Source organism: Marinobacter sp. bablab_jr003, from assembly GCF_016464245.1.
Taxonomy (GTDB): Bacteria; Pseudomonadota; Gammaproteobacteria; order Pseudomonadales; family Oleiphilaceae; genus Marinobacter; species Marinobacter vinifirmus.
Genome location: NZ_JADARC010000097.1, coordinates 1 through 57,671 on the forward strand (window position 1 = coordinate 1; position 57,671 = coordinate 57,671).

Annotated in this window: 46 protein-coding genes and 2 pseudogenes (1 of these 48 running past the window's edge); 21 read left to right on the forward strand and 27 right to left on the reverse strand. The window is 59.3% G+C overall.

What is annotated here, in order from left to right:
- From H3Z84_RS08865 to H3Z84_RS17275, 4 genes and pseudogenes are all read right to left on the reverse strand, one after another.
- Window positions 1-1,131, reverse strand: a 1,131-nt coding sequence (locus H3Z84_RS08865) for an IS30 family transposase (protein WP_199457203.1), incomplete at its 3' end; no start/stop codon positions are given.
- A gap of 61 nt (window positions 1,132-1,192) precedes the next feature.
- Window positions 1,193-1,492, reverse strand: a pseudogene (locus tag H3Z84_RS17075) (transposase); the annotation flags it as partial.
- A gap of 35 nt (window positions 1,493-1,527) precedes the next feature.
- A complete protein-coding gene (locus H3Z84_RS08875) occupies window positions 1,528-1,794 on the reverse strand; it encodes a hypothetical protein (protein ID WP_199457205.1) in 267 nt (88 codons plus the stop codon).
- Window positions 1,795-1,913: 119 nt separating this feature from the next.
- Window positions 1,914-2,285, reverse strand: a pseudogene (locus H3Z84_RS17275) (thiol-disulfide oxidoreductase DCC family protein).
- Window positions 2,286-2,459: 174 nt separating this feature from the next.
- Here H3Z84_RS17275 and H3Z84_RS08885 point away from each other — a divergent pair.
- The 3 genes from H3Z84_RS08885 (at window position 2,460) to H3Z84_RS08895 (ending at window position 6,027) form a co-directional block, all read left to right on the forward strand.
- Entirely contained in the window at window positions 2,460-3,563 is a 1,104-nt protein-coding gene (locus H3Z84_RS08885) for an AI-2E family transporter (protein WP_199457206.1), read from the forward strand.
- A 272-nt stretch (window positions 3,564-3,835) separates the two neighbouring features.
- Window positions 3,836-4,987, forward strand: coding sequence for an alcohol dehydrogenase catalytic domain-containing protein (locus H3Z84_RS08890; RefSeq protein WP_199457207.1), 1,152 nt, complete (start codon window positions 3,836-3,838; stop codon window positions 4,985-4,987).
- Window positions 4,984-6,027, forward strand: a complete 1,044-nt coding sequence (locus H3Z84_RS08895; RefSeq protein WP_199457208.1) for a proline racemase family protein — start codon at window positions 4,984-4,986, stop codon at window positions 6,025-6,027. The genes H3Z84_RS08890 and H3Z84_RS08895 overlap by 4 nt, the downstream gene beginning before the upstream one ends.
- Before the next feature lie 236 nt (window positions 6,028-6,263).
- Here the strand turns inward: H3Z84_RS08895 and H3Z84_RS08900 are convergent, their stop codons facing one another.
- The 4 genes from H3Z84_RS08900 to H3Z84_RS08915 are packed head-to-tail and all read right to left on the reverse strand — an operon-like array spanning window position 6,264 to window position 10,239.
- Window positions 6,264-7,085, reverse strand: coding sequence for an ABC transporter permease subunit (locus tag H3Z84_RS08900; protein WP_228285680.1), 822 nt, complete (start codon window positions 7,083-7,085; stop codon window positions 6,264-6,266).
- Window positions 7,078-8,007, reverse strand: coding sequence for an ABC transporter permease subunit (locus H3Z84_RS08905; RefSeq protein WP_199457209.1), 930 nt, complete (start codon window positions 8,005-8,007; stop codon window positions 7,078-7,080). The genes H3Z84_RS08900 and H3Z84_RS08905 overlap by 8 nt, the downstream gene beginning before the upstream one ends.
- Window positions 8,008-8,011: 4 nt before the next feature.
- Window positions 8,012-9,121 (reverse strand): polyamine ABC transporter ATP-binding protein, encoded by a 1,110-nt coding sequence (potA, locus tag H3Z84_RS08910; protein WP_416225854.1) that lies wholly within the window; start codon window positions 9,119-9,121, stop codon window positions 8,012-8,014.
- 11 nt (window positions 9,122-9,132) lie between these two features.
- Window positions 9,133-10,239, reverse strand: a complete 1,107-nt coding sequence (locus H3Z84_RS08915) for a polyamine ABC transporter substrate-binding protein (protein ID WP_199457211.1) — start codon at window positions 10,237-10,239, stop codon at window positions 9,133-9,135.
- Window positions 10,240-10,604: 365 nt separating this feature from the next.
- On the opposite strand from H3Z84_RS08915, the gene H3Z84_RS08920 reads away from it, so the two are divergent.
- On the forward strand, window positions 10,605-13,085 hold the full coding sequence (locus H3Z84_RS08920; protein ID WP_199457212.1) for a penicillin acylase family protein: 2,481 nt from the start codon (window positions 10,605-10,607) through the stop codon (window positions 13,083-13,085).
- A gap of 101 nt (window positions 13,086-13,186) precedes the next feature.
- Here H3Z84_RS08920 and H3Z84_RS08925 read toward each other — a convergent pair whose 3' ends face one another.
- The 3 genes from H3Z84_RS08925 to H3Z84_RS08935 all read right to left on the reverse strand — a co-directional run bounded on the left by H3Z84_RS08925 (window position 13,187) and on the right by H3Z84_RS08935 (window position 15,737).
- Window positions 13,187-13,627: a hypothetical protein gene (locus H3Z84_RS08925; protein WP_199457213.1), complete on the reverse strand. Its 441-nt coding sequence runs from the start codon at window positions 13,625-13,627 to the stop codon at window positions 13,187-13,189.
- 106 nt (window positions 13,628-13,733) lie between these two features.
- Complete coding sequence (locus H3Z84_RS08930) at window positions 13,734-14,714, reverse strand: XdhC family protein (protein ID WP_058341038.1); 981 nt, start codon at window positions 14,712-14,714, stop codon at window positions 13,734-13,736.
- A gap of 102 nt (window positions 14,715-14,816) precedes the next feature.
- A complete protein-coding gene (locus H3Z84_RS08935) occupies window positions 14,817-15,737 on the reverse strand; it encodes an AraC family transcriptional regulator (protein WP_199457214.1) in 921 nt (306 codons plus the stop codon).
- A 127-nt stretch (window positions 15,738-15,864) separates the two neighbouring features.
- Between H3Z84_RS08935 and H3Z84_RS08940 the strand changes: the two genes are divergently transcribed.
- The 6 genes from H3Z84_RS08940 to H3Z84_RS08965 are packed head-to-tail and all read left to right on the forward strand — an operon-like array spanning window position 15,865 to window position 21,833.
- Complete coding sequence (locus H3Z84_RS08940) at window positions 15,865-17,358, forward strand: CoA-acylating methylmalonate-semialdehyde dehydrogenase (protein WP_058341040.1); 1,494 nt, start codon at window positions 15,865-15,867, stop codon at window positions 17,356-17,358.
- Between the two features lie 21 nt (window positions 17,359-17,379).
- Window positions 17,380-18,546 carry an acyl-CoA dehydrogenase family protein gene (locus H3Z84_RS08945; RefSeq protein WP_199457215.1) on the forward strand — a complete coding sequence of 389 codons (1,167 nt, stop codon included), beginning with the start codon at window positions 17,380-17,382 and terminating at the stop codon, window positions 18,544-18,546.
- A 43-nt stretch (window positions 18,547-18,589) separates the two neighbouring features.
- Window positions 18,590-19,369: an enoyl-CoA hydratase gene (locus H3Z84_RS08950; RefSeq protein WP_199457216.1), complete on the forward strand. Its 780-nt coding sequence runs from the start codon at window positions 18,590-18,592 to the stop codon at window positions 19,367-19,369.
- A gap of 13 nt (window positions 19,370-19,382) precedes the next feature.
- Window positions 19,383-20,468: an enoyl-CoA hydratase/isomerase family protein gene (locus H3Z84_RS08955; RefSeq protein WP_199457217.1), complete on the forward strand. Its 1,086-nt coding sequence runs from the start codon at window positions 19,383-19,385 to the stop codon at window positions 20,466-20,468.
- 40 nt (window positions 20,469-20,508) lie between these two features.
- Window positions 20,509-21,396, forward strand: coding sequence for a 3-hydroxyisobutyrate dehydrogenase (gene mmsB, locus H3Z84_RS08960; protein WP_199457218.1), 888 nt, complete (start codon window positions 20,509-20,511; stop codon window positions 21,394-21,396).
- A gap of 11 nt (window positions 21,397-21,407) precedes the next feature.
- Complete coding sequence (locus H3Z84_RS08965; RefSeq protein ID WP_199457219.1) at window positions 21,408-21,833, forward strand: PaaI family thioesterase; 426 nt, start codon at window positions 21,408-21,410, stop codon at window positions 21,831-21,833.
- Here H3Z84_RS08965 and H3Z84_RS08970 read toward each other — a convergent pair.
- Window positions 21,805-22,545, reverse strand: coding sequence for an SGNH/GDSL hydrolase family protein (locus H3Z84_RS08970; RefSeq protein ID WP_199457220.1), 741 nt, complete (start codon window positions 22,543-22,545; stop codon window positions 21,805-21,807). The genes H3Z84_RS08965 and H3Z84_RS08970 overlap by 29 nt on opposite strands.
- A 116-nt stretch (window positions 22,546-22,661) precedes the next feature.
- On the opposite strand from H3Z84_RS08970, the gene H3Z84_RS08975 reads away from it, so the two are divergent.
- On the forward strand, window positions 22,662-23,525 hold the full coding sequence (locus H3Z84_RS08975) for a PA4780 family RIO1-like protein kinase (RefSeq protein WP_199457221.1): 864 nt from the start codon (window positions 22,662-22,664) through the stop codon (window positions 23,523-23,525).
- 37 nt (window positions 23,526-23,562) lie between these two features.
- On the opposite strand, the gene H3Z84_RS08980 is transcribed toward H3Z84_RS08975, so the two are convergent.
- The 6 genes from H3Z84_RS08980 to H3Z84_RS09005 all read right to left on the reverse strand — a co-directional run bounded on the left by H3Z84_RS08980 (window position 23,563) and on the right by H3Z84_RS09005 (window position 30,694).
- Complete coding sequence (locus H3Z84_RS08980; protein ID WP_199457222.1) at window positions 23,563-24,462, reverse strand: hydroxymethylglutaryl-CoA lyase; 900 nt, start codon at window positions 24,460-24,462, stop codon at window positions 23,563-23,565.
- A complete protein-coding gene (locus H3Z84_RS08985) occupies window positions 24,462-26,450 on the reverse strand; it encodes an acetyl/propionyl/methylcrotonyl-CoA carboxylase subunit alpha (RefSeq protein ID WP_199457223.1) in 1,989 nt (662 codons plus the stop codon). The genes H3Z84_RS08980 and H3Z84_RS08985 overlap by 1 nt, the downstream gene beginning before the upstream one ends.
- Complete coding sequence (locus H3Z84_RS08990) at window positions 26,450-27,259, reverse strand: enoyl-CoA hydratase-related protein (RefSeq protein ID WP_199457224.1); 810 nt, start codon at window positions 27,257-27,259, stop codon at window positions 26,450-26,452. The genes H3Z84_RS08985 and H3Z84_RS08990 overlap by 1 nt, the downstream gene beginning before the upstream one ends.
- Before the next feature lie 14 nt (window positions 27,260-27,273).
- The gene (locus H3Z84_RS08995) at window positions 27,274-28,881 is read right to left on the reverse strand and encodes a carboxyl transferase domain-containing protein (protein WP_199457225.1); all 1,608 of its coding nucleotides are present in this window, start codon (window positions 28,879-28,881) and stop codon (window positions 27,274-27,276) included.
- A gap of 162 nt (window positions 28,882-29,043) precedes the next feature.
- A complete protein-coding gene (locus tag H3Z84_RS09000; protein WP_199457226.1) occupies window positions 29,044-30,210 on the reverse strand; it encodes an isovaleryl-CoA dehydrogenase in 1,167 nt (388 codons plus the stop codon).
- 64 nt (window positions 30,211-30,274) lie between these two features.
- On the reverse strand, window positions 30,275-30,694 hold the full coding sequence (locus H3Z84_RS09005; RefSeq protein WP_199457227.1) for a MerR family transcriptional regulator: 420 nt from the start codon (window positions 30,692-30,694) through the stop codon (window positions 30,275-30,277).
- A 591-nt stretch (window positions 30,695-31,285) separates the two neighbouring features.
- Here H3Z84_RS09005 and H3Z84_RS09010 point away from each other — a divergent pair.
- Entirely contained in the window at window positions 31,286-32,866 is a 1,581-nt protein-coding gene (locus tag H3Z84_RS09010; protein ID WP_199457228.1) for a fatty acyl-CoA synthetase, read from the forward strand.
- A 340-nt stretch (window positions 32,867-33,206) separates the two neighbouring features.
- Here the strand turns inward: H3Z84_RS09010 and H3Z84_RS09015 are convergent, their stop codons facing one another.
- The gene (locus H3Z84_RS09015) at window positions 33,207-34,247 is read right to left on the reverse strand and encodes an AraC family transcriptional regulator (RefSeq protein ID WP_199457229.1); all 1,041 of its coding nucleotides are present in this window, start codon (window positions 34,245-34,247) and stop codon (window positions 33,207-33,209) included.
- 91 nt (window positions 34,248-34,338) lie between these two features.
- Here H3Z84_RS09015 and H3Z84_RS09020 point away from each other — a divergent pair, with 91 nt between their 5' ends.
- From H3Z84_RS09020 to H3Z84_RS09035, 4 genes are all read left to right on the forward strand, one after another.
- Window positions 34,339-35,481, forward strand: coding sequence for an acyl-CoA dehydrogenase family protein (locus H3Z84_RS09020; protein ID WP_199457230.1), 1,143 nt, complete (start codon window positions 34,339-34,341; stop codon window positions 35,479-35,481).
- Between the two features lie 32 nt (window positions 35,482-35,513).
- The gene (bktB, locus tag H3Z84_RS09025; RefSeq protein WP_058341058.1) at window positions 35,514-36,701 is read left to right on the forward strand and encodes a beta-ketothiolase BktB; all 1,188 of its coding nucleotides are present in this window, start codon (window positions 35,514-35,516) and stop codon (window positions 36,699-36,701) included.
- Window positions 36,702-36,805: 104 nt separating this feature from the next.
- A complete protein-coding gene (locus H3Z84_RS09030; RefSeq protein ID WP_094625845.1) occupies window positions 36,806-37,567 on the forward strand; it encodes a 3-hydroxyacyl-CoA dehydrogenase in 762 nt (253 codons plus the stop codon).
- Between the two features lie 32 nt (window positions 37,568-37,599).
- A complete protein-coding gene (locus H3Z84_RS09035) occupies window positions 37,600-38,748 on the forward strand; it encodes an acyl-CoA dehydrogenase family protein (RefSeq protein ID WP_199457231.1) in 1,149 nt (382 codons plus the stop codon).
- Window positions 38,749-38,967: 219 nt separating this feature from the next.
- Here the strand turns inward: H3Z84_RS09035 and H3Z84_RS09040 are convergent, their stop codons facing one another.
- Window positions 38,968-39,321 (reverse strand): hypothetical protein, encoded by a 354-nt coding sequence (locus H3Z84_RS09040; protein WP_199457232.1) that lies wholly within the window; start codon window positions 39,319-39,321, stop codon window positions 38,968-38,970.
- On the opposite strand from H3Z84_RS09040, the gene H3Z84_RS09045 reads away from it, so the two are divergent.
- Entirely contained in the window at window positions 39,302-40,480 is a 1,179-nt protein-coding gene (locus H3Z84_RS09045) for a thiolase family protein (RefSeq protein ID WP_199457233.1), read from the forward strand. The two genes, H3Z84_RS09040 and H3Z84_RS09045, sit on opposite strands and share 20 nt — an antisense overlap.
- A gap of 538 nt (window positions 40,481-41,018) precedes the next feature.
- Here the strand turns inward: H3Z84_RS09045 and ilvD are convergent.
- From ilvD to ilvG, 3 genes are all read right to left on the reverse strand, one after another.
- Window positions 41,019-42,695: a dihydroxy-acid dehydratase gene (gene ilvD, locus H3Z84_RS09050; protein WP_199457234.1), complete on the reverse strand. Its 1,677-nt coding sequence runs from the start codon at window positions 42,693-42,695 to the stop codon at window positions 41,019-41,021.
- A gap of 321 nt (window positions 42,696-43,016) precedes the next feature.
- Entirely contained in the window at window positions 43,017-43,298 is a 282-nt protein-coding gene (locus tag H3Z84_RS09055; protein WP_199457235.1) for an ACT domain-containing protein, read from the reverse strand.
- Complete coding sequence (ilvG, locus tag H3Z84_RS09060; RefSeq protein ID WP_199457236.1) at window positions 43,295-44,995, reverse strand: acetolactate synthase 2 catalytic subunit; 1,701 nt, start codon at window positions 44,993-44,995, stop codon at window positions 43,295-43,297. Before ilvG ends, H3Z84_RS09055 begins: the two co-directional genes overlap by 4 nt.
- Window positions 44,996-45,289: 294 nt before the next feature.
- Here ilvG and H3Z84_RS09065 point away from each other — a divergent pair, with 294 nt between their 5' ends.
- The 4 genes from H3Z84_RS09065 to H3Z84_RS09080 all read left to right on the forward strand — a co-directional run bounded on the left by H3Z84_RS09065 (window position 45,290) and on the right by H3Z84_RS09080 (window position 52,223).
- Window positions 45,290-46,372: an efflux RND transporter periplasmic adaptor subunit gene (locus tag H3Z84_RS09065; protein ID WP_199457237.1), complete on the forward strand. Its 1,083-nt coding sequence runs from the start codon at window positions 45,290-45,292 to the stop codon at window positions 46,370-46,372.
- Window positions 46,373-46,401: 29 nt separating this feature from the next.
- A complete protein-coding gene (locus tag H3Z84_RS09070; RefSeq protein WP_416225855.1) occupies window positions 46,402-49,455 on the forward strand; it encodes an efflux RND transporter permease subunit in 3,054 nt (1,017 codons plus the stop codon).
- Entirely contained in the window at window positions 49,455-50,192 is a 738-nt protein-coding gene (locus H3Z84_RS09075) for a pseudouridine synthase (protein ID WP_199457239.1), read from the forward strand. Before H3Z84_RS09070 ends, H3Z84_RS09075 begins: the two co-directional genes overlap by 1 nt.
- 153 nt (window positions 50,193-50,345) lie before the next feature.
- Window positions 50,346-52,223 (forward strand): 7TM diverse intracellular signaling domain-containing protein, encoded by a 1,878-nt coding sequence (locus tag H3Z84_RS09080; RefSeq protein WP_199457240.1) that lies wholly within the window; start codon window positions 50,346-50,348, stop codon window positions 52,221-52,223.
- Here H3Z84_RS09080 and H3Z84_RS09085 read toward each other — a convergent pair.
- The 4 genes from H3Z84_RS09085 to H3Z84_RS09100 all read right to left on the reverse strand — a co-directional run.
- Entirely contained in the window at window positions 52,193-53,659 is a 1,467-nt protein-coding gene (locus tag H3Z84_RS09085; RefSeq protein WP_199457241.1) for an amidase, read from the reverse strand. The genes H3Z84_RS09080 and H3Z84_RS09085 overlap by 31 nt on opposite strands.
- Before the next feature lie 73 nt (window positions 53,660-53,732).
- Window positions 53,733-54,515, reverse strand: a complete 783-nt coding sequence (gene djlA, locus H3Z84_RS09090) for a co-chaperone DjlA (protein WP_022989418.1) — start codon at window positions 54,513-54,515, stop codon at window positions 53,733-53,735.
- Window positions 54,516-54,565: 50 nt separating this feature from the next.
- The gene (locus tag H3Z84_RS09095; RefSeq protein ID WP_199457242.1) at window positions 54,566-57,367 is read right to left on the reverse strand and encodes an HD domain-containing phosphohydrolase; all 2,802 of its coding nucleotides are present in this window, start codon (window positions 57,365-57,367) and stop codon (window positions 54,566-54,568) included.
- 70 nt (window positions 57,368-57,437) lie between these two features.
- Window positions 57,438-57,671, reverse strand: the 3' portion of a protein-coding gene (locus H3Z84_RS09100) for an MgtC/SapB family protein (protein ID WP_022989416.1). It continues 1,047 nt past the right edge of the window; only the last 234 of its 1,281 coding nucleotides appear in the window; the start codon falls outside the window, past its right edge — the gene reads right to left on this strand; its stop codon occupies window positions 57,438-57,440.

Here is a 57,671-nt window from a genome sequence, read left to right on the forward strand (position 1 = left end):
AGGTGTCAGGTAGTCGAGTGTTTTCCTCGGTCGTTCATTCAGCTTCCGTGCAAATTCATTTAACTGCTTCTGGGAATAGCCCGATAAATCGGTCTTCTTCGGGAAGTACTGGCGTAACAGACGATTGGTGTTCTCGTTGCTGCCTCTTTGCCAGGGGCTCTGCGGGTCACAGAAATAAACCTGCATATCGGTCGCAAGCGTAAATTTCCTGTGGTTACCCAGCTCACCCCCTCGATCCCAGGTCAGGGTTCTCTTCAACTCCTCGGGGAGCTGGCCGACTTCCCGACAAAGCGCCGAAACAACGCTTTCCGTATCTTTGCCGCCGACATGAACGAGCATCGTAAATCTAGACTGCCGCTCGACAAGCGTCGCAATATGTGAGTTCTTGGATCCGGATATCAGGTCTCCCTCCCAATGGCCAGGAACAGCCCTGTCTTCAACCTCTTTTGGCCGAGCACGGATAGAAACTAAATCTGTGATGCTGGTGCGGGCTTCCGCTTCTTCAGAGCTTCTGTGTCGTGATCGACGCATACCGCGTCTTGATCGGAGGTGTTTGACAAGCTCCTTCTTCAGAACACCTCGGGCTTGAATAAAGAGACTTCGGTAAATCGTTTCATGGGACACATGCATCGACTTGTCGTCCGGGAACTGGCGTTTTAGCCAGCCTGCTACTTGCTCTGGAGACCAGTCAAGGCTCAGCTTTTCGGCAACGGCTGCACGGAGGGACTCATTCATTGCGAGAAGGCATTTTTTCGGACGTTTTGACTGGGCCCAGGCGCGCCGATCTGCCACGTTTGCCCTGTACTGACTTCTTCCTCCGTTCCGACTGACCTCTCGACTGATGGTTGAGGTAGACCGTCCCATCGAGTCGGCAATCTGGGTAAATGTCAGTCCCGCTGAGATGCCTCTTGAAATCTCTTCGCGCTCAGAGCTACTAAGCACCCTCGCTGACCTGGAACGTCCCAGAGGGGCAATGCCGCCATGTATGGCGAGCATTCCAGTAATCGATCCAGCATGCTTCCCAAGAGCTCTGCCAATCTCGCTAAGCGACTGGCCTTTCTTCCATCGAGCCCATAGCTCCTGCTTCTGCTGATGGGTCAGCCCTCTGGTCTTTGATACTTGCTGCGGCATTTTGAAAGCCCCGATAGTTACCAGTGTGCATTATGTTGCATTGACCGGTTGAATCTACCGTAGCCTTTTTTAATATCTCCTTCTCTTCCTCCACCCGCCGCAGCTTGCGCTTCAGTTCCTGAATCTCACGCTGCTCCGGGGTCAGCGCCTCACCTTTCTGTGGAGCCTTGCCGGATCGCTCCGCTCGGAGTCGGCGCACCCAGTACTCCATCGTGGATTTACCGACACCCATTGCCTCACAGGCTGCCTTCAGGGTGTAACCCTGGTCTACCACAAGCTGGGCGGCCTCCAAGCGGAATTCCGGGCTGTACCTTCTATTCTTCGTCATCGTCTGCACCTGACTTTCTGTGTGAGTGATCATACACTCAAAGTCAGGTGGCCGGATTCACTATGCCACTACAAGAGTTCCGTGGATCCAGGCTCACAGGGCACCCCAAACTCCCCCATCATGAAGCTTCCACCTTCCACAAAAACCATATTGTCTACAGCCCGTACAACCAGTTCTGTAATTGCGGTTTGTTGAGAGGAAGAAAGGTTTGGGTGGCGTTCTTCAACGCGGTCCTGAATGGCTTCAATCTGAGCATTGTTGAGCCTCTCACTGGTAACCGAAGTACAACCAGCGAACAAAGCAACGATAACGGACGGTGAGAGCAGATTGCGCATTTGTGCTCCTTGCAGCGGTTTACAATCCATGTTGGCAGCGATAATACCAGCTATCGCCTGCCAGAAAAAAAGAATGGGTGACTGATTTCCCAATTTCGCGGAATCGTACCTTTACCGACCTACGTTTTCTTTACCCCCAAGGCACAAACATACTTCCGCTCATACCGCCGGTCAGCCCAGCTCTCATAAACCCGCCTGGCAATGGGATAGATCACCGGCCACAACAGCGGTTTGAACAGCCGCCCAAACGGCGCATGGCTCCAGGCCCGCACGTTGGCGTGCAGCCCGGTTACCCATTCGCCGGTCCAGGTCATCAAATGCAGGCGGCGGAGCAGGTCTTCATGGGAGGGCAGCTAGGGGCTGCCTTCCGGTTGTTCGTGAATGTCTGCGAAGATCAGTTGCCCGCGCTGCAGCCGACGCAGGGTGCGGATTTCCTTTGCGCAGAGCGGGCAGCTGCCGTCGTAGAACAGGGTGTCGTATTTTGGGTTCATACAGGTGGTGGTTATCCGGTGGCGTTTGTTAGCTATACGAGCCGCGTGGCTGATGGTTCAGCGCCGTGGCGTTTGTAATGCCCTGATAATGCAGCCACTTGTTCGAAACGCTACACTGGTGTCTTTGCGGAAGCGCAGGCTTCTGTGTAAACACTCACCAGGCCAGACTCGCACATGGAAGACCAGAAGCCCGACCAGACCGCCCCGGAAGACAAAAAAGCGTCAGCGCTTGCCGAGTTGTCCACTCCCATCTACGGCCTGTTCACGCTGGGTATTCTGTACACCCTGTACCTGGCCCACCAGATTGTCCTGCCGATCATTCTCGCCGTGCTCACCAGCTTGTTGTTGTCGCCCCTGGTGAAAAAAGCCAGGTTGAAATGGCATGTTCCGCGGGTGGTGAGCTCGCTTGTACTGGTGCTTGTGGTGCTGGCGGGCATTGTCGGTTTAGGGGCTGCTGTAACGGCACCGGCGCTGGAGTGGGCTGAGCGGGCCCCGCAAGGTTTGTCGCGCCTGTTGGTGGGCGATAGTGAGATTATGCGGCAACTGGACAAAGTCACCCGTTCTGCGGAACAGGTGGAGAAGTCGGTAGAGGGTCTGTCGTCTGAGGACGGTAGTGAAAAACCGACAACCGTGGTGCTGCAGACCGATTCCTGGCGCAGCCAGCTGATGACAAAAGCCCGCAACGGCCTGGCCGGCCTCGCGCTGGCGTTGGCGCTGACTTACTTTCTGCTGGTCAGCGGCGACAGGTTGATCCGCAACTTCGTGCGGCAAATCCCCAGATCTCAGCGCAAAACCGTGCTCAGAATTACCCACGACTCCCAACACCAGATCGCCCAATACCTGGCAGTGTTAGGCCTGAGCAACCTGTCGGTAGGCCTGATCACCGGGCTCACTTGCTGGGCCATCGGCCTGCCAGACCCGGCCGTATGGGGCCTGATCGCCGGCCTTGCCCGGTTTATTCCCTACCTCGGTAACATGCTCACCATCGCGCTACTGGCACTGGTGTCGGCACTGACCCTGGACACCGTATGGATGATGGCACTGGCACCGCTAAGCTTCATCCTGCTCACCACCATCGTCGGCTTCTTCCTGGAACCCTGGATCCACGGATTCCGCATGGCCATCAACCCCGTCATCATCTTCGTATCCATCTTCTTCTGGGGCTGGCTCTGGGGCCCGGTAGGCGTACTGCTGGCCGTCCCCCTGATGACAGTAATTCAAGTGATCCTAAAACAAATCCCGAGACTGCGTCCGGTGTACAAAGTAATTGCTCGATAAGCCGTCTAAAACACAACGCTCGATCACGAACTGAGCTTCCTTTCCAACAAGGTTCTGCCGGCGGGAGGTGGGGCGTATTTTTCTGGCAGGAAAAAAGATGTCTGAGCGAAGCGAGTTATTTTTTCCAGAAGAAAAACACGCCCCACCTCCCAGCCCGCCCCCACAACCAGAAGGATGGGAGCCCAAGCCAAACTCATCACGTTCCCTGACACAAAGCCAGATCTTTCCTATGCTCAGTGAATCAAAGAATTCACCACAGCAGGAAGAATTCAATGCCCGACATCCCGCCCACCATGAAAGCCATGGTCCTCACCGCCCATGGCGGCCTGGAAAAGCTTGAATACCAGAATGTTCCGGTACCCAGGCCGGCAGCAGGCCAGGTCCTGGTCCAGGTAACCGCCACCGCCAAGAACAACACCGACCGCAAAGCCCGTGAAGGCCTGTACCCCACTAAAAAAGGCGAGATGACCTCGTTCCAGATGGGCGGCAAACCCACGCTGACCTTCCCACGCATTCAGGGTGCCGATATTGTGGGCCGTGTAGTCGCATTGGGTGAGGGCGTCAGCGAACAACGTATCGGGGAGCGCGGCCTGCTGGACTTCAACATCTACGCCAACGACCGCACCGACATCAATCTTACGCCGGATTACTACGGCCATGGCGCCGATGGTGGTTACGCCGAATACGTGGCCCTGCCGTCTGACCAGTTTCACCATATCCCGAATCCGGAACTGGCCGATGCCGAACTGGCGGCCATGGGCATGTGTTCCTACCAGACCGCCTACCACATGCTCACCTCCGCCAATGTGCAGGCGGACGAGCGGGTGCTGGTCACGGGTGCCAGCGGTGGGGTGGGCACGGCACTAATCCAGCTTTGCCGAATCATCGGTGCCATTCCCTACGCGCTGAGCCAACAAGACAAAGCGAACGCACTGCTCGACCTTGGCGCCGAAGCGGTGCTGGATCGCAGCAACATGAACGCCTTCGTAGACCGAGTTAAGAATGAAAACGGCGGAAAACCCCTGGACGCAGTGATGGACCTGGTAGGCGGCGAAATGACCGACAAATTCATCGACGCCATGATCTTCGACATGAACGCCCGCAGCACCTACCCGCGCCTGAGCATCGCCGGTGCCAGTGGCGGCAACATCAGCGAAATCCTCTGGACCCGAATCTACCTGTACCAGGTGCAGATCTTCGGCGTGTCTCACGGCACCCGGGAAGAAGCAAACCAGTTGATGACCTGGATACGCCATGGCCAGCTGAAACCCGTCCTGCACGGCGCGTTCAAACTGTCTGACCTGCACAACGCCGAAGAGTATTTCGTGAACCGTGGCAGCAACTACCTGGGCAAGATCGTCATCGTGCCGGATGCCCAGTGGCAGGCACACGGCCAACCCTTTGCCGTGGAGGCGGGCGGATGAAACCTGAACTCACCATTCAACTGATGGATACCCATGCCGGCGGTGACGTCAGCCGCATCGTCACCGGCGGCATCAAGAACTTGCCGGGAGATACGGTAAGGGCCCAGATGGAATACCTGCGCGACGACGCCGACGGCCTGCGGCGGTTGCTGCTGGAAGAACCCTACGGCATCCCCGAAATGTCCGTAGACCTGCTGGTACCCGCCACCAACCCCGAAGCCGCCGCCGGTTACATCATCATGGAAGTCATGGGCTACCCCATCTACTCCGGCTCCAACACCATCTGCACGGCAACGGCAGTTCTGGAAACCGGCATAGTCCGGAAACAGGAAGGCAAACAACACTTCAAACTCGAATCCCCAGCCGGCCTGGTAAACATAGAAGCCACCGTGCACAACGGCGTAGTAGAAGCCATCACCTGCGAAGGCCTGCCCAGCTACATCCACACCCACAACGCCAGCACCAACGTACCCGGCATCGGCAAGGTCAACTACAGCGTCGCCTACAGCGGCGGCTTCTACGCCCTGGTAGACGCCAAATCCCTCGGCTTCGACCTCACCCTGGACGAAGAGCACCAACTAGCCCAAACCGCCCACGCCATCGTCGAAGCCATCCAGGCCGAAAGAGGCTTCTCCCACTACACCCTGGGCGACGTGGGCCCCCTCCCGTTCCTCCACTTCATGGGCCCGGTAGAACAAATAGCCGAAGGCTACTACCGCTCACGCTCAGCAACCTACGTCCACCCCGGCGTCATCTGCCGAAGCACCACCGGCACCGGAACCTCCGCAAGACTGGCGTTAATGAACCACGAGGGCCAAATCAAACCCGGCGACAAACTCGAAACCATATCCCTGAGGGAAACCGGCTTCATCGGAGAATTCACCGAAGTGGAAAAGGCAGGGAAATACCAGGTGGTCAAAAACAACATAACCGGCAAAGCCTACGTCATCGCAAAGTCCGACATCGTAGTGAACTGCGACGACCCCATGGTGGAATGCAACGGCCTGACTCACATCCTCAAATCAGAAGATGTGCCTTAACCTGCAGAACCTAGTCCGCAGACAAGCCACGGAGGCGAACGAAGTAAAGCCGGCGGGAGAGGGGGAGAGGTTCCCATAAAGTTAAGCCGGCGGGAGGTGGGGTGTGTTTTTCTGGCAGGAAAAAAGATGTCTGAGCGAAGCGAGTTGTTTTTTCCAGAAGAAAAACACACCCCACCTCCCAGCCCGCCCCCACAACCAAACGGATAGGAGCCCAAGCCCGACCCCGAGCCAGCCACTCACCGAGGCCGCAATCGCCGCTTCTCCGCCCGCCGCATCCAGAACCAGGCGATGAAGGCAATCACCGAAACCGCCGCAATAATCAAAGTAGCCAACGCATTAATCTCCGGCGACACCCCCATCCGAACAGACGAGAACACAACCATCGGCAACGTCGTCGCCCCCGGCCCGGACACAAAACTGGCAATCACCAGATCATCCAGCGACAAAGTAAACGCCAGCAACCACCCCGAAACCAGCGCCGGCGCAATCACCGGCAGCGTGATCACAAAGAAAGTCTTCAGCGGCGTACAACCCAAATCCATGGCCGCCTCCTCAATGGACAAATCCACCTCCCGCAAGCGCGCACTCACCACCACCGCCACATAGGCACTGCAAAAGGTCGTGTGAGCAATCCAGATCGTCGCCATGCCACGGTCCACCGGCCAGCCAATCAACTGCGCCATCTGCACAAACAGCAGCAACAACGACAAACCGGTGATCACCTCTGGCATCACCAGCGGCGCCGTGATCATGCTGGAAAGCAGCGTACGCCCGCGCATCTTCTTGAACCGGGTAATCACAAAGGCGCACAAAGTGCCCAGACACACCGCCATGCTGGCGGAATAGAAGGCAATGCGCAGGCTCATCCAGACTGCAGACAGAATCTGTTCATTGGCAAACAGCGCACCGTACCACTTGGTGGAAAAGCCGGCCCACACAGACACCAGCCGCGAGGAATTGAACGAGTAAACGATCAACACCACCATTGGCAGGTACAGGAACAGCATGCCCAGCAATAGCATGGATTTTGAGAAGCCGGGGGCTTTCAGCTTAACCATTCTTTTCCATCTCCCGAGCCTGGAAACGGTGGAACAGCACAATCGGAATCAGCAGCAAGGCCAGCATCACAATCGCCAGCGAAGAAGCTACCGGCCAGTCGCGGTTGTTGAAGAACTCTTCCCACAGCACCTTGCCGATCATCAGGGTATCCGGCCCGCCCAGCAGTTCCGGAATCACAAACTCGCCCACTGCCGGAATGAACACCAGCATGGAGCCCGCCAGGATACCGGCCTTGGATAACGGCAAGGTGATGGCCCAGAAAGTAGTCAGGCTACGGCAGCCAAGATCCGATGCTGCCTCCAGCAGGCGCACGTCCAGCTTCACCAGGTTGGTGTAGATGGGCAGGATCATGAACGGCAGGTAGGCGTAGACGATGCCCAGAATCACCGCAAAGTTGGTGTTCAGCATCTTCAGGGGTGAGTCGATCAGCCCCAGCCACATCAGAAAGCTGTTCAGCAGCCCCTGGTTTCCCAGGATGCCCATCCAGGCGTACACGCGAATCAGGAACGAGGTCCAGGACGGCAGCATCACCATCAGCAGGAACACCAGCTGCCAGTGCTTGGGCGCCCGGGCCATGGCATAGGCCATGGGGTAGCCGATCAGCAGGCAGAACAGGGTGGCCAGGAATGCGGTTTTCACCGAGCCCCAATAGGCGGCGATGTACAGGCTGTCGGAGGCCAGGAACAGGTAATTGCCAAAGTTCACCACCACCGACAGGGTGTTATCCACCCATCGGAACACCGGCTCGTAGGGCGGAATAGCCATCACCGCTGAGGTCAGGCTGATCTTCAGTACCAGCGCGAATGGCAGCAGGAAGAACAGCAGCAGCCAGGCGAAGGGCACGCCGAATACCACCCGGCGATGGAATACCACTGCCCGCACCCGCTCCGCGAAGGGGGTTGCCAGAAGCTTCTTGGTCATGGTCTTAGTTCCAGAGCAGGATAGGGCTGGAGGCTTCCCAGGATACATAGACCCGGTCACCCCAGGTGGGCCGCTCACCCCGGCGTTCCACGTTGGCCATGGTGGCCTGAACCCGCTTACCACTGGCCAGCTTAACGTAGTAAGACGTGATGTCGCCAAGATAGGCAATGTTGTCTACCGTGCCACAGCTCCAGTTGGTGTCGCCTTCGGGCTTCTCGGTGGTCAGGTAGATCTTCTCCGGGCGCAGGGCGATCAGGGTTTCCGTGGTTTCTGCGGGCGTGGTTACACCCCGGTCGATAAACACCGGTGCGTCCAGCAGGTCGCTGGTCAGCGAGATGCTGTCGGAGTTGTCTTTCAGGATGTTCGCCTCGAAGATATTCACCGAGCCGATGAACTCCGCCGTCATGCGGCTGTTCGGGCTCTCATAGATATCAATGGGCGAGCCCACCTGGGCAATCCGGCCGTAAGACATGATGGCAATGCGGCTGGCCATGGTCATGGCTTCTTCCTGGTCGTGAGTCACCATCAGGCAGGTCACGCCGACCTTTTCCAGGATGTCCACCAGCTCCAGCTGCATTTCTGTGCGCAGTTTTTTGTCCAGCGCGCCCATGGGTTCGTCCAGCAGCAACAATTTAGGGCGTTTGGCCAGGGAGCGGGCCAGGGCCACACGTTGCTGCTGGCCACCGGATAATTGCTGGGGCCGGCGCTTGCCGTAGGCCTCCATTTTTACCAGCTTGAGCATGGCCGCCACCCGGTCGGCGATTTCGCTTTTCGGCAGTTTGTCCTGCTTCAGGCCCATAGCAATGTTCTGCTCCACCGTCATGTGCGGGAACAGGGCATAGGACTGGAACATCATGTTGGTGGGCCGCAGATATGGGGGCAGGGCAGTGATGTCCTGACCGTCCAGCACGATGTGGCCGGAATCCGGGGTTTCAAAGCCGGCCAGCATGCGCAGCAGGGTCGACTTGCCAGAGCCGGAACCACCCAGCAGGGCAAAGATCTCGCCCTTGTGGATGTCCAGGCTCACGTCGTCCACCGCCAGGGTGCTGTCGAAGCTCTTGGAAATACCCTTGATGCTGAGGAGCACCTCCGCTTGCGCGGAGGTGTTGTTGATTACGGCCACCGTCAGCGACCGGATTTCACGCTGGTCCAGGTGCGGGTCATCAGGCGCTGCGCGTCCTGAGGCCGACCTTCCATGATGTACAGCTTCTTCATCACCTCATCGGTGGGGTAGATGCTGGTGTCGCTCAGGATTTCCGGATCGACAAATTCATCGGCCGCCTTGTTCGGGTTGGCGTACCACACGTAGTTGGTCACATCGGCGATGATCTCCGGGCGCATCAGGAAATTCATCAGCTTGTGGGCATTTTCCACGTTCGGCGCGCCGGCCGGAATGGTCATCATGTCGAACCACAGCACCGCGCCCTCTTTGGGGATGGTGTAGCGGATGACGTTGCCGTTCTCGGCTTCTTCAGCACGGGCAGCGGCCTGCAGGATGTCGCCGGAATAGCCGGCGGCCACGCACAGGTCACCGTTGGCCAGATCGCCAATGTAACGGGACGAATGGAAGTAGGTAATGTTCGGGCGTACCGCCTTGATCACCTCACCGCCTTTCTTGATGTCGTCGGCGTTGTTGCTGTTCGGGTCCAGGCCCATGTAGGCCATGGCGGCACGAACCATCTCTTCGCCAGAATCCAGCATGGCAATGCCACAACCACCGGCGGCCAGCTTGCCGGTCACCTCGGGATCAAACACCAGAGCCCAGGAGTCGGTCGGGGCGCTGTCGCCCAGGATTTCCTGGATGCGGCCTTCGTTGTAGCCATAGCCGTTGGTGCCCCACAGGTACGGCAGGGAGAACTGGCTGCCCGGGTCCACCTTTTCCAGGTCGTCCATCAGGTCCGGGTTCAGGTTGGCCATGTTCGGCAGCTTGCTGTGGTCCAGCGCCACGAACGCCTTGGCAGAAATCTGCTTGGCCACGTAGTGGTTGGAGGGCACAACAAGGTCGTAACCGGAGCGGCCAGACAACAGCGCAGCTTCCAGCACCTCGTTGCTGTCGTAAACGTCGTAGACAACCTTGATGCCGGTTTCCTGGGTGAACTTCGCCAGGGTGTCCTCGGCGATGTAGTCAGACCAGTTATAAACACGCACTTCTCCGGCAGCAAAAACCGAAGAGGCACCCAGAGACAACGCAACAGCGGCGGCAAGCGCCTGTGGCTTACACAACTTGAACATTGGATGGTGTCCCTCACTGAAAAGGGATGGATACAAAACGTGCAGGACGCACGCGGTTCTGGTGGGATCCGAGCGATTTTTAACACGATGTGAGGGTAGGCGCTACCTAAATTTCAATAATGGGATCCGGGGTTGTGCGTACATGATTTGCACAGGGAAAACCGCCAGGGCGATTCTATGCGGATTACCATGATTTGGTAGGAATATAGCTCCAACGATGAGCCCACTGCACCGTTCATAATAGTTGGTATGATTTATATTATGCGATAAATTGTCTTGGTGTATAAAAACTGGCCGACAGGCCGGTCACTATAAAAAGAACCAAGCACGATGGAGCAACCAACATGATGACAACAAAGCGCGCCATGCTGCTGGCTGTGCTGGTGGCCTCGACAACGGGCTGCCTGAGCTCGGGCGGTGGTAACTCTGCACAAGAGAGCCGGGCAGAGCCTGATACCGAGGCTCCCAGGCTTGAACGCCCTGCGGGAGTAACGATTACCAGGACATCTTTTGGTATACCCCATATCGAAGCGCCGGACTTTGCTGGTATGGGGTATGGCTACGGCTATGTTCAGGCAGAAGACAATCTTTGCCTGCTTGCTGAAGACACCCTGACGGTCCGGGGGCTGCGGGCCCGCTACCTGGGTGGCGAGGGTCGATATTCCATTCCATCTAATGATGCTGAAGCAAGTAACGTGGATGCCGACTTCTTCTGGCGGTCGGTTATCACTGACGAGGCTATTGAAGCCTTCAAAAGTAACAGTGACCCGGAAGTCATTGCCGCCACGAAAGGCTATGCGGACGGTTACAATCAGTATCTGGAGGAAATCCGCACGGGCGATCATTCCGGTCGTCACCTTGCGTGCAGAAACAGCGACTGGCTATTGCCACTCACTGAGGACGACATGTTCCGCCGCTATTTCCGGCTGGCCGTGTTAGCCAGTTCTTCGGTCTTTGTGGAAGGTATAGCCACCGCGCAGCCTCCTGCACTGGGGTCCGTGGATGCTGCGGCGCCAGACCCGGATATTCTGGACGATATGTTGGAGTCACTGGATGGTGCGTTGCCGTTCCCGCTCTCCCGGGAACTCAATATCGGCAGCAACATGTATGCTCTTTCCAAAGAGGCCACCCGGGATGGACAATCCCTGCTGTTTGGCAACCCGCATTTTCCCTGGGAGAAGACCGAGCGGCTTTATCTTGCGCACCTGAAAGTAGGGGATAGAGCTGAGATCATGGGGGCGGCACTCTATGGATTGCCGGCTGTCCTGATCGGCTTTAACGAACACTTTGCCTGGAGCCACACAGTCTCCACAGCCTACCGGTTCTCGTTTTACGAGTTGTCGTTGAACCCCACTGACCCGACCCAATACTGGTATGAGGGGGAGTGGATAGACATGACCTCTCAAGAAATTGTGGTGGAAGCGCTGAACCCGGACGGATCTGTGACTGAGGAGGTTCGGACGCTTTACCATTCCCATTATGGGCCGATGCTGGAGTACGAGGTATCCGGAATCCCGATACTCTCCTGGTCGCAGTTAAAGGCGTACACCCTCAGGGATGCCAATGCCGAAAACGACCGCATGCTGAACCAGTTTTTCCGTTGGAACCAGGCCTCGAGCTTCGACGAATTCGTTGAGTTGCACGGCAGTGTGCTGGGCACGCCATGGGTGAATACCATCGCGACTGGCCCGGGTAAAGCAGCTTACTACGGTGATCTGACAGTTGTTCCGCATGTTACTGATGAACTGGCAACCAGCTGTGCTACGGCCTTGTCTCCTGTTCTTGGCCAGGTGATGCCTGGCCTGCCGATTCTGGATGGCAGCCGGGCAGCATGTGCCTGGGGTTCAGACGAAGACGCGCCGGCGGAGGGGGTGTTCGGGCGGGGCAACTTGCCAAGTCTGACGCGAAGTGACTGGGTTCATAACTGTAACGACAGCTACTGGCTGACCAACCCGGAACAGCCGCTGACCGGCTTTGCCAGCATTATCGGTGATGAAGGGACCGCCCGCACGCTGCGTACCCGGTTGTGTATCACCCAGGTGGAAGAGCGGCTCGATGGCTCGGACGGTAAACCCGGGGAACTGGGTTTTGATATGGGCAACCTTCAGGAGACTGTTCTGGGCAGCCAGGTGATGTCCGAGCGTCTGGCCAGGAATGCGGTGTTAGATGCCTACTGCAATCCTTTAACCGATGTGTTGAATGGGCTAACCCAGTCAGGGCAAGGTGAGGCCTGCACCGCGCTAGCGGCGTGGGATGGAACCTACAATCTGGATTCCCGTGGTGGTCATATCTGGCGCGAGTTCTGGAGTCGAATTAATCCCTTGCCAGTGGATTCGCCGGTTAAGTGGTTGGTTCCCTTTGTCTCGACAGATCCTGTTAATACGCCGCGAATGTTTAACCCCTTGGATCCCTTGGTGATTCAGGCTTTTGTGTCGGCAGTTCAGGCAATACAGGATGCCGGTGTAGCCTTCGACGCAAAACTTGAGGATATCCAATATTCGGGTGTTCACGGAGACAGCCGGATTCCGGTATTTGGCGGCGAGAGTTTCGAGGGGGCCTTCACCATCGCCTCGACCGGCGGAAGCGGGTTGGCAGACAATGGCGGTTATCCGGTTCTGTTCGGAAACAGCTACATCCAGACCGTAACCTGGGACGACGACGGCAATCCCGTTGCCGAAGGTTTCGTGACCTACTCCCAATCTACCGACCCTGCCTCGCCATACTATCGCGATATGACGGAAGCCTATTCCAACAAAGAATGGATTCGATTCCCCTACACGGAGGAGGAGATTCGACAGGATCCCGCACGAGAGGTGATCAGGCTGGCCAGGCCAGCGACTCCGTGATGAGAGCTATCATCCGGTAAAGAAAAAATCCCCCGGTAGTTCAATCTGCCGGGGGATTTTCTGATAGGTTCCTGCAAACGCGACTGGCGTTTCCTGGCAGCTTATTGCGCCGTAATCGTCGCCATCACCAACTTGCCATCCATCCGGATGGGGCCGTCTTCCTTGGCGCCCAGGGTGTATTCGAATACACCGGTTTTCATGCCGCCGTCTTCACTGTGAATCATCAGTATCAGCATGTCACCGGCGGCCACTTCTTCGGTGAGAATGGCGGCTACGTCCATGTTCTTACCTTTCTTCAGAGGCGCATAGCCCACTACCGGGCCGGGTTTCATGGCTTCATCGGTGCGGTGCACTACCAGCCAGCCGTTCTTTTCTGTCATGACTTTCTTGGCGGTTACCGTGCCTTCAGACACAGACTGGTCGTCGCCCCATACGCCCACTTTGTCGTTGCCATGGTGGTCTGCCAGTGCGGTTCCGGCGCTGAGGCTACCGGCCAGCAGGGCTACGGTGAACAGGGAGCGGGTTTTGTTGTGCTTGTTCATGGTTCTCTCCATACAGTTGATTGGCCACCGCCCGGGTATAAGTTGGGCAGGGTGATCAGTTATACGGAGATTTGTTTGGGATAGATTAGGACATACTGAAAAAATATCAGAGGTTATCCTTCGCAATGCCCTGGCGTACCCGAACAATATCCGCCATCACAGACAGGGCAATCTCCGCCGGCGTCTTGCTGCCGATATTCAGGCCGATGGGCATGCGGATTTGCTCAACCTGCTGCTCGTTCAGCCCGCCAATGCGCAGTAAACGCTCCCGGCGTTTTTCCGAGGTGCGCAAAGAACCCATCACGCCGATGTAGAAAGCGTCGGTTTTCACCGCTTCCATCAGGGCGGTGTCGTCAATCTTCGGGTCGTGGGTGAGGGCAACTACCGCGGTTGCTCCGTGGCAGCCTTCGCGGGCGATCCACACAGAGGGCAGCTCCTGGTGCAGGGTAACGCCGGGTATGTTGAAGTTGCAGGCTTCTTCCTGGCGCGGGTCGCACACGATCACTTCGAAACCCAGGCTGTGGGCAAAGCTGGCGCAGGCGGTGGCCACCGGCGACAAGCCGGCAATGATCAACCGGGATACCGGCCCCACCCGCAGTTTCAGGGTGGCGGTTGCTTCGTCTTCCATCACTTTCTGGCCCGTTTCCCGGTCTGGTTCGACACTGGCTTCGCCGGTTTTAAGGCAAACCTTTCGAACCACATGGCCCTGGCCGCTCAAGGCGGCCCGAAGTGCCAGGAAGTGCTCCCGGGTACTGGCTGAGGCGGGCCAGTGTTCAATCAGAACATCCAGAACGCCACCGCAGGGCAGGCTGACTCTGGGATTGTCCAGGCCATCGGCGGCACCGTAGCGGATTCGGTTGATGCGGCCCTGGAATTCGCCTTCCTGCAGGCGTTCGAGAAAGTCCTCTTCCACACAGCCGCCTGACAACGAGCCGCAATGGTCGCCATTGGCCTGTGCTACCAGCCAGGAGCCCGGCGCCCGGGGAGAGGAGCCGAAGGTACTGAGTACCGTACACAGCCAGAAATCCTGACCGCCATCGCACCAGCTGATGGCCTGGTCAACTACCTGAATGTCCAGTGGCTGCATCTGCGCCTCCCGAATGAATAAGTGAGTCCTGTGTGATACCGGAATTTTGTCGCCTTGCCAATTGCAGTCGGGCCAGGGAGCCAGGCTATCTGCGCCAATGGGTCAGTGCCTGGCGGTGTGCCGGTAGTCGCTGGGGGATTTGCCCATTACCTTTTTGAACAGCCGGGAGAAGTAATAGGCATCGTCGTAACCCAGTTGCCGGCTGATGTCAGCGAAGGTGTGGCTGGTGGTGTCCAGCAGTTCGCAGGCCCGCTCCACCTTCAGGTGCAGGAAATGCTGAATCGGTGAGGTGCCGGTCTGTTCCCGGTAACGGGTGGCGAAATGGGCCGGTGACAGCCCGCTGAGTTCGGCCAGTTGCTGCAAGGTCAGTCGCTCTTCCAGGTGTTCACGCATGTAGTTGTGAAGGGTGTCCAGCTCGGCTTGCCGGGCCTGGCCGGTTTCATCCACGTTCATGGGGACGGCACTCAGCAGCTGTCGCAGGCGATTGCTGGCGTGGATCAGCCCCTTGGTGCGGAAGCCGGTCTGGCGAACCGACAGCAGGCCGTTGAAGTCTACCAGCAGGCGGGGCTGGCGCCCCAGATGGAGCACTCGGGTGTTGTCATCAAACCCCATGTAGTCACCAAACTCCGCTGCCAGCGGGCCGGTGTAATGCACCCAGTGAATAGTCCATGGATTGTCCGGGTCTGCGGTGTAGCGGTGGCTGGCGCCGGCGGGCAGCAGCAACAGGTCGCCGGCGCTGACGGTGTAAGGTTCGCCCGCCACGTTCAGAAAAGCTTTGCCATCGGTGCAATAGATCAAAAGATTGTCACGATGGTGTTCCCGATGCATGTGATGGCCCGCCGCCCGCCGGTAATGGCCGAACGCCAGCGGGTACAGCTCCCGGGTAAGTGGGTGGTGCGCCAGTTGGCGGACGATGGGCTCCGGAACCACATAGCGAACGCTGTCCGCAGGAACAGGCCACTGGGAGGTTTGCGCGGATGGCTTGGTGCTTTGATGACTGGTCATCGAAAAATAATCCATCATGGGCGAAACTTAGTCAATCATCAGGCGGCAAGGAGCGTGCTAGTCTTTTGGAAAATCATCGCCAGGTCCGCTGCGTTATTCAGCGGGCCACGGCACTCCCGGACAACAACAAACAGGGACCATCCTCATGAAAAAAGTACCTCAGTTTATTGCTGGTGAATTTGTTCAGAGCCAGACCCAGAACTGGATCGACGTGACCAACCCGGCCACCAACGAAGTCATCGCCCAGGTGCCCTGCGCCACGGCGGACGAAATGCGCAAGGCCATCGACAACGCCGGCGAAGTGTTCAAGAGCTGGAAAGAAACCCCGGTATCCGAGCGGGCGCGGGTGATGCTGCGTTACCAGGCCCTGCTGAAAGAGCACCACGACGAGATTGCCGAAATTCTGTCCCAGGAAACCGGCAAGACCTTTGATGACGCCAAGGGCGATGTCTGGCGCGGTATCGAAGTGGTAGAGCATGCCGCCAACGTGGCGTCCATGATGATGGGCGAGACCGTTGAAAACGTCGCGCGGGAAGTGGATACCCACTCCTGGATCCAGCCGCTGGGCGTGTGCGCCGGCATTACCCCGTTCAACTTCCCGGCCATGATTCCCCTGTGGATGTTCCCCATGGCCATCGCCTGCGGTAACACCTTTGTACTAAAGCCGTCCGAGCAGGACCCGCTGACCCCGATGCGCCTGGCAGAACTGTTCGAAGAAGCCGGTGCGCCCAAGGGCGTTCTGCAGGTAGTACACGGTGCCAAGGAGCAGGTGGATACCCTGCTGAACGATCCCGCCATCAAGGCCATTTCCTTTGTGGGTTCGGTACCGGTCGGCCGTTACATCTACGAAACCGGCACCCGCAACATGAAGCGCGTACAGAGCTTTGCCGGCGCCAAGAACCACATGGTGATCATGCCGGATGCCGACAAGCAGCAGGTGATCAATGCCCTGGTGGGTGCCTCTGTGGGTGCCGCCGGCCAGCGTTGCATGGCTATCTCCGTGGCGGTGTTTGTCGGCGCGGCGCAAGAGTGGATCCCGGAACTGAAGGAAGCCATGGCGAAGGTGCGCCCGGGTGCCTGGAACGACTCCGGTGCCAGCTATGGCCCGGTGATTAGCCCGAGGGCCAAGGAGCGGGTTGAAGCCCTGATCGCCACCGGCGAAGCCCAGGGTGCGAAGCTGATGCTGGATGGTCGCGGCTGCACAGTGGATGGCCTGCCGGACGGTAACTGGGTAGGGCCCACCCTGTTCAGCGAAGTCACGCCGGAAATGGACATCTATAAAGAAGAAATCTTCGGCCCGGTGCTCACCTGCATGAACGCGAACGACCTTGGCGAAGCCATCGAGCTGATCAACAACAGTCCTTATGGCAACGGAACGTCTATCTTCACTAACCACGGTGGTGCTGCCCGCCGCTTCCAGCACGAAATCGAAGTCGGCCAGGTGGGTGTGAATATTCCCATCCCGGTGCCCCTGCCGTTCTTCTCTTTCACTGGCTGGAAAGGTTCCTTCTACGGTGACCAGCACGCTTACGGCAAGCAGGCAGTGCGTTTCTACACCGAAACCAAGACCGTCACCTCCCGCTGGTTTAACAGTGAAGCGACGTCTACCGAAGCCAACTTCTCCATCCAACTCCGGTAACGCCGAGCAGGGAGCTGAACGATGGATTTCAACCTGACCGAAGACCAGTTGGCGTTCCGGGATGCGGCCCGGGCCTTTGCCGACAAAGCCATGGCACCCTATGCCGGCCAGTGGGATGTAGACCACACCTTCCCGGTGGAGGTGATGAAAGAAGCCGGCGAGATGGGCTTTATGGGGATTTATACCCCGGAAGCCCTGGGCGGCATGGGCTTGTCCCGCATGGACACCTCGGTGATCGTGGAAGAGCTGGCCATGGCCTGCCCGTCCACGGCGGCCTTTATCACGATTCACAACATGGCCACCTGGATGGTAGCCAGCTTTGCCTCGGACGACCTGAAGCAGGAGTTTGTGCCCAGGCTGGCCAGCGGTGAATGGCTGGCCTCCTACTGCCTGACCGAACCGGGGGCCGGCTCCGATGCCGCCAGCCTGCGTACCAGGGCGGTTCGTGACGCCGACAGCTATGTGATCAACGGCAGCAAGATGTTTATCTCCGGCGCCGGTGCCACCGATGTGCTGGTACTGATGGCCCGTACCGGCGATGCCGACAGTGGCGCCAAGGGGATTTCCACCTTTGTGATCCCTGCCAATGCCGAGGGTGTTTCCTACGGCAAGAACGAGGAAAAGATGGGTTGGCACAGCCAGCCCACGCGGCTGGTCACCCTGGAAGACGTGCGTATTCCGGCCAGTAACCGAATTGGTAATGAAGGCGACGGCTTCGCCATTGCCATGAAGGGCCTGGATGGCGGCCGCCTGAACATTGCTACCTGTTCGCTGGGCGGCGCCCAGGCGGCGCTGCTGCGGGCGCGCAATTACCTGCACGAGCGCCAGCAGTTCGGTAAGCCACTGGCCGCGTTCCAGGCCCTGCAGTTCAAGCTGGCGGATATGGCTACCAACCTGGTGGCGGCCCGGCAGATGGTGCGCCTGGGTGCCTTCAAGCTGGATGCCGGCGACCCGGAAGCCACCTTGCATTGCGCCATGGCCAAGCGCTTCGCCACCGATGCCTGTTTCGAGGTGGCCAACGAGGCCCTGCAGTTGCACGGCGGCTACGGCTACATTCGGGAATACCCGCTGGAGCGCTATGTGCGGGACCTTCGGGTACACCAGATTCTCGAAGGCACCAACGAAATCATGCGCCTGATTATTGCCCGCCGCATGCTGGAAGACGGCGTTGCCGAAGCCATCCAGTAACCGGCCCCAATCATCAGCACCGGAACAACCAAAGGAATTTACCATGAGCGAACTGATTCAACTGGAAAAGCGCGATCACATTGCGATCCTGACCATCGCTAACCCGCCGGCCAATACCTGGACGGCAGACTCCCTGGCGGCTCTGGAAGCCACCATTGAAGACCTCAACGCCGACCGCAACATCTTCGCGCTGGTGGTCACCGGCCAGGGTGAGAAATTTTTCTCCGCCGGGGCGGACCTGAAAACCTTTGCCGATGGCGACCGCGCCCGGGCCAACGAAATGGCCCAGAAGTTCGGCCAGGCCTTCGCCACGCTGACCGCCTTCCGGGGTGTGTCGATTGCCGCCATTAACGGCTACGCCATGGGCGGTGGCCTGGAATGTGCGCTGTCCTGCGATATCCGCATTGCCGAAGAGCACGCCCAGATGGCGCTGCCAGAAGCCGGTGTTGGCCTGCTGCCCTGCGCCGGTGGCACCCAGAACCTGCCCTGGCTGGTAGGCGAGGGCTGGGCCAAGCGCATGATTCTGTGCGGCGAGCGGGTAGATGCCAGCAAGGCGCTGCAGATTGGTCTGGTGGAAGAAGTGGTGCCGTCTGGACAAGGCCTGGCAGCCGCCCTGAAGCTGGCCGAAGGCGCCTGCAAGCAGAGCCCGTCTTCGATTGCCCGCTGCAAGCAGCTGGTGATGAGCGCCCGTGATGGCCGTAGCCACACTGATGGCTGGCGCATGGAGCGGGAACTGTTTGTGGAGCTGTTCCACACCGAAGACCAGAAAGAAGGCGTGAATGCGTTCCTAGAGAAGCGCAAGCCGGAATGGAAAAACCGATAAGCCCGGGGCTGCTATGAGCGATCAACCGATGGTATTTGAAGAGTGGACCACAAACGGCGGTGGCCGGATTGCGGTCGCCAGGCTGAACAGCCCGCGCAACCTGAATTCGCTGTCTATGGACATGATCCGCCTGCTCAAGCCGCAGCTGCAACGCTGGGCCGACGATGACAGCGTATGTGCGGTCTGGCTGGAAGCCGAGGGCGACAAGGCCTTCTGCGCCGGTGGCGATATCGTGTCCCTGTACCGCAGCATGACCGAGCCCGGAAAGCTGGCTGAAGGTGAACGGTTCTTCACCGAAGAATACGAGCTGGACTACCTGATCCATACTTTCCCCAAACCGGTTGTGTGCTGGGGCAATGGCATTGTAATGGGCGGCGGCATCGGCCTGATGGCGGGCGCTTCCCACCGGGTAGTTACCGAGCACTCGAAACTGGCCATGCCGGAAGTGAGCATCGGCCTGTACCCGGATATCGGCGCCGGCTGGTTCCTGAACCGCATGCCCGGGCGTACCGGCATGTTTCTGGGGCTGACCGGCACCCGCATGAACCCAGCCGATGCGCTGTTTGTGGGCATGGCAGACCGGTTCGTCAGCCACGAACTCAAAGGGCAGGTGATTGATGCCCTGGCCTTCGCCAACTGGCAGGGTTCCAGCGCAAATAGTGTTGTCAGCTCGGTACTGCGCCAGTATGAAAAGCAAAGCCGGGAGGCGCTGCCGGCGTCTGCGGTTCGCGATCACTTTGATGATATCCAGCAGGCCACCGATGGCGATTCCCTTGAGCAGGTGGTAGCGCAGCTTAAGGACCTGGGCGGCCGAGAGGGTTGGCTGGGCAAAGCTGTGAAGGGATTGGCCAGTGCCTCACCCACCTCGCTGGCCCTGACCTGGAAACATCTGCAGCGCAGCCAGCGCGACAGCCTGAAACAGGTGCTGGATAACGAGCTGGTGATGTCGGTGAACTGCCTGAAGAAGGGCGAGTTTGCCGAAGGCATCCGGGCATTGCTGATCGACAAAGACATGCAGCCCCGCTGGCGTTATGCGTCGCTGGCGGAACTGGACAATGAGTGGATTGAAGAATTTTTCAGCCAGGCGCCCGGGCACTGATAAATCCCGGCGCACTGCTACAAAAACAAGGAGAAGCAAGATGGCGAAGGTAACCTTTATTGGTCTGGGCAACATGGGCGGGCCCATGGCCTCCAACCTGCTGAAGGCGGGGCATGAGGTCACGGTTTTCGACCTGTCCAAACCGGCGGTTGAAGCGTTGGTGGCCGAAGGGGCCAGCACTGCGGATTCAGCTAAAGCGGCAACCCAGGGCACCGAGTGCGTAATCACCATGCTGCCGGCGGGCAAGCATGTGGAAGCGGTGTACCTGGGCGAAGACGGCCTGCTGGCAGCCCTGCCGGCCGGCACCCTGGTGATTGACTCCTCCACCATTGCCCCGGAAACCTCCCGGGCGGTGGCAGAAGCTGCCGCAGCAAAAGACCTGGCCTTTATCGACGCGCCGGTATCCGGCGGCGTAGGTGGCGCCAAGGCCGGTACACTCACCTTTATCTGCGGCGGCGAAGTGGCCACCTACAACAAGGCACGGCCGGTTCTGGAAGCCATGGGCAAGAACATCTTCCACGCGGGACCCCACGGCGCGGGCCAGGTTGCCAAGATCTGCAACAACATGATGCTGGCCATCCTGATGGCCGGCACCAGCGAAGCCTTGGCTCTGGGCGTCAAAAATGGCCTGGACCCTGCGGTACTGTCGGAAATCATGAAGCAGAGCTCCGGCGGCAACTGGGCGCTGAACGTGTACAACCCGTGGCCGGGTGTGATGGAAGGGGTGCCGGCATCCCGGGATTACCAGGGTGGCTTCCTGGTGAACCTGATGACCAAGGACCTGGGGCTGGCGTTTGATAACGCGGTCGCCAACCAGGCTTCCATCCCCATGGGCTCCCTGGCCCGAAACCTGTTCCAGCTGCATGCCGGGCAGGGTAACGGTGAGCTGGACTTTTCGAGTATCCTGAGGCTTTACAAACCAGACTGAGCAGTAGAGCCATGCAAGTAACATTCGGAGAGCTGAAGGCTTTCCTTGAAGATCACTTTCCCCAGGGTACCGCCTACGGCAATCTGCAGGAGCTGGGTGATGGCTGGGCCGAGATGAAGCTGGAGGTGGACGACGGCCACTTGCGCCCCGGTGGAACCGTGTCTGGTCCGGTTATGATGGGGCTGGCAGACGTGGCCATGTACGCCGCCTTGCTGGGCAAAATTGGCCTGGTACCCCTGGCGGTAACCACCAACTTCAACATCAACTTCATGCGCAAGCCCGCCGCCCACGCTGCGGTGTGGGCCCGCGCTACCTTGCTGAAAGTAGGGCGCACGATGGCGGTGGGTGAGGTGTCGATCTATTCCACAGGTATGGAGGAGCCGGTGGCCCATGCCACCATGACTTACTCTATTCCTCCGGAGAAGCATCGGCCCTGATGCCCCGGCTCAGCTCCGGCGCCAGGGCTTCGGCAATGTACCGATAGCCTTTGATGCCGGGGTGGTAGCCGTCGCTGGCCAACAGCCCGGTATCTTCAATCACCGGGTAACGGGCGTAGCGGAAGTGCTGCGGCGCTTCGCTGGCCAGTTGCCGGTAGATGTTGTCGAGAAGCCTGGCCCGCCATCCCATCACGTAGCGCAAGGGCGCCGGCAGGGCGGTGAACAGGTGCATGGGAGGCACGCTCAGAAGCATCAGGGGTGCCGGATACCGTGCTTCGAGCAACTCCCTCAGTTCAAGCAGTTGCTGGCGGAATCGTTTCCGGGGCGTAAAAACGGTGGTGTCGTTGACCCCCATGCTCAGGATAACCACATCGGCTTCCGGTAAGTCTGTTTGTTCCAGCGCCCGGTTCAGGGCATTCAAACGAATACCGTTAACCCCGAAGGTGTGCCAGGCGATGGTTTGCCCGGTTCCCTCATGGAGCTCCCGTGCCAGCTGGCTGGCCAGGCCCTGATCGTGGGTTTGGGCGCCCACGCCGGCTGCGGTGGATTCGCCAATCACCAGGATGCGCCGGGCGGGCTCGCCCTCACCATATTGCCCGAACGGAGATCCGGAGGCCTCCGGCAGCCGTGGCGTGGTTTGACGAGTGCGCTTACCCTGATACAGCAACACCGGAAACAGCAGAGTCGTGGTCAGCCAGAATGGAAGATGCATTGCGTAGATCCCGGGTTTAGTGGAGCGGAATAATCCTGGTTTGGGCGACATTAGCCGCCAGACTCTACCAACGGTACAATGGCGGCTTCTCTTCGACCAATTTTGGCAGGAACTCTTTGAAAATCCCTGAACGCCTGAAGCCCCTCGCCGATGATGGCATCATTGATGAAGTCATCAGCCGACTCATGAGCGGTAAAGAGGCCGATATTTATATTGTACGGTGTGGCGATTCGATTCGCTGCGCCAAAGTCTATAAAGATGCGGTCAAGCGCAGCTTTAAAAAAGCGGCGCGATATCAAGAGGGTCGCAAGGTTCGCAGCGGGCGCCAGGCCCGCGCCATGGAAAAGCGTTCAAACTACGGCCGCAAGCAGCAGGAAGAAGTCTGGCAGAATGCCGAAATCAACGCGCTGTCCACGCTGGCGAAAGCCGGTGTGCGTGTGCCTGAAACCTACGGTTGCTTTGACGGTGTGTTGCTGATGGAACTGGTGACAGAAGATACCGGCGATGTCGCACCACGACTGGCTGATGTGTCCATGTCAGCAGAGCAGGCCATTGAAGACCACACGCTGATGATGCACTACGTAAGGCTCATGCTGTGCGAAGGGATCGTGCACGGTGATTTGTCTGAATTTAACGTGCTGGTTGACGATTACGGCCCGGTGATCATTGATTTGCCGCAGGCGGTAAATGCTGCGTCCAACAACAGTGCGCAGGAAATGTTCGACCGCGATGTGAATAACATGCGCGGCTATTATGGCCAGTATGCACCTGAGATCCTGGACACCCGGTTCGCCAGGGAGATGTGGGCGCTGTTCGAAGAGGGGGAGCTGACCCCCGACTCTGTGCTGACGGGTGAATTTGAAGATGACAGCGGCAGCTCTGATGTCGATGCCGTGCTGGAAGAGATCAAAGCGGTGATACAGGAAGACCTCGAGCGCAAAGAGCGTTTGCGCGAGGCGGATGAAGGCTCAGACTTTTAACCCTGTGTCAGGCCCCTGTGGGCGGGGCCCTTAACGTTCAACCGCCCATGGCTTGCCCCACTTTAGAGCCGTTGTGGCGGTTGAGCTGGCCGCAGATCCAGCCGCCGGTCGCCACCAGTTTTTCCAGGTCGACACCGGTTTCTATACCCAGCCCATTTAACAGATAGAGCACGTCTTCGGTGGCCACATTGCCGGAGGCGCCCTTCGCATAAGGACAACCGCCCAGACCCGCCACCGAGGCATCGATTACGCTGACGCCTTCTTCCAGTACCGCATACAGATTGGCCAGGGCCTGGCCGTAGGTGTCGTGGAAGTGGGCCGCCAGCTTATCCATGGGAATATGGGCGGCCACGGACTCCAGCATGCGTTTGGCTTTCAGCGGCGTGCCCACGCCGATGGTGTCACCCAGGGAAATTTCATGGCAGCCCATGTCGTACAGGGTCTTGGCGACGCTGGCGACCTGCCGGGGCTCAATGTCACCCTCATAGGGGCAACCCATCACCGTCGATACGTAGCCGCGCACCGGAATGCCGTGCTTGCGGGCCGCTTCCACCACGGGAGCGAAGCGGTCCAGGCTTTCGGCAATGGTGCAGTTGATGTTCTTTAGGGTGAAGGCTTCGGAGGCGGCGCCGAACACGGCAACCTCGTCGGCTCCGGCCGCCAGGGCATTTTCGAAGCCTTTGAGGTTGGGGGTAAGGGCGCAGTAACGTACGCCGGCCTTTCGGGTGATGCCGGCCATGACCTCGGCGGCATCACCCATTTGTGGCACCCATTTGGGGGAGACAAAGCTGGCAGCTTCGATGTGGGTAAGGCCGCAGTCGGCCAGCCGGTCGATCAGCCCGGTTTTGATGCTGGTGGCAATCACCGGGCCGGATTCGTTCTGCAGACCGTCCCGGGGGCTCATTTCCACCAGTCGGACACGTTTCGGGAAGGCCATTACTCAGTCTCCTCAATCTCGATAGCGATCAACTCCGCCCCTTCGGATACCTGGTCACCCTGGGCAAAGAACACCTCGCTGACGGTGCCATCGGCCGGGGCTTTGATGGCGTGCTCCATCTTCATGGCTTCCATGATCACCAGGGTCTGGCCGGCGGTGACCTTATCGCCAGCCTGCACCTGCACCGCCACAATGGCACCGTTCATGGGGGCAGAGAGGCTGCCGTCGCCGGCCAGGTCTTCGGTTTCCCAGCGTTCACGGTAGAGCTTGCAGGTGATGCTGTTGCCTTCGTGGAACAACACCAGTTCGTCGTTGTGCAGGTTGCCGTGCACGCACAGGCGGTGGCCATTGATGACCGCTTGCAGGTAATCGTCCTGCAGGCTGGCCTGCAGGGTATAGCGGTTGTCGCCGAGGGTTATCTGATACCCGTGATCCTGCTCAAGAACCCTTAGTTCAACCACCTCCTCGCCCATCTGCAGGGCCAGGGGTTCTGCGTAGTCGGAATTCAAACGCCAGCTGTTCTGCCGGCCGAAGGGCGACCAGGGGTCTGTGCTGACCACTTCACGGGACTTGCGGTGTTCCAGGAGAAAGCCGGCAGCCAACACAAGCACCTTGTCGGTATCCGGGCCGGAAGCGGGAAACAGCAGCTCGCGGTGGTCATCAATGAAACCGGTGGTCAGCTCGGCCTGGCGAAAGGGTTCGGCATTGGCCAGGGCGTGCAGGAAGCGGATGTTGGTTTTTACCCCAGCAATGCGGTACTGCTCCAGGGCCTGCACCATGCGGTTGATGGCCTGTTCCCGGGTTTCGTCCCACACAATGAGTTTGGCGATCATCGGGTCGTAGTGGATGCTGATTTCGTCGCCTTCGGTAACGCCGGTATCCACCCGCACGTGGGCGGATTCTTCCGGGGTGCGCAGGTAACGCAGGGTGCCGGTGGCAGGCAGGAAGTCCTGGTCCGGATCTTCGGCGTAGATGCGCGCTTCCAGGGCGTGGCCGCGGGTTTTCACCTGTTCCTGGGCCAGCGGCAGGGGCTCACCCCAGGCCACTTTCAGCTGCCATTCCACCAGGTCTTGCCCGGTGACCATTTCGGTAACCGGGTGTTCCACCTGCAGGCGGGTGTTCATTTCCATGAAGAAGAACGAGCCGTCTACGTCGTACAGGAACTCGACGGTGCCGGCGCCCACGTAGTTAATGGCTTGCGCGGCTTTCACGGCGGCCTCGCCCATGGCTTTACGGGTGTCCTCACTCAGCCCCGGTGCGGGCGCTTCTTCCAGTACTTTCTGATGGCGACGCTGCACCGAGCAGTCCCGCTCGGCCAGGTAGATGCCGTTGCCTTGCTGGTCGCAGAACACCTGGATTTCCACGTGGCGTGGCTGGGTCAGGTAGCGCTCGATCAGCATGTCCGGGTTGCCGAAGGCGTTCCTGGCTTCCCGCTGGGCGGCGGCCAGGGCGTCATCGAAGTCGGCCATTGTTTCCACCACCCGCATGCCTTTACCACCACCACCGGCAACGGCCTTCAGCAGCAGCGGGAAGCCGCATTTCTCGGCCTCGGCCCGCAGCAGCTCCGGCGACTGGTCTTTACCGTGGTAGCCCGGCACCAGGGGTACACCGGCTTTTTCCATAATCGCCTTGGCGGCGGACTTGGAGCCCATGGCGGCGATGGCCGAAGAGGGCGGGCCGATGAATACGATGCCGTTGGCTTCGCAGGCTTCGGCAAAGCCGGTGTTTTCAGACAGGAAGCCGTAGCCGGGGTGAATGGCCTGGGCTCCACTCTGCCTGGCAATGTCGATAATGGTGTCGGCTTTCAGGTAGCTGTCAGCGCTGGCGGCCGGCCCGATGTTGAACGCCTCGTCTGCCATGGCGACATGCCGGGCGTTGGCGTCGGCGTCTGAGTAGACTGCCACGCAGCGGATACCCATGCGGTGGGCGGTCTGGATAATCCGGCAGGCGATTTCGCCGCGGTTGGCGATCAGGATTTTGCTGAACATTATGTGTTATCTCCCGGAACCCAGCTGGCCTTTCGTTTGTTCAGGAAAGCGCTGAGCCCTTCCTGGCCTTCCTCACCCGCACGGATGTCGGCGATGCGTTGGGCGGTGTCTTCGATGACATCGGCACTGATGGGCTTGTGGCTGACGGCAAACACCAGGTCCTTGGCGGCACTCATGGCCTGCGGGCCATTGTCGGCCAGTTGTTGCAGCAGCTCGTTGCAGCGGGCGTGCATGGCGGCTTCGTCGTCACAGACGATGTGCACCAGCCCGTATTCGCTGGCCTGTTGTGCGTTGAAGACTTCGGCGGAGATGAAATAGCGCCGGGCCTGTCGCTCACCGATGGCCCGCACCACGTAGGGGCTGATAACGGCGGGAACCAGGCCGAGTTTCACTTCACTCAGGCAGAAGCTGGCGTTTGCGGTGGCCAGCACGATGTCGCAGCAGGCTGCCAGGCCGACGGCACCACCGTAGGCTGCGCCCTGAACCAGGCCGATCACCGGCTTGGACAGGTGGTTGAGGGTGCTCATTAGCCTGGCCAGTTCCCGGGAGTCGTTCAGGTTTTCGGCATGGTCGTTGTCTGCCATGCGGCGCATCCAGCCAAGGTCGGCACCGGCGGAGAAGTGTTTGCCTTCGGAGCGCAGGAGGACGACGCGGGTTTGGTCGTCTCTTTCCGTGACTTCCAGCGCCTTGATCAGCTGCTGGATGATCACATCGTCGAATGCGTTGCGCTTGTCTGGCCGGTTCAGCACGATTTCGGAAACACCACCTTCCAGGTAGTTGAGCAGAACGGCAGAGGTCTGTTTGGTCATGGCGTTCTCTCCGGTTACATGCGGAACACGCCAAAGCGCGTCGGCTTGGCGGGTCGGTTCAGGGTGGCAGACAGGCTGAGGGCTACCACTTCCCGGGTCTGGGCCGGGTCGATCACGCCGTCGTCCCACAGGCGGGCGCTGGCGTAGTAGGGGTGGCCTTGCTGTTCGTATTTATCGGCGATGGGTTGCTTGAATTCGGCTTCTTCTTCGGCACTCCAGTCCTGGCCTTTGCGTTCCATGCCTTCACGTTTGACTGTGGCGAGTACGTTGGCGGCCTGTTCGCCGCCCATCACCGAGATGCGGGCGTTGGGCCACATCCACAGGAAGTCCGGGCTGTAGGCCCGGCCGCACATGCCGTAGTTGCCGGCGCCGTAGCTGCCGCCAATCAGCACGGTGATCTTGGGCACGTTGGCGCAGGCCACGGCCATGACCATCTTGGCGCCGTGCTTGGCAATGCCTTCGGCTTCGTATTTCTGGCCCACCATAAAGCCGGTGATGTTTTGCAGGAACAGCAGCGGGATGTTGCGCTGGCAGCACAGTTCAATAAAGTGCGCGCCTTTCTGGGCGGATTCGCTGAACAGGATGCCGTTGTTGGCGATGATACCCACGGGGTAACCGTGGATATGGGCGAAGCCGGTCACCAGGGTGGAGCCGTAGTAGCGTTTGAATTCGTCAAATTCGGAGCCGTCGACGATGCGGGCGATCACGTCGCGTACGTCGAACTGTTTGCGCAAGTCGGTGCCGACGATGCCGTAGATTTCTTCCGGGTTGTACAGCGGTGCTTTGGGTTCGCGCAGTTCGACCGGCACGGGTTTGCGGCGGTTGAGGTTGGCGATGCAGCGCCGGGCGATGTCCAGGGCGTGGGCGTCGTTCTCGGCGTAGTGGTCGGCCACGCCGGAGATTTTGCAGTGTACGTCCGCGCAGCCCAGGTCTTCAGCGCTGACCACTTCGCCGGTGGCGGCTTTGACCAGCGGCGGGCCGGCCAGGAAGATGGTGCCCTGATTGCGCACGATGATGGATTCGTCGGCCATGGCGGGTACGTAGGCACCGCCGGCGGTGCACAGACCCATAACAACGGCGATCTGGGGGATACCATCGGCAGACATTCGGGCCTGGTTGTAGAAAATGCGGCCGAAGTGGTCGCGGTCCGGGAAGACTTCGTCCTGCCTTGGCAGGTTGGCGCCGCCGGAGTCGACCAGGTAGATGCAGGGCAGGCGGTTGGTTTCGGCAATTTCCTGAGCGCGCAGGTGTTTTTTGACGGTCAGCGGGTAGTAGCTGCCGCCTTTAACGGTGGCGTCGTTGGCGATGATCATGCATTCAGTGCCGCTGACCCGGCCGATGCCGGCGATTACGCCGGCGGCGTGGACGTCTTCGCCGTAGACGTTGTAGGCGGCGAACTGGCCGATTTCGAGGAAGGGGGAGCCTTCGTCGAGTAGTTTGTTGATGCGTTCGCGGGGCAGGAGTTTGCCGCGTTCGGTGTGGCGTTTCTGGTATTCGGGGCCGCCGCCCTGGTGGATGGTTTCGACTTTTTCCCTTAGGTCGGTTACGGCGGAGGCCATGGAGTGGTGGTTGGCCTGGAATTCGTCGGACCTCGGGTTAATTTTGCTCTGGAGTATCGTCATTAGATATTCGTCCGTGCATCGGCCCTGCGGGTAGAGCGATTCAAAAACCGCTACAAGCACGTCCCTGTGCGCTTCTCTCCGGCCATCCATGGCCTACGAAATTTTTGAATCGCTCTACCCGCAGGACCTCGTTTGACTTGGTCAGTGGATTCCGCGCAACGCTTACTTGTTCAGGAACAGTTCTCTGCCAATCAACATCCGCCGGATTTCAGACGTTCCAGCCCCGATTTCATACAACTTCGCGTCCCGCAGCAGGCGGCCGGTGGGGTAGTCGTTGATGTAGCCGTTGCCGCCGAGGAGCTGGATGGCGTCGAGGGCGAGTTTGGTGGCCATTTCGGCTGAATACAGGATGGCGCCGGCGGCGTCTTTGCGGGTGGTTTCACCGCGGTCGGCGGATTGGGCGACCATGTAGACGTAGGATTTGGCGGTGTTCATGAAGGTGTACATGTCGGCCACTTTGCCCTGTACCAGTTCGAATTCGCCGATGGCCTGGCCGAATTGTTTGCGTTCGCGGATGTAGGGCACGACTACGTCCATGGCGGCTTGCATGAGGCCGAGGGGGCCGCCGGAGAGGACGATGCGTTCGTAGTCGAGGCCGCTCATGAGGACTTTGGCGCCGTTGCCAACTCCGCCGAGGACGTTTTCTTTGGGGACTTTGCAGTCTTCGAACACCAGTTCGCAGGTGTTGGAGCCGCGCATGCCGAGTTTGTCGAGTTTCTGGTGGCGGCTGAAGCCGGGGTAGTTGCGTTCTACGATGAAGGCGGTGACGCCTTTGGAGCCGCCTTTCGGGTCGGTTTTGGCGTAGATGACGTAGGTGTTGGCGTCTGGTCCGTTGGTGATCCACATTTTGTTGCCGTTGAGGACGTAGTGGTCGCCTTCGTCGCGGGCGTGGAGTTTCATGGAGATGACGTCTGAGCCGGCGTTGGGTTCAGACATGGCGAGGGCGCCGATGTGTTCGCCGGTGATGAGTTTGGGCAGGTATGTCTGTTTTTGTTCTTCGGTGCCGTTGCGGTTGATCTGGTTGACGCACAGGTTGGAGTGGGCACCGTATGACAGGCCAACGCTGGCGGAGGCCCGGCTGATTTCTTCCATGGCCACTACGTGGGCCAGGTAGCCCATGTCGGCGCCGCCGTATTGTTCGCTCACGGTGATGCCCAGCAAGCCCATGTCGCCCAGTTTGCGCCACAGGTCCATGGGGAATTCGTTGGTGCGGTCGATTTCCTCGGCCCGGGGGGCGATTTCATCGGCGGCGAAGCGGTTGACCTGTTCACGCAGGCTGTCGAGGGTTTCGCCGAGGCCGAAGTTGAGTTCGCTGTATTGGGATTTCATGGTGTGCTGCCTTTTTTGTTCTTGCTAGTGTGTGTCGTTAAGCGACCCGCTGCGGGTTGTTGCCCTAGTCGGCGGCCAGGCTTTGTTGTTCTTTCTTTTTCTGCAGTTCGTCCAGAGCTTCGCGGCATCGGGTTTCTGCGGTGTCTATTTCCATCTCCGCCTGCGCGATGTCGTCTTTTTGTTGTTCAAGGTGCGCGCGTCGGTCGCCCAGGATCTCGAGCATTTTCAGCAGCTGCTTTTCATTGCCGGTGAGGGTTTCATCCCAAAGGTCGAACAGCTCCTTGGTCTGGGCCAGGGAAAACCCCATGCGTTTGCCGCGCAGGATCAGCTTCAGGCGCACCCGGTCTTTGTTGCTGAAGATGCGGGTCTGACCGCGCCGGGTGGGGTTCAGAAGCCCCTGGTCTTCGTAGAAGCGGATGCTTCGAGTGGTTACGTCGAACTCCTGGGAGAGCTCGCTGATATTGAAGGTTTTCTTGTCGCTCATGTGCGGTCCGGAACGGTTGTGTTATTTTTGCTCAGGGTAATTCAAGTTTACGTTAACGTAAAGTATGGCTCATGGCTGGCTTGGGCTCCTAGCCTTCCGGTTGTGCGGGCGGGTACGCGGGGTGTGGGGTATTTTTCTTCGGGGAAAAACAACTCGCTTCGCTCAGACATCTTTTTCCCTGTCAGAAAAATACCCCACACCCCCCTACCGACGGGCAGCACAGGAATACCAAGAAAAAAGCAACGAGAGCACCCAGAAATAGGTGTGAACGTTGCACTAGCCCCGATTAGGCAAAAAAATACTGCTGCTGTTATCTCGCGACTACCCGCCAATGCCCGTCGGCGCGGGGTGGCTGTTGGATTTTTTGCCGGAAAAAGATGTCTGAGCGAAGCGAGTTGTTTTTCCAAAAAAAATCCAACAGCCACCCCGCAAGCCCGCCCGCACAACCGGAAGGCTAGGAGCCCAACCCAAGGCAGAGTGGACTTGTCCGAACGGGTCAATTTTTTGGGCCAGAAGGGTCATTCCAACAGGTCCTGCACCTTTGCCTTAATGGCCGGCAGCCGGTTACAACAACAAGGAAATGAGGTAAGCATGTCAGATTCAACGCTCACTCAGCACAATAACCAAGTTATCAGGGCCTTAAGGAACACAATTGGTGACGCCATCGCGCGTTCAGCCGCCTGTCATGGCGACAAGGTAGCTCTGGCATTCGCTGACCGACAATGGACTTTTCGGGACATTGAAGCTGCGAGTAACCGTGTTGCTCACCAGTTGATAGCCCTGGGACTGAATAAAGGCGAGCGGGTAGCTGCCTACGGTAAGAACTCCGATGCCTACCTGCTATTGTGGCTGGCGTGCACAAAAGCGGGGCTGGTTCATGTCCCGGTCAACTATGCCCTGGTGGAGCATGAGCTGTCCTACGTATTGAATCAGTCGGGAGCGAGGGCACTGTTTTACGACAATGATCTGAAGCCTCAGGTGGATAGCGTTGCCTCAACGGTCGATATTGAAATCCTCGGCAGCCTGCACGGCGCCCACTCCCCTGATGATATTCTTGAAATGGCCTGTTCCGGAGCCAGCGATCTGCCGCCGGATACCGACCAGTCCGATACCGACGTTGTCCAGATTCTCTACACGTCAGGCACCACGTCCGACCCCAAGGGAGCTATGCACACCCACCGCTCACTGATGACTGAGTACGGGGCGGCCCAGTACCATCTCGACATTGTTCCGGGTGACCGTTGCCTGGCGGCATTGCCGCTGTACCACTCCGCCCAGATGCATGTGTTCATGATGCCCATGTTGTTGACCGGCGGTTATACCCGGCTGATCAATGCCCCAACACCAGATGCCATCCTTGGCCTGCTGGCCAGTGAGCAGTTAAATGCCTCCTTTGCGCCACCAACGGTCTGGATCTCGCTGCTGCAGTTCAAAGGCTTTGATGCCAACAAGCTGCAGCACGTGAACAAGATTTACTACGGAGCCTCCATTATGCCCGGCGAAGTTGTACGGAAACTGAGCCAGCAACTCCCACAGGCTGGGCTGTATAACTGCTATGGCCAGAGCGAGATTGCTCCGCTGGCAACGGTATTGCGGCCCGAGGAACACCACGACCGTCCGACATCTGCCGGCAAACCATTGCAAACCGTTATGACCCGGATTGTAGACCCTGCTACCGGAAAGGACTGCAAGCCTGGAGAACAAGGCGAGTTGGTGCACCGGTCTCCACAGCTGATGGTCGGTTACTGGCAAAAACCTGAAGCCACAGAAGAAGCCTTCGAGGGCGGCTGGTTCCACTCCGGCGATCTCGGTTACCGTGATGAACAGGGCTATATTTATATTGTTGACCGGATTAAAGACGTGGTGAATACCGGTGGTGTTCTGGTGGCAAGCCGGGACGTGGAAGAAGCCCTTTACCAGCATGAGTCGGTAGCTGAGGTGGCGGTGATTGGTGTTCCGGACGAAAAGTGGATCGAAGCCATCTGCGCGATTGTCGTTGTACGTGACGGCTACCCTGAAAGTGCTGAGTCGCTGCTTGAGCATGCCAGAGCCAAGCTGGCCCGTTTCAAAATTCCGAAACACATCCAGTTTGTCGATCAGTTGCCGAAAAACAGCGCTGGCAAACTCCTCAAACGCAAATTGCGGGAAGCCTTTGCTGTTGAAGATGCCTAGCCTCCCATTGGGCTTGGGCTCCCAGACTTCCGGTTGTGCGGGCGGGCTTGCGGTGTGGCTGTTGGATTTTTTTTGGAAAAACAACTCGCTGCGCTCAGACATCTTTTTCCGGCAAAAAATCCAACAGCCACACCGCGCCGACGGGCATTGGCGGGTTCGCGGATGAAAGCCTGCCTATACCTGTGCTGCCCGTCGGTAGGGGGGTATGGGGTATTTTTCTGACAGGGAAAAAGATGTCTGAGCGCAGCGAGTTGTTTTTCCCCGAAGAAAAATACCCCATACCCCGCGTACCTGCCCCCGCACCCAGCAGGCTAGGAGCCCAAGCTAAATCAAGCCCGCACTACCCGTTAACCTGGTTGCCACGCCATCGGGCCGGCGACAAGCCGGTCCAGCGTTTGAAGGCCCGGGAGAAGGCGGCGGTTTCGGAGAAGCCCACCAGTTCGGCGATTTCGCTGATGCTCAGACTTTCGCTGGTCATCAGGCGGGTGGCGTGTTCCCGCCGCAGGGTTTCCTTGATCTTGCGCAGGGAGGTGCCTTCGTCCTGCAGTTTTCGGCCGATGTTGCGGGGTGTCATGTGCAGCTCCCGGCCCAAGGCGTCGAGCCCCGGCATGTCCGGGTAATTGTAGCGGGCCAGCAGGGCGTGGATGCGGGCGCGCAGGCTTTCGTCCTGGCTGGGGCGGTGCAGGATGTAGGCCGGAGCTGCCTGCAGGAATTGCCGGAGTTCTTCCTCACTGCGCACGATGGGTAGCTGCAGGTATTTTTCATGGAACAGAAAGCCGCACACCGGCTGCTCGAATTTCAGTTCGCCCGGGTACATGGCCCGGTACTCGGCTTCGTGGGCCGGGGCAGGGTAGCTGAACTGGGTGCGGGCGAAGGGGATTTGCTGGTCTACCAGCCAGCAGGACAGGCGTTCCCACATCAGAACCAGGAATTCCTGCAGCAGGTGGTCGGTGTCGTTGCCGGCGTCTTTCAGGTGCAAACGGAAGAACACTTGCCTGCCTTGCTCTTCCATCGCGATATCAAGATTCCGGCAGATCACCCGGTAAAAGTGCGCGCTTTTTCGAAGCACGGCGCCCAAGGTGGCCGAGCCCAGGCAGTAGTCGCACATCAGTGCGAAGGTGCCGTTGTTGCAGGGTTCCGATGACAAGCCGAGGAATTCGTCCCGGGTGGCGCGCCAGACCGATTTCACCAGTTGGGTCAGTTGTTGTTCGGTGATCAGCTGTTCCGGCGTGTTCAGCCAGCCGGCAGGGATGCCTGCCTGCTCAAGCAGTGTGGGCCCTTCGTGGCCCTGGCGTTCCGCGCCACGAAGGGTCGCTTGAAGGTAGTGGTTGGCAATGTGAGCCTTGGCCATAGTGGTCAGCGCAGCCGCGTAACAGGTCAATTAATTCGGCAAGAAGGGTCATTCTAGCCCGGAGGCATACGGAGTCTAATAGTGTTCCATTTTATTCACTGAATTTAAACGCGGGGCGCCCATGTCAGCAGAACAGGCAGAAACCGAATTATTCCAGGCCATGATTGTCCGGGCTCTGGAGCAGGAAGTCACACCTTTTTATGAGCAGTGGGAAGAGGCCGGAGAGATTCCGAGGCCGCTGTGGCACACCCTGGGGCAGGCCGGCATGCTCGGCATTGATATGCCCGAAGAGTATGGCGGTGCGGCGGCCAGTTTCGAGGTGAGCCAGCTGGCGATCGAAGATATCGCCCGCATGGGCTTTGGCGGCCTGGCCTCCGGTTACAACATCCACGCCAACATTGTGATGCCGTACATCCTGCATCTGGGTAATGAACAGCAGAAACAGGCCTGGTTGCCGGCGATGATCTCTGGCGAGGTGCTGGGGGCGATCGCGATGACCGAGCCGGGTGCCGGCAGTGATCTTGCTGCTATGCGCACCACGGCGGAGCGCACCGAGGGCGGCTGGCGCATTAACGGCGCCAAGGTGTTTATCACCAACGGCTTGCATGCCGATATGGTGATTGTCTGCGCCAAGACCGACCCGAAAGCCGGGGCCAAGGGCGTGTCGCTGTTTCTGGTGGATACCAGCCTGCCAGGCTTTAGCCGGGGCAAGGGCATCAAGAAGATCGGCCAGCACGCCAGTGACACCGCAGAGTTGTTTTTCTCGGATCTGATCGTGCCTGAGGAGGCACTGCTCGGGGAAGAAGGCAAAGGCTTCGCCTACCTGATGCAGGAGCTGCCCCGGGAGCGGCTGGGTGTGGGTGCCCAGGCGATCGGTGCCTCCGAAGGTGCATTGGCGCTGACGCTGGATTACGTGCAGCAGCGCCAGGCCTTCGGCCAGCGCATTGCTGATTTTCAGAATACCCGGTTCAAGCTGGCAGAAGCCCGGGCCCGTATTGATATGGCCCGTGCCTACCTGAACCAGTGCGTCACCAAATACCACCAGGGTGCCATGACGGCGACAGACGCGGCCATCCTGAAGCTGATGCTGACCGAGATGCAGTGCGATATCGCCCATGAATGCCTGCAGCTTTTCGGCGGCTACGGTTATACCCTGGAATATCCTATTTCGCGGTTCTTTGTGGATGCCAGGGTGCAGACCATTTACGCTGGCACCTCGGAAATCATGAAAGAGGTGATTGCCCGCTCCATGCTGGGCAAGTGAGCCTTTCTAACACTTATATTCAGGAGAAGAACATGAAACTGACAGACGTAGTCATTCTGGACGGTGCCCGCACCGCTATCGGCAGCTTTGGCGGCAGCCTGAGCTCACTGGCTCCGGCCGAACTGGGCACCGCCGCCGCTCGCGAGGCCATCAGCCGCGCTGGTGTAGAAGCTGCGGATATCGACCATTCGGTATTCGGCCACATCATCACCACGGGCCCACAGGACGCTTACCTGGCCCGGCACATTGCCCTGAATGTGGGTATGGAGAAAAGCTCTGCGGCGTTCAACGTGAACCGCCTGTGTGGCTCTGCCGTGCAGTCGGTGATCAGCGCGGCCCAGCTGATTGTGATGGGCGACAGCCGCATGGCGCTGGCTGGTGGTGCCGAATCCATGAGCCAGGGTGCTTACCTGTTACCGAACGTTCGCAAAGGCCTGCGCATGGGCGATGGCCGGGCGGTAGACCTGACCCTGGGCATCCTGAGTGATCCGTTTGGCAGTGGTCACATGGGTATGACCGCCGAGCGTATCGCCGCCAATCAGGGCCTGACCCGGGAAGAACTGGACGCGTTTTCTGCTGAAAGCCACCGCCGGGCCGCGAATGCCATCGAGAAAGGTTATTTCGATGGCCAGATCGTGCCGGTTACCGTCAAACAGGGTCGCAAGGAAGTCGTGTTCGATAAAGACGAGCACGTACGCCCGGGCACCACGGTAGAAAGCCTGGCAGGCCTCAAGCCTGCGTTCCAGAAAGACGGCATTGTGACCCCGGGCAATGCCTCCGGCCTTAACGACGGTGCCGCAGCCATGGTACTGACCAGTGCCGCAGAAGCCGAAAAGCGTGGCCTGAAAGCCCGCGCCCGGCTGGTAGGCTATGCCTTTGCCGGCGTAGACCCGGAAGTGATGGGCGTGGGCCCGATTCCGGCGGTTCGCCAGGTTCTGAAGAACACCGGTTTGTCTGTGGCAGACCTGGATGTGATCGAATCCAACGAAGCCTTCGCCGCCCAGGCTATGGCCGTCAGCCGCGAGCTTGGCCTGCCGGAAGACAAGGTGAACCCGAACGGCGGCGCGGTCGCTCTGGGCCACCCGGTGGGTGCGACCGGCTCCATCCTGATTATCAAAGCCCTGGCGGAACTGGAGCGTACCGGTGGCCGTTACGGCCTGATCACCATGTGTATCGGTGGCGGGCAGGGTATTGCACTAATTGTTGAGCGCCTCGACTGAAACGGGTGTTGTTTCAAACAGGGTATCTGGGTTAAGTTTACGTAAACGTAAACTATGCGCGGCCAGTTTTTGGCCGCGCTAAAACCAATAACAGGACGCAAGTTATGGATTTCAAAAACACTCCCGCCATCGTCACCGGCGGTGCCTCCGGCCTGGGTGAAGGCGCTGCGCGGGCGCTGGCTGCTGCAGGCTGCAAAGTGGCTATCCTGGACCTGAACAAAGAGCGTGGCGAACAGGTGGCCGCCGAGCTGGGCGGCATTTTCATCGAATGCAACGTGGCCTCGGAAGAAAGCGCGGAAGCTGCACTGAAAGCCGCTCGGGAAGCCCATGGCCCCTGTGGTATTGCGGTGAACTGTGCGGGCATTGCCCCGGCGTCGAAGATTCTGGGCCGCGAAGGCGTGATGCCGCTGGACAGTTTCAGCAAGGTGATCCAGGTAAACCTGATCGGCACCTTCAACATCCTGCGGCTGGCGGCAGCGGATATGGCTCAGCGCGAGCCCAACGCCGATGGCGAACGGGGCGTGATCATCAACACCGCATCGGTTGCCGCCTACGAAGGCCAGATTGGCCAGGCCGCTTACAGTGCCTCGAAAGGCGGCGTGGTAGCGCTGACCCTGCAATCAGCCCGGGAACTGGCTCGCGAAGGTATTCGGGTGAACACCATCGCTCCAGGCCTGTTCATGACCCCGATGATGGCTGGCATGCCCCAGGAAGTTCAGGACAGCCTGGCCGCCACCTTGCCGTTCCCCAAGCGTCTCGGTAAGCCGGAAGAGTTCGGCATGATGGTCGACCAGATGGTACGCAACCCCGTTCTGAACGGCGAAGTCATCCGGCTCGACAGCGCCCTGCGCATGGCGCCCCGATAAGGCACGGATAACAAGGATAAAAGGTGAGCGAAATGACCAACACCGTTGATCAGGAAGAACTGGCACTGTTCCGGGATGCCGTCATCAAGGCCCTCGAAACCGAAGTGGCGCCCCATTATGAAGCCTGGGAAAAGAGCGGCATCGTACCCCGGGAACTCTGGAACACCCTGGGCGCAGCCGGCATGCTGTGTGTGGACGTAACGGAAGACTGCGGCGGCTGCGGTGCGCCGTTTCAATACTCGGTTGTGGTGGGCGAAGAACTGGCCCGGATGGGATTCGGTGCGCTGTCCACCAACGTGATGGTCCATTCCGACATCGTAGCGCCGTATCTCAGCCACATCGGTAACGATGAGCAGAAACAGCAATGGCTGCCGAAAATGGTCTCCGGCGAAGCCGTCGGCGCAATAGCTATGACCGAACCGGGAGCAGGCAGCGACCTGCAGGCCATCCGCACCAGCGCAGTGAAATACGGTGACGACTACATCCTGAACGGTTCCAAAACCTTCATCACCAACGGCCAGCACGCGGATATGGTCATCGTCGCCGCCAAGACCGACCCCAATGCCGGCGCCAAGGGCATCAGCCTGTTCCTGATCGACACCTCGTTGCCGGGCTTCAGCAAAGGCCGCAACCTGGACAAAATCGGCCAGCATTCCGGCGATACCTCTGAACTCTTCTTCTCCGACATGCGAATTCCTTCCTCGGCACTGCTGGGTGAAGAAGGGCAGGGCTTCGTGTATCTGATGTGCGAACTGCCAAGGGAGCGACTGGTCATCGGCGCCTTGGGTGTTGCCGCCGCCCGTGGCTCACTGGACATGACCATCCAGTACACCCAGGAACGGGAACTGTTCGGGCAGAAACTGAGCCAACTGCAGAACACCCGCTTCGAAATCGCCCGCATGGAAACCGACTACCGCATTAACAAGGCATTCGTCGACCAGTGCATCCGCGAATACGAAGACGGCAAGCTGGATGCGCCGACAGCATCCATGGCGAAGTACAGCGCCACTGAGATGCAGTGTCGCGTGGCGGATGGTTGTTTGCAGCTGTTCGGCGGTTACGGTTACACCACCGAGTATCCGATTTCCCGCAATTTCATCGATGCGCGGGTTCAGCGGATTTATGGCGGCACTTCGGAGGTTATGAAGGAGATCATTGCCCGTTCTGTTTTGGGGCGCTGAGGTTTCTTCTTGGGCTCCCAGCCTTCCCGTTTTGCGGGCGGGCTTGCGGGGTGGCTGTTGGATTTTTTTTGGAAAAACAACTCGCTTCGCTCAGACATCTTTTTCCGGTAAAAAATCCAACAACCACCCCGCGCCGACGGGCATTGGCGGGTTTTCGCTTGATAAGAGCAGCTGTACGTTTTGCGCTGAGAGCGGGTAGCGATCAGTTTGATGCAACGTTCAATGGTGCTTCAGGTTACTCTCGTTGCTTTTTGCTTTTTGCTTTTTGCTTTTTGCTTTTTGCTTTTTGCTTTTTGCTTTTTGCTTTTTGCTTTTTACATTCAGCACTCCTGTGCTGCCCGTCGGTAGGGGGGGGTGGGGTATTTTTCTGGCAGGGAAAAAGATGTCTGAGCGAAGCGAGTTGTTTTTCCCAGAAGAAAAATACCCCACACCCCGCGTACCTGCCCCCACAACCGGAAGGCTGGGAGCCCAAACCAGCGGCCCACAAGCCCAAACAAGACCAATCGGCAAACCAAGAATACAAACTAGATTCTGTTGAAGGAGAACAAAACTCATGAACAACGACATCGTCATTGCAGGCTCCGCCCGAACTCCGATGGGTGGGATGATGGGCTCGCTGAGCTCTGTGCGCTCACCGGAACTGGGGGCGGTTTCCATTAAGGCTGCCATTGAACGTGCAGGGCTGCAGCCGGCGGACGTTCAGGAAGTCATCATGGGCTGTGTGCTGCCTGCGGGCCTGGGCCAGGCGCCGGCTCGGCAGGCGTCTCGTGCTGCTGGTATCCCGGATAGCTCCGGGTGTACCACCATCAACAAAATGTGCGGCTCCGGCATGCAGGCCATTATCATGGCCCATGACCAGATCAAAGCGGGCACCAACAGCATCATGATTGCCGGTGGCATGGAAAACATGAGCCAGGCGCCGTATCTGCTACCGAAAGCCCGCGGCGGTATGCGCATGGGCCATGGCCAGGTGATGGACAGCATGTTCCTGGATGGACTGGAAGACGCCTACGAAGGCGGCCTGATGGGCGTTTTCGCACAGCGTACGGCTGATGAGTTTAACATCACCCGTGAAGCCATGGACGAATTCGCCATTGGCTCCCTGCAGAAATCCCTGGCGGCGATCGAGAATGGCTGGTTCCGGGATGAGATCGTACCGGTGACGGTCTCCGGCCGTGGTGGAGATACCCAAGTCGACATCGACGAACAACCGGGCAACGCCAAGCCGGAGAAAATCCCCCAGCTGAAACCGGCGTTCGCCAAGGACGGTTCCGTAACCGCGGCCAACTCCAGCTCCATCAGCGACGGCGCCTCGGCCCTGGTCCTGACCACCGCTGAGGAAGCTCAGAACCGTGGCCTGACCCCGCAGGCGCGAATCGTAGCCCACGCCACCCACGCCCGTTTGCCAGCGGAGTTCACCCTGGCCCCGATCGGTTCCATCGAAAAGGTGCTGAAAAAAGCCGATTGGACTCTGGATGACGTAGACCTGTTCGAAATCAACGAAGCCTTCGCAGTGGTTACCCTGGCTGCCATCAATGAGCTGAACTTGCCGGCTGAAAAGGTCAACGTCCACGGCGGCGCCTGCGCCCTGGGCCACCCCATCGGCTCTTCCGGCTCCCGTATCATCGTCACCCTGATCAATGCCCTGAAGCAGCGCGGCCTGAAACGCGGTGTGGCGTCCCTCTGCATTGGCGGTGGTGAGGCGACTGCCGTGGCTGTGGAACTGATTTAAGTTTGGCTTTCTGGGAGTCCGGCTTGGGCTCCCGGACTTCCCGTTTTGTGGGGCGGCTGGGCTTGGGCTCCCAGACTTCCGGTTGTGCGGGCGGGCTTGCGGGGTGGTTGTTGGATTTTTTTTGGAAAAACAACTCGCTTCGCTCAGACATCTTTTTCCGGCAAAAAATCCAACAGCCACCCCGCGCCGACGGGCATTGGCGGGTTCTCGTTTGGAAAGACATTTTTGGGAAAACCTAGTGCCTACCCTTGTTAGTGGCAGCTAACCCACACAATCTTTGCCTTTGCCTTTGCCTTTGCCTTTGCCTTTGCCTTTGCCTTTGCCTTTGCCTTTGCCTGTATCTGAGTTTGTATCTTTCGCTTTGTCTTTAAACTTTCCTATTCCCTCTAGGCCCGTCGGTAGGGGGGTGTGGGGTATTTTTCTGACAGGGAAAAAGATGTCTGAGCGAAGCGAGTTGTTTTTCCCCGAAGAAAAATACCCCACACCCCGCGTACCCGCCCCCACAACCAACAGGCTAGGAACCCAAGCTCAACCCAGCTCAAGGTAGGTCAGTAACAGCCCCCGTAGAAGCCGAACTCACGGTGCGCGCATATTTCGCCAACACGCCCCGGGTAAATCTTGGCTCGGGCGGGGTCCAGGCTTCTTGCCGTTTGGTCATCTCCTCGTCAGAAATCTCCAACAGGATTGAGTTGTTGACCGCATCGATGGTGATGGTATCGCCGTCTTCCACCAGGGCGATCGGGCCGCCTGCCGCAGCTTCCGGGGTAATGTGGCCGACCACGAAACCGTGGCTGCCGCCGGAGAAACGGCCATCGGTGATCAGTGCTACCTCGCTGCCCAAACCCTTACCCATGATGGCGGAGGTGGGGCTGAGCATCTCTCGCATGCCGGGGCCGCCTTTGGGGCCTTCGTAGCGGATCACCAGTACATCGCCGGCCACCACCGTGCCGTCGAGAATGCGCTCCTGGGCTTCTTCTTCAGAATGGAACACCCGCGCGCGGCCGGAGAAGTGGGTGCCTTCCTTGCCGGTGATTTTGGCCACAGAACCTTCCGGCGCGAGGTTACCGAACAGGATGCGTAAATGACTGTCGGCTTTGATCGGGTTTTCAAAGGCCCGGATGATCTGCTGGTCTTCCGGGTAGGGGGTTACGCTCGCGAGGTTTTTAGCCAGGGTTTTGCCAGTTACCGTCATGCAGTCGCCGTGTAACAGTCCCCGCTCCAGCAGCATTTTCATCAACGGCTGAATGCCGCCGATGGCGACCAGCTCAGACATCATGTAGTGACCGGACGGGCGCAGGTCGGCCAGTACCGGCACCTTTTTGCCAATGCGCACGAAATCCTCCAGCGACAGCTCAACGCCGGCAGTACTGGCCATGCCCAGCAAGTGCAGCACCGCATTGGTGGAACCGCCCAGGGTGATCACCACGGTAATCGCATTCTCGAACGCCTCGCGGGTCATGATGTCGGAAGGCTTGATATCTGCCTCCAATAGCTTCAGCACGGCCGCACCGGCAGCCTCACAATCGGCCAGCTTGGTATCAGACACCGCATTCTGAGCCGAACTGCCCGGCAGGCTCATACCCATCGCCTCGATGGCCGACGCCATGGTGTTGGCGGTGTACATGCCGCCGCAGGAGCCCGGCCCCGGAATGGCGGTTTCCTCGATCTGCTTCACCTCAATCAGGTCCATATTGCCGCGGGCATGGGCACCCACCGCTTCGAACACCGAAATGATGTCGGTGTGATTCTCACCGGGCATGATGGTCCCGCCATACACAAACACCGACGGCCGGTTAAGCCGCGCCAGCCCCATCATGCAGCCCGGCATGTTCTTGTCACAGCCACCGATCGCCACCAGCCCGTCAAAACCCTCACAGCCGGCCACCGTCTCAATCGAATCCGCAATCACCTCCCGGGACACCAGGGAATACTTCATGCCCTCGGTACCGTTGGCAATGCCGTCTGAAATCGTGATGGTATTGAAAATCAGACTCTTGCCCCCGGCGGCATCGGCGCCCTTGGCGGCTTCCCGGGCCAGCCCGTCAATGTGCATATTGCACGGCGTCAGATTGCTCCAGGTAGAGGCAATACCCACCTGCGGCTTCCGAAAGTCCTCATCCTGAAACCCCACCGCCCGCAACATCGCGCGACTGGCAGACTTGTTAATACCATCCACCACCGGTGCGGAATAACGACGTCGTTTATCCGTGGTCATAACAAAACCTCCCAATCAAAAGTCGTTAACGAAATCAGCCTCTCACCAGCGAAACCCACAAAGCCCCAAAGTGCAACCCTGTTAAAAAAGCGCCGCAGGCAAAAAGCAGCCTATACCAGAAATGCTCGTCGGTAGGCGTGACAACACAGGTCCAGAAAGTTTTCCCGTGAACCCGCCAATGCCCGTCGGCGCGGTGTGGCTGTTGGATTTTTTGCCGGAAAAAGATGTCTGAGCGAAGCGAGTTGTTTTTCCAAAAAAAATCCAACAGCCACACCGCAAGCCCGCCCCCACAACCGGAAGTCTGGGAGCCCCAGCAGACCCTCAGGCCGAAACGGAACGGACCGAAGCCGCCTGTTCCTGAAGGGCCACATCAACAACCGTATGCAGCTTCTCCAGCTGCGAACGTAACATACCGATAGGCCGGCTACCCGAAAGGGTCAGGGCGATATTTAGGTGGTCATCGGCGGCCTCCATAGACATGCGCGAAATCCGGAAACCCCGAACTCGAACCACCTGGCACAGGCGCTCCAGTGCAGCCGCTTCCTGGTTCATGCGGCAGTTCAACGTGTAGCTTGGCATAGCCGGTTGGGATTGCGAGTTCATGCTACGTTCTCCTTGTTTGCAGTGCTGGTGCGCTTGGTTTCGTCGATCATGTCACGGTTGCTGCCGCCGGGTTTAACAATCGGCCATACGTTTTCTTCACGGCTGATGGCCACGTGCAGCAGCATCGGGCCGTCGTAAGCCAGGATGGTTTCGATGCCCCGGCGAATCTGGTCGGTGCGGTCTATGTGCAGGGCCGGGATGTCGAAGGCGCGGGCCATGGCTACAAAGTCCGGGTTGTCGTCCAGGTTAATGTGGCTTTCCCGGTTGTTGTAGAACAACTCCTGCTGCTGGCGCACCATGCCCAGACACTGGTTGTCGAGGATGATCAGCTTCAGGGGCAGCTCGTACCGGCGGATGGTGGCCAGTTCCTGGGCGTTCATCATGAACGAGCCGTCGCCGGTTACGTTGATCACCGTGCTGTTGCGGTCTGCAAACTGCGCGCCGATGGCCGCCGGCAGTCCGAAACCCATGGTGCCCAGGCCTCCGCTGGTGAGGTGTCGGCGGGGGTGGTCAAACTCGTAATGCTGGGCAACCCACATCTGGTGCTGGCCTACGTCACAGGCGATGACGGTGTCATCCGGGGCGATGCGGGACAGCTGGCGGATGAAGGCCGGGCCGGTGATGGGGGCCATGGGTTCTTCGTTATCCGCGGCCTTGAAACCACCGGTGGTGTGCCAGGTCTGGCATTGTTTCTGCCAGTCGGTGATGGTCAGCGGCTCGCTTTTCAGAGCAGCAGTGAAGGCCGCCAGAATGGTGTTCAGGTCGCCGCGCAGGGCCAGGTCGGCTTCCCGCAGTTTGTTGATCTCGGCGGCATCGGCATCGATGTGGATCATTCTCGCGTTGGGGGCGAAGCCGTCCAGTTTGCCGGTGGCGCGGTCGTCCAGGCGGGCGCCGACTACGAACAGCAGGTCACATTCGTCGACTGCCTTGTTGGCGGCGCGGGAGCCGTGCATGCCTAACATACCCAGGTTATGGGGGGTGTGTTTGCCGGCGTTGCCGATGCCTTTAAGGGTGACAACGCCCGGCAGGCCGGAGGTTTCCGCGAAGGCACGGAAGCTGTGTTCGGCCTGGGCCAGGGAAACGCCGCCGCCACTGTAGAGCAGGGGGCGCCTGGCTGAACGCAGCATGGCGAGGGCTCGGGTGATGTCCGGGCAGTGGGCGTCCGATGCGGGCGCAGTGGCCGGTGCGGCAGTCGCCACTTCCGTCAGCAGGACGTCTTTGGGGATATCAATCCACACCGGCCCCGGGCGGCCGCTTTGGGCCAGCTGGACGGCTTCTTCGATGATCACCGGCAGTGCTTCGGCATCGTCCACCAGGTAGCTGTGCTTAACGATGCCCAGAGTCATGCCCAGAATGTCGGTTTCCTGGAAGGCATCGGTGCCGATCATGCTGGTGGCTACCTGCCCGGTGATTACCAGCATGGGGATGGAATCCATATAGGCATTGGCAACGCCGGTGATCAGGTTCGTAGCACCGGGGCCGGAGGTGGCGATGCACACGCCAATCTCGCCACTGGCACGGGCATAGCCGTCCGCGGCCAGGGCGCAGGCCTGTTCGTGGCGGCACAGCACGTGTTCCACACCGACATCGTCCACCAGGGCATCGTATAGCGGCATGATGCAGCCGCCCGGATAGCCGAAAACGGTGTTGATGTTATGGCGGTGGAACGCTTCAAGAATGTGCTGTGCGCCGTTCATGGTCGTTTTTCCCTTTTTCTTTGCCGCAAAAAAGAAACCCCCGGGACCTTTCGGTGCCGGGGGTTTCTGGTGTTTGAGTCAGGTTGTCGCTATCTCACCCGCTTGTCCACGCAAAAGCCCCCGGACGGTACCACGACCACCAGGACTAGCTTTACAAGGACAATCACTGCGTTGAGATTCATAAAATCGGCAATCTGCTCTGAATTCGTAAAAACAATATGTGTAGAATCTAACCCACGTTTAAAACCGGTTGCAACCCTTTATTGCCTCAAATACGGAAGTGATGAGCGTTTCATGACAAAAGCAAAACTCGGATCCCTCGGTTTATCCCTGCTGGTCATTATTCTCCTGGTTATCTGGATGGCTACCGGTGAGCTCAAAGTAGCCAGTGATGATGCCCCGGCCGACCCCGAGCAGGAGCAGCGCCAGCCCACCCGGGTAGAGGTGGAAACGCTGGAAGCCACCAACTATCAGCCGGTACTGAAACTGCAGGGCCAGCTGCAGCCCTGGCAGTCGGTGATGGTAGGTGCCCGGGTGGCCGGAACGGTAGAGCAGTTGCACGTGCAGCTGGGGGACCAGGTAAAAGCCGGGGAGCCGTTGCTGACGTTGTCTACCGATGGCCGGGATGCCGTGGTTGAGCGCTGGAGAGCCAATATTCGCAAGCTGGAAGCCGACCTGGCCGGTGCGCGCCGGTTGCGTTCGAATAACCTGGCTTCCGAAACCGAAGTGTTGCGGTTGCAGAGTGAACTGGCCGCCGCCAGGGCTGAACGCACGGTGGCGGAACTGGCGTTGCAACATCTCAAACCGTCCGCTCCCTTCGACGCAGTAGTGAATCGTCGGGAAGTAGACCCCGGTACATTGGTGCAGGTGGGCACGCCCCTGTTCGAGCTAGTTCAGGTTGATCGCCTGAAAGCCACCGGGCAGATTCCCCAGCAGTCGGTGTCTGCGGTCGAGCCCGGGCAGGCGGTGGAGATCAAATTGCTGGATGGCACCGCCATGGCGGGTGTGGTCAGCTTTGTCGCCAGTGCGGCAGACCCGGAAACCCGCAGCTTTGCGGTGGAAATCCTGGTGGAGAACCCGGATTTGCTGAGAGCGGCTGGCGGCACCGCTACCCTGAACATCCGCTTGCCGGAGCAAAAGGCCCAGTTCATTTCACCGGCCTACCTGACGCTGGACGACGACGGCCGGCCCGGTGTGAAGTACGTCAACGGGCAGGACCGGGTGATGTTCCAGACCGTCAAACTGCTCAACGTAGCCACCGATGGCGCCTGGGTGTCCGGCCTGCCGGATCAGATCCGGCTGATTACCCGGGGTGGCGGGTTTGTGGCCGAGGGTGAGGCCGTGCAGCCGGTCGACCGCTCAGACCAGCGGGGCTGACCACCATGAGAGCACTGATCTCTGCGGCCATGGACCGCAGCCGCACCACGCTGCTGACCTTCCTGTTCCTGCTTCTTGGCGGCATGGCAGCCTACCAGGCGATTCCGAAGGAATCGAATCCGGACGTCACCATTCCCATGATCTATGTGTCCATGACACTGGATGGCATCAGCCCCGAGGATGCGGAGCGCCTGTTAGTGCGCCCCATGGAACAGGAGCTGAGGGCGCTCGAAGGCATCAAGGAAATGCGCAGTACCTCCGCCGAAGGCCATGCCTCGGTGATGCTGGAATTTGACGCCGGTTTCGACCCGGATAAAGCCCTGCAGGATGTGCGCGAAAAAGTGGACACCGCCCGCTCCAAGCTGCCGCAGGAGGCAGACGAGCCGCGGGTGCATGAAATCAACGTGTCCCTGTTTCCGGTGCTCTCCATCGGCTTGTCCGGACCCTTGTCTGAACGGGAGCTAATCACCATTGCCCGCCGCCTGCAGGATGCCATTGAAGCCATTCCCGATGTACTGGAAGTGGAAATAGGCGGCGACCGGGAAGACCTGCTGGAAATCGTGGTGGATGCCCAGGTGCTGGAAAGCTACGGCATTGATTTCGACCAGCTGGCGCAACTGGTTACCCGCAACAATCAGCTGGTGGCGGCCGGCTCGCTGGATACCGGCAATGGCCGCATGGCCCTGAAAGTACCCGGGGTCATCGAGAACATTGAAGATGTGATGTCCATGCCCGTGAAGGTGGATGGCGATACCGTGGTGACTTTCGGCGACATTGCCATGCTGCAGCGTACCTTCAAAGACCCCACCGGCTTTGCCCGGATTAACGGCGAGCCGGCGTTGGTGCTGGAGGTGTCCAAGCGCTCCGGGGCCAACATCATCGAAACCATCGAGCAGATTCGCACCCTGATTGATGACGCCCGCCCGCGGCTGCCGGAGACGCTGGAAATCCGCTACATCATGGATCAGTCCGAGGAAGTGCGGGACATCCTCTCGGACCTGCTCAACAACGTACTGACCGCCATTGTGCTGGTGATTATCGTGGTCATCGCCGCCATGGGCCCCCGTTCGGCACTGCTGGTCGGCCTGACCATTCCCGGTGCCTTCCTGACCGGCATCCTGGTGATCTGGGGCATGGGCCTCACCCTCAACATTGTCGTGCTGTTCAGCCTGATCCTGGTGGCCGGCATGCTGGTAGACGGCGCCATTGTGGTGTCGGAACTGGCGGATCGAAACCTGAGTGATGGTCAGACGGTCAAGCAAGCCTGGGTAGAAGCCGCATCCCGCATGGCCTGGCCGGTGATTGCTTCCACCGCCACCACCCTGGCGGTGTTTGTGCCGCTGTTGTTCTGGCCCGGGGTGGTGGGGGAGTTCATGAAATTCCTGCCCATGACAGTGCTGATCTGCCTGATTGCGTCCCTGGCTATGGCACTGGTGTTTCTGCCGGTGCTTGGGGGCGTTAGTGGTGGCAAGCGGTCGCACCATGATCCGGAAGAAAGCCGGTTTGTTCAGGGCTACCGCAAGGCGCTGGCAACCCTGCTCAAACGCCCGGGGCTGACCCTGCTTGGTTCCCTGGTGCTGATAATCCTGATCTATGCCGCCTACGGCCGCTTCAATCACGGTGTGGAATTCTTTCCCAGTGTTGAACCGGATTCTGCCCAGGTTCAGGTGCGTGCCCGGGGCGACCTTTCCATCCGGGAGCGGGATGCCATTGTGCGTGAGGTAGAACAACGCCTGCAGAATATGCCGGAGGTGAAAGCGCTGTATGCCCGCTCCATGCTGTCGACCAGTACCCAGATGGCACCGGATGTTATCGGTGTGCTGCAGTTCCAGTTCAATGACTGGTTCACCCGCCGGACTGCCACCGAGATCCTGGAGGATTTCCGTGAACGTACCGCAGACATTCCCGGGGTAGAGCTGGAATTCCGCAAACAGGAAGGCGGCCCCGCTGAGGGCAAGCCGGTGGAGTTATTGGTCAGCAGCATGAACAGCGGCGACCTGGACGGCTATGTGGACCAGATACAACAGCAAATGCGCGCCCAGGGTGGCTTTGTCGACATTGAAGACGACCGCAGCCTGCCCGGCATTGAGTGGCGCCTGAAGGTAGACCGGGAGGCCGCCGCCCGCTTTGGTACCGATGTGTTGAGTATTGGCAGCGCCGTGCGCCTGGTAACCAACGGCCTGATACTGGCTACCTACCGGCCTGAAGACGTACGGGACGAAGTGGACATTGCCGTGCGGGTGCCCAACAACTGGCGTGAGCTGGAGCAGCTGCAACGCCAGACCATCAACACGCCGAGGGGCCAGGTGGCGCTGTCCGAATTTGTGACCCTGGAGCCGGGCGACAAGACCGGAACCATTGTGCGGGTAGACGGCCAGCGTACCGTTACCATCAAATCCGATGTAGCCCCCGGGCAGCGGATGGATGAACTGCTGCGCACTTTGCAGGCAGAGATGCCGGAGCCGCCGGAAGGCGTCACCGTGCGCTTTGCCGGTGAAAACGAAGACCAGCAACAGGCCGCAAACTTCCTGGTGGCAGCCTTCCTGGTGGCGGTGGGGCTGATGTTGCTGATCCTGGTAACCCAGTTCAACTCCCTGTACCAGACCTTCCTGATTCTGTCGGCCATTGTGCTGTCCACCGCCGGCGTGTTGCTGGGGCTGCTGTTTAACGGCCAGCCCTTTGGCGTGGTGATGGTGGGCATGGGCATTATTGCCCTGGCCGGCATTGTGGTGAACAACAACATCATTCTGATCGATACCTACAACCAGATGAAACAGGAAGGCAAGGCCGCCTATGACGCGGCGCTGGAAACCGGTTGTCTGCGTTTCCGGCCGGTGTTACTCACCGCGATTACCACCATACTGGGGCTGATGCCCATGGTGCTGGGCATTAACGTAGATCTTTTGTCTCCGTCACTGGGGTTGGGCGCACCCTCTACCCAATGGTGGACCCAGCTGTCCAGCGCCATCGCCGGTGGCCTGGCCTTTGCCACCTTCCTGACCCTGCTGCTGACACCGGCCTTGCTGGTACTGGGTGACAAGGCCGGTGAACGGTTCCGGGCGCTGACTGGCCGGAGGCAGTGATGGATTACCAGAGCAATCCGCTGACGGAAATCTACCGGGACCCGTGGCTGCTGGCGGTGCACAAACCCGCCGGCCTGCTGGTACACCGCAGCCCGATCGACAAGCATGAAACCGAGTTTGCCCTGCAGTACGCCCGGGCCCTGAACGGCGGCGAGCACGTGTACCCGGTGCACCGGCTGGACCGGCCCACCTCCGGCGTGTTGCTGTTTGCCAGGAACCCGGACACCGCCAGGACAGTCGGCCAGGCCATGATGGCGGGTGAGGTGAGCAAAACCTACCTGGCGGTAGTTCGGGGCTGGACGCCGGAATCCGGCACCATTGATCACCCGCTGAAGGACGAGCCGGAAGACCGGCGTTTGCGCGGAACCGAGCAGCCGGTAAGGGAAGCGCTTACGCATTATCGCCGGCTGGCGACCACCGAAATCCCGGTGGAAATTGAAGGTTATCCCACCAGCCGCTACAGCCTGGTGGAGCTGTATCCGAAAACCGGGCGCAAACACCAGTTGCGGCGCCATATGAAGCACATTAACCATCCTATCATTGGCGATGCCAACCACGGCCGCGGCCGGCATAACCGGTATTTTGCCGAGCGCTTCGGGCAGGGGAGGTTGATGCTGGCAGCGACAGAGTTGGTGTTAACGCATCCGGTAACCGGCGAGGAGCTGGCTCTGAAAGCTCCGCCGGAGCAGAGTTTCATGGATGTTCTGTCCATCTTTCCGTCGCCGGGTGCCGGCTAAACGCCCCTGCCTGTCACTCTTTGATGTGATTTGTGTATCTTTTTATATCGTTTTGCTTCGATTGGTTGGGATCGGCGGAAACAATGAACGCTTTGGTGCATACTCAAAAATAAGCTTATAACCGAATAAAAAAGCTCTTTATTGAGGGGTCCTGTGCCCAGATTCTGTTTTGTCCTTGCGTTCATCACCGGCCTGCTGCTGCCTGCGTTGGTCCAGGCGGAGACCGCCGTTTGGAACGAGCAGTCCGAGCGGCTGGAGTTGTCCCGGTTCGTGGATTACCGTGTTGAATCCAGCCCTATCTCGTTTTCCCAGGTGCAGGCGTTGCCGGAGTCGGATTGGCAACAGAACGGCAGTGACAGTGTCAGTCTCGGTTACGGTAGTGATGTTTACTGGTTTCGGGTTAGTGTTCGGAATGCCCGGGCGGCTGAAGCCCTGACCTTCCTGGAAATCAGCTATCCGGTGCTTGATCGTATCGAGCTGTATCGTTCGTCTGGTGCCAGCCCGCCACAGCCACTTGTTCTGGGCGACAAACAACCTTTCCACGAGCGCCCCATTCACCATCGGAATTTTGTGGTGCCCATCGCCATAGCGCCGGATACCACGGAAACCCTTTACCTGAGAGTTGAAACTACCAGCTCCATGCAGGTGCCCCTGACCCTCTGGGACCAGGAGGCCTTCTACGCGGCAGAGCAGTCCCGCAGCATGTTCGAAGGGGTCTATTACGGCATTGTCCTGGTGATGATCCTGTACAACCTGTTTGTGTACATGGCGGTCCGGGAGCGCAGTTTTCTCTATTACGTGGGCTACATAAGCAGCATGCCGTTGTTCCTTGCAAGCCTGCACGGGGTGGCGTTCCAGTACCTGTGGCCGGAGGCCACCTGGTGGAACGACCAGTCCATCATCGTGTTCCTGAACCTGGTGGTGTTGTTTGGCGGGGTGTTCAGCATTCGCTTTATCAGCGTGACCCGGCAAAACCATCCTTACCTGAACCGCTGGACCATGGCCATGGTTATGACCGCCGGCCTGCTGGCGCTGGCCGGGTTGTTTTTGCCTTACGAGCGCATGATACTGCCTACCATCCTGGCGGCCTTTGTGGGGTGTTCCACCATGCTGATGCTCAGTGTGGTGCGCTGGATAAAGCGCGATCCAGCCGCGCGTTATTACACCGTGGCCTGGGTGTTTATGCTGTTCGGCGGCATTGTTCTGGCGCTCAGTAAATTCACCGTACTGCCCCGTAACCTGATCACTGAAAACGCCACCCAGGTGGGTTCGGCCCTGGGGGTTATCCTGCTGTCTGTTGCGCTGGCTGACCGCATCAACCGGGAAAAGAAACGGGCCTTCGCCGCTCAGCAGCGCCTGCTGGCCGAGGAGCGAAAAGCCCGCATGGCCCAGGAAGACTCATTGCGCGTCCAGCAGGAAGCCAACACCATGCTGGAACAGCGGGTACAGGAGCGCACCCATGACCTTGAGGCCGTTAACCTGAAGTTGCTGGAGCTGAACGCCAGGGATCCGCTGACCGGCCTGAAGAACCGTGGCCACTTTGATGAAGTCTTCCAGCAGGATGTGGTGCGGGCTTATCGTTTCCAGCAGCCGTTGTCTCTGCTGGTGGTGGATATCGACCACTTCAAGTCTTTCAACGACACCTACGGCCACCTGGTGGGGGACGACTGCCTGCGGATGGTCGCCGAGTGCATTGGCCGGCACATTACCCGTCCCCAGGATATGGCGGCCCGCTACGGTGGGGAAGAGTTTGTGGTGCTGCTGCCGGATACGCCGGAGGCAGGCTCGCTCCGGGTGGCCGAGCGCATACGGAATGAAATCGAATCAACCGGGTTCCGGGTGTCTGGCGAAGTTCTGCGGGTAACGGTCAGCATTGGTGTATGCAGTGCCACGCCAGCGCGGGCCGACGCCACCAAGGAAATCTTTACCTGCGCGGATGATGCTCTGTACCAGGCCAAGAATCTGGGCCGGAACCGTGTGGCTTCAGACCCGCACAAGTGTCAGAGCATTTCGGCAACTGCGTTGTCGTAGGCTGTTGCAGAGAACCGCGTAATCTGTGGCCAGGGCTGCTCTGCTTCAAGCAGGTAGGCAAGTTCAAGCAGGGTGCGTTCATCCCCGTGGCGGGCCATGAACTGTACCGAAACCGGCAGGTTGTGTTCGGTCAGTGTCATGGGTACCGAGATCGCCGGGGCGCCGGTGGCGTTGGCCAGCGGGGTGAAGTTTACATAGCTGTTCAGCCGCTCGAACAGCAGGTCAAACGGCACCGTGGGGCTCAGATGGCCCAGCGGTGGGGTGGTCTGGCCCAGCACCGGTGTCAGTACCGCATCGTAGTTGGTCATGTGCCGGGCGTAGTCGTTCCATGAACGCTTCAGGCGCCAGATAACCGCAGGCAGGCGCCAGAAATGCTTCCGGAACATGGCATCCAGGCCATTGGTGAGGCCATCGGTTTTACGCTTGTCGAAATCCGGGTGCATCAGCTTGTGGCCCCGGGCTTTTACGCCGAAAGCCAGCATGGCCCAGTACAAGGCAAAGTCCTGTGGGAAGGATTTATTGATGGGTACCGCCATGGGTTCGACCACATGCCCAAGCTTTTCCAGCAGGCGGGCGGTGTTCTCCACCGTGCTTCGGGTAACCGGGTCCGTCGGGTGGCCATTCACTGAATCCAGCACCAGGCCAATGCGCAGTTGCCGGCCGGAGGGCCCGTGCACATGGCCGATTTGCTGCAACTTGCGATTGCGGAAGTAGTCTTCGGCATGGCCCAGGAAACCTGCGGTGTCCCGAACCGAGCGGGTAACCACGCCATCACTGACGATGTTGACCGGAAGATCCCTGGCGGCATCGTTATCCACCACCCGGCCCCGGGTGGGTTTCAAACCGACCAGTCCACAACAGGCCGCCGGGATGCGAATGGAGCCGCCGCCATCGTTGGCGTGGGCCACCGGTACCACCCCGGCTGCCACCAGCGCCGCAGCGCCACCGGAAGATGCGCCGGAGGAATAGGCCGGATTCCATGGGTTGCGGGTAGGCTCGGCGTGGGCCGGCTCTGTGGTGGCGTTAAAGCCGAACTCCGGCAGGGTGCTTTTGCCCAGGTTCAGGTAACCCTGGGCCAGCATCTGCCGGGCGAAGGCGCCGGTGGCTCTGGCAACATTGGCGGGCACCGCTGCGGTGCCATGGCCGGTGGGTAGGCCGGCGACATCGGTGTTGTCTTTGATAAACATGGGCACGCCGGCGAAGGGGGCGTCCGGGTCGGGCAGGCTGGCGGCCTGCTTCAGGGCCTGCTCGTAGTTCTCTGCCACCACACCGTTCAGAACGGGCTGTGCCAGCCTTGCCCTTTGTACCGCTGCCCGGGCTACGTCTTCCGCTGAAACTTCGCCGCTGCGGATGCGGGCGGCAAGCTCCGTGGCATCGGACTCGCCCATAGCATCATCGCGAAAACAGTGGAAAGGGGAAGAAGACGTGTGGGGCATGGTTCACTCCGGGCTTGTTGTTTGCCCTGAACCATACCGCACCTTCAAATGTGACGATATGTCATTTCGGGTATTAGCCGTTCCGGCTGCGGGCCGCCTTGACCACATCATAGGCGTGGCTGATCTCCCGGGTACGCTCTTCGGCCATTTCCCGCATGCTTTCCGGCATGCCCCGGCCGGCCAGTTTGTCCGGATGGTTTTCGCTCATCAGCTTCCGGTAGGCCCGTTTCAGTTCGGCGTCAGACACCGAGGGTGACACCCCCAGCACCTTGTAGGCATCGTCCAGCTGCTGGCTGGTGGAATAGTTGGACGCACCGCCCGCCTGGCCGGCATGGGCGCCCCGCAACATGGCTTCCAGCTGGTCTACCTGGCTTTCCGGCAAGCCCAGTTTGCGGGCAATGTGTACCAGCATTTCGTGTTCGGCCGGGTGCACCACGCCATCGGCGGCCACGGCAGAAACCTGAACCTGCAGAAACATCTGCAGGAAGGCGGGCTGCCGGCCGGTGCTGCGCAGGAACCGGTCCAGCTCGGCATCCAGGTCGAAATCCTCCGACTTGCCCCGGTTAAAGGCTTCCTTTGCCACGGCTCTCTGGGCTTCGTTGAGACGGAACCGGGCGAACATGGTCTCGGCCATGCGGATTTCATCCCGGGTGACCACGCCATCGGCCTTGCACAGGGCGCCCATCACCGCGAACATGGATTCGATAAAGCCGGACTGAAGGTTCTGAAGCTTGCCGATCAGGCGCTTTTTCATGCGCTGGAACAGGAAGGCACCGATGGCAGCCCCCACCAGAAATCCCGGAAAACGGCCAAAGGCATAACCGATCAGGCCACCAAAGATAATTGCAAACAGCATTCAGAGTTCCTTCGCTAGTAAATCAGTCCGTAGAATATACGGGTTTTTGGTCAAGGCTTCATGAACAGGCTTTCATCCACGGTGTCGACCTGGTCGGCATGCAGGTGCTGTTCGGCATAGTTACGCCAGACGCCGGAGCTTACAAACAGCCGGAAAACCTCGCCATCCAGGTGCCCGTTTTCAACCATGCCGGCCATAATGGTCAGGGATTCCGACAGGGTTTTACCCCGCTTGTAGGGACGATCCGAGGCGGTCAGGGCTTCGAACACATCGGCAACGGCCATGATTTTTTCCGGAACGCCCATGTCATCGCCGGTCAGGCGGCAGGGGTAGCCGTTGCCGTCAGTCCGCTCATGGTGGGTGCCCGCCAGTCGCGGTACCCTGGCCAGGCGGTCGGGCAGGGGCAGGGCATCGAGCATGCAGATGGTTTGCACAATGTGCTCGTTGATCTTGAAGCGCTCTTCCTCGGTCAGGGTGCCGTAACGCACCGTCAGGTTATGCAGTTCGCCCTGGTTATAGGCGTATTCCGGCAACGACATATCGAAGCCCCAGCGGTTTTCCGGGTCATCTTTGCGCACCGGTGGCACATGCTCACCCCAGGCTCTCAGGTGGCCGGGTTTGTCGGCCAGCAGTGTTTCGGTGGCAGGCAGCGGGGGCTCCGGATGGCCTTTCAGGGCCTGTTGCTCTTCCTCTGACAGCCCCAGCCGGTCACTGAAATGGCGGGTCCAGGTTTGCCCGGCAATGGCGTGGATGCGTTCGATGTCAGCATCCTCCATGCTCTCGCTGCCCTGATTAACGGCGGCCAGAAAGCGGAAGTCCTCCTGCAGGCGGGTTTGGACGTCGGCTTTGTCTTGCCGCGCTTGGTCCGGATCCCCACCGGCCAGGATGGCCTTCAGGCAGGTGATTTCGGCATCCCGGTGCAGCACTTCAAACCGGGTGCGGATTTCATGGATGCGGTTGTAGATGGTCTCCAGTTTCACTGCTTTGTCGACTACGTATTCCGGGCTGGTGATCTTGCCGCAATCGTGCAGCCAGGCCGCCAGGTGGAATTCGTAGCGCTCGTCTTCCGTCATGCCGAAGCTGGCGAAGGCGCCTTCGGAACTCTGCTCCGCCTGTTCAACCAGCATCTGCGCCAGTTTGGGAACCCGCTCGCAATGGCCGCCAGTGTAGGGTGACTTGGCATCAATGGCGTTTGCTACCAGCCGGATAATGCCGTCCAGCAGGGCCTGCTGGCTTTCGATCAGTTCCCGGGTTTCGATGGCAACCGCGGCAGAGCCGGCAATCTCATCAACAAAGGTAATCAGGTCATCACTCAGGTTGGTTTGATCACCGTTTTCGATCTCGATAACCAGCACACCGATCAGTTTCCTGCGGCGGTTCCTGAGTACCGCAAACACCGGGTGCCCGGCAATGTATCGGCGAAGCTCCTGAATAACGTCGTAGTCGCTGGCGTCCGGGGCGACCGGGTTTACAGCCTGTGGCAACTCCAGCCCCCGGTTAACAGACAGTTCCAGTTTTTGCACGCGACTGTTGAACAGATACACCGCACCCCGTTCCTGCCCGACGATGCTCACAAGCTGTTCGAGGATGTCGTTTAGCAACTGTTTGAGATCCTGGCCCCGGTTCAGCACGGTCGAGATACTCTGGAAGCTTCGAATGGTGTGGGCCATATCGTCCAGCGCGATGCTCAGCTCGGAGGCTTCGCGAATGTGGGAGGTCGACCGCATCGGCGTATCAAACCGGAACCTGGACAGCCGGCTGACCTGCCCGGTCAGCAGTTCAATAGGTTTACCGACCTGCCTGCCCAGTACCCAGCCTGCCAGCAGTAACAGCAGGGCGATGGCCCCGGCGATCAGGGTTTGCCGGGTGAGGGCGGCCCAGACATCGGCCAGTAACTCGTTGGAGGGTATGGCGACAACAATGGACAATTCCTCGCCGGGCAGAGACTCAAGGGGTTCACTGATGCCGTACCAGCTTCGCCCGTCGCGGGTGAACTGGCTGATGCCGCTATGGCTTTCCGGTTGCAGGGCCTGGAGTACTACCTCGCCTGGCTCACTATCCTGTGACGAGCCGGCCAGCAGCTGGCCCGAGGCGTTCAGGATGGCAATGCGGCTGCCGGGGGTTTGCTTCAGCTCCGCCAGCTGGGCACCAAGGTCGGTGACCGTGACATCAATGCCCAGAACGGTTCCTGCCTTTTCGCTGGCACGCTGCGACAGGGTGATGCCGGTTTCCTGGGTGGTAAAAAACACATAGGGCGCAGATAACGTCAGGGCGCCTGATTCCCGGGCGGCCTGGTACCAGGGCCTTTCGCGCGGATCAAAGTTGTAACTGGCCAGGTCCCTTTGCTCAAGCAGATTCAGGTTGTGGTCATAGAAATGCCAGCGGCCTTGGTGATCGTTGCCGGTGCGAACCAGGCTTTGCAGCAGGTAATGACTGTTGGCCGGTGCATCCGGAAACTGCCTGGCGCTCGAATTCTGCAATTTCCGGAACAGGAAAAAGTCGCCGTTTTCATAGCCCGCGTATACGGCACTGACAATCTCGCTGCTGGCCAGGATGTCGGCCACAACCGGCAGGCGGTCCAGGCGTTGTTCCAGGGTATCGGCTTCGGTGAGTGGGTCGTGCCGGAGCACCGCAAGGGCGGTGGACGGGGGTTGGGTAATGGCCTGAATCCGGTCATCCACACTGATCGCCAGCTGCCGGGCGGTGGCCGTGGCTGCGGTGACCTTGGCTTGTTCCATGCCACGGAAACTCTGGCCCACCAGAACGATGGTCAGAATCAACATGCCCAGGGTAACTGCGGAGGCAATCAAAAAAGCCAGTGAAACCTGGGCGAGTTGACGGTGTTGCTGCATGGAGAGCCCTTGAAGGAAATGGAAGCCTACCGTCAGTTTAGACGCTTGCGCTGAAAATTCAGGCAGTTAGTTATTGAATCCACGCCACCAGCAAGCCGGCCCCCAGTGACAGCACCATGGGCCCGGCCACCAGCAGTCCGGTCTGCCGGTTGCCGATGCTCCAGGCAATACCGGACTTCACCAGGTTGTTCACCGCCGCTGCGATCACGATGCCCAGCACAGCGGTGTCCATCGCCAGTCCGTTGTTGGACATACGGGTGAGCGATAGGGTAATCGCATCCACGTCTGCCACGCCGGAGGTGGC

Bases quoted from the DNA above. Each gene is read 5' to 3' on its own strand.
- H3Z84_RS08915 (WP_199457211.1), bottom strand. From the start codon at position 10,239: ATGTTCAAGTTGTGTAAGCCACAGGCGCTTGCCGCCGCTGTTGCGTTG.
- H3Z84_RS08945 (WP_199457215.1), top strand. From the start codon at position 17,380: ATGGATTTCAACCTGACCGAAGACCAGTTGGCGTTCCGGGATGCGGCC.
- H3Z84_RS08900 (WP_228285680.1), bottom strand. From the start codon at position 7,085: ATGGTTAAGCTGAAAGCCCCCGGCTTCTCAAAATCCATGCTATTGCTG.
- H3Z84_RS09085 (WP_199457241.1), bottom strand. From the start codon at position 53,659: ATGCCCCACACGTCTTCTTCCCCTTTCCACTGTTTTCGCGATGATGCT.
- H3Z84_RS08895 (WP_199457208.1), top strand. From the start codon at position 4,984: ATGAAACCTGAACTCACCATTCAACTGATGGATACCCATGCCGGCGGT.
- H3Z84_RS09075 (WP_199457239.1), top strand. From the start codon at position 49,455: ATGGATTACCAGAGCAATCCGCTGACGGAAATCTACCGGGACCCGTGG.
- H3Z84_RS08925 (WP_199457213.1), bottom strand. From the start codon at position 13,627: ATGAACAAGCACAACAAAACCCGCTCCCTGTTCACCGTAGCCCTGCTG.
- H3Z84_RS09020 (WP_199457230.1), top strand. From the start codon at position 34,339: ATGTCAGCAGAACAGGCAGAAACCGAATTATTCCAGGCCATGATTGTC.
- H3Z84_RS09065 (WP_199457237.1), top strand. From the start codon at position 45,290: ATGACAAAAGCAAAACTCGGATCCCTCGGTTTATCCCTGCTGGTCATT.
- H3Z84_RS09040 (WP_199457232.1), bottom strand. From the start codon at position 39,321: ATGACGATGTCGTTGTTCATGAGTTTTGTTCTCCTTCAACAGAATCTA.
- H3Z84_RS09035 (WP_199457231.1), top strand. From the start codon at position 37,600: ATGACCAACACCGTTGATCAGGAAGAACTGGCACTGTTCCGGGATGCC.
- H3Z84_RS08935 (WP_199457214.1), bottom strand. From the start codon at position 15,737: ATGATGGATTATTTTTCGATGACCAGTCATCAAAGCACCAAGCCATCC.
- H3Z84_RS08950 (WP_199457216.1), top strand. From the start codon at position 18,590: ATGAGCGAACTGATTCAACTGGAAAAGCGCGATCACATTGCGATCCTG.
- bktB (WP_058341058.1), top strand. From the start codon at position 35,514: ATGAAACTGACAGACGTAGTCATTCTGGACGGTGCCCGCACCGCTATC.
- ilvG (WP_199457236.1), bottom strand. From the start codon at position 44,995: ATGAACGGCGCACAGCACATTCTTGAAGCGTTCCACCGCCATAACATC.
- H3Z84_RS09070 (WP_416225855.1), top strand. From the start codon at position 46,402: ATGGACCGCAGCCGCACCACGCTGCTGACCTTCCTGTTCCTGCTTCTT.
- H3Z84_RS08930 (WP_058341038.1), bottom strand. From the start codon at position 14,714: ATGCAGCCACTGGACATTCAGGTAGTTGACCAGGCCATCAGCTGGTGC.
- H3Z84_RS09055 (WP_199457235.1), bottom strand. From the start codon at position 43,298: ATGAACTCGCAATCCCAACCGGCTATGCCAAGCTACACGTTGAACTGC.
- H3Z84_RS08985 (WP_199457223.1), bottom strand. From the start codon at position 26,450: ATGTTCAGCAAAATCCTGATCGCCAACCGCGGCGAAATCGCCTGCCGG.
- ilvD (WP_199457234.1), bottom strand. From the start codon at position 42,695: ATGACCACGGATAAACGACGTCGTTATTCCGCACCGGTGGTGGATGGT.
- H3Z84_RS09005 (WP_199457227.1), bottom strand. From the start codon at position 30,694: ATGAGCGACAAGAAAACCTTCAATATCAGCGAGCTCTCCCAGGAGTTC.
- H3Z84_RS08905 (WP_199457209.1), bottom strand. From the start codon at position 8,007: ATGACCAAGAAGCTTCTGGCAACCCCCTTCGCGGAGCGGGTGCGGGCA.
- H3Z84_RS08920 (WP_199457212.1), top strand. From the start codon at position 10,605: ATGCTGCTGGCTGTGCTGGTGGCCTCGACAACGGGCTGCCTGAGCTCG.
- H3Z84_RS08995 (WP_199457225.1), bottom strand. From the start codon at position 28,881: ATGACGATACTCCAGAGCAAAATTAACCCGAGGTCCGACGAATTCCAG.
- H3Z84_RS08885 (WP_199457206.1), top strand. From the start codon at position 2,460: ATGGAAGACCAGAAGCCCGACCAGACCGCCCCGGAAGACAAAAAAGCG.
- H3Z84_RS09030 (WP_094625845.1), top strand. From the start codon at position 36,806: ATGGATTTCAAAAACACTCCCGCCATCGTCACCGGCGGTGCCTCCGGC.
- H3Z84_RS09045 (WP_199457233.1), top strand. From the start codon at position 39,302: ATGAACAACGACATCGTCATTGCAGGCTCCGCCCGAACTCCGATGGGT.
- djlA (WP_022989418.1), bottom strand. From the start codon at position 54,515: ATGCTGTTTGCAATTATCTTTGGTGGCCTGATCGGTTATGCCTTTGGC.
- H3Z84_RS08890 (WP_199457207.1), top strand. From the start codon at position 3,836: ATGCCCGACATCCCGCCCACCATGAAAGCCATGGTCCTCACCGCCCAT.
- H3Z84_RS08875 (WP_199457205.1), bottom strand. From the start codon at position 1,794: ATGCGCAATCTGCTCTCACCGTCCGTTATCGTTGCTTTGTTCGCTGGT.
- H3Z84_RS09095 (WP_199457242.1), bottom strand. From the start codon at position 57,367: ATGCAGCAACACCGTCAACTCGCCCAGGTTTCACTGGCTTTTTTGATT.
- H3Z84_RS08990 (WP_199457224.1), bottom strand. From the start codon at position 27,259: ATGACCAAACAGACCTCTGCCGTTCTGCTCAACTACCTGGAAGGTGGT.
- H3Z84_RS08965 (WP_199457219.1), top strand. From the start codon at position 21,408: ATGCAAGTAACATTCGGAGAGCTGAAGGCTTTCCTTGAAGATCACTTT.
- H3Z84_RS08955 (WP_199457217.1), top strand. From the start codon at position 19,383: ATGAGCGATCAACCGATGGTATTTGAAGAGTGGACCACAAACGGCGGT.
- H3Z84_RS08980 (WP_199457222.1), bottom strand. From the start codon at position 24,462: ATGGCCTTCCCGAAACGTGTCCGACTGGTGGAAATGAGCCCCCGGGAC.
- H3Z84_RS09010 (WP_199457228.1), top strand. From the start codon at position 31,286: ATGTCAGATTCAACGCTCACTCAGCACAATAACCAAGTTATCAGGGCC.
- mmsB (WP_199457218.1), top strand. From the start codon at position 20,509: ATGGCGAAGGTAACCTTTATTGGTCTGGGCAACATGGGCGGGCCCATG.
- H3Z84_RS08970 (WP_199457220.1), bottom strand. From the start codon at position 22,545: ATGCATCTTCCATTCTGGCTGACCACGACTCTGCTGTTTCCGGTGTTG.
- H3Z84_RS09000 (WP_199457226.1), bottom strand. From the start codon at position 30,210: ATGAAATCCCAATACAGCGAACTCAACTTCGGCCTCGGCGAAACCCTC.
- H3Z84_RS08940 (WP_058341040.1), top strand. From the start codon at position 15,865: ATGAAAAAAGTACCTCAGTTTATTGCTGGTGAATTTGTTCAGAGCCAG.